This is a genomic window from Vibrio sp. RC586 (assembly GCF_000176715.1).
Lineage (GTDB): Bacteria > Pseudomonadota > Gammaproteobacteria > Enterobacterales > Vibrionaceae > Vibrio.
In genome coordinates this window covers 57,672-115,342 of record NZ_ADBD01000004.1, presented here as the reverse complement: position 1 = coordinate 115,342, position 57,671 = coordinate 57,672, and the positions used below count along the sequence as shown (strand labels likewise).

At 46.4% G+C, this 57,671-nt stretch carries 46 protein-coding genes and 2 tRNA genes (2 of these 48 cut by a window edge); 28 read left to right on the top strand and 20 right to left on the bottom strand.

Features of this window, described 5'->3' with window-relative positions; all coding sequences use genetic code 11:
- The 11 genes from VOA_RS16060 to VOA_RS16110 form a co-directional block, all read right to left on the bottom strand.
- Window positions 1–1,679: the 5' portion of a beta-N-acetylhexosaminidase gene (locus VOA_RS16060; protein ID WP_000122117.1), read on the bottom strand. Its footprint begins 235 nt before the window's first position; the window shows 1,679 of its 1,914 coding nt (coding positions 1–1,679); it begins with the start codon at window positions 1,677–1,679; its stop codon lies beyond the left edge, outside the window.
- A gap of 9 nt (window positions 1,680–1,688) precedes the next feature.
- A complete protein-coding gene (locus VOA_RS16065) occupies window positions 1,689–2,561 on the bottom strand; it encodes an N-acetylglucosamine kinase (protein WP_001110424.1) in 873 nt (290 codons plus the stop codon).
- Window positions 2,558–4,282, bottom strand: a complete 1,725-nt coding sequence (locus VOA_RS16070) for a glycoside hydrolase family 9 protein (RefSeq protein ID WP_001176425.1) — start codon at window positions 4,280–4,282, stop codon at window positions 2,558–2,560. Before VOA_RS16070 ends, VOA_RS16065 begins: the two co-directional genes overlap by 4 nt.
- A gap of 54 nt (window positions 4,283–4,336) precedes the next feature.
- Entirely contained in the window at window positions 4,337–5,332 is a 996-nt protein-coding gene (locus tag VOA_RS16075; protein WP_000042561.1) for an ABC transporter ATP-binding protein, read from the bottom strand.
- Between the two features lie 41 nt (window positions 5,333–5,373).
- Window positions 5,374–6,357 (bottom strand): ABC transporter ATP-binding protein, encoded by a 984-nt coding sequence (locus tag VOA_RS16080; protein ID WP_000126483.1) that lies wholly within the window; start codon window positions 6,355–6,357, stop codon window positions 5,374–5,376.
- A gap of 2 nt (window positions 6,358–6,359) precedes the next feature.
- Window positions 6,360–7,385, bottom strand: a complete 1,026-nt coding sequence (locus VOA_RS16085; RefSeq protein ID WP_000646274.1) for an ABC transporter permease — start codon at window positions 7,383–7,385, stop codon at window positions 6,360–6,362.
- A gap of 2 nt (window positions 7,386–7,387) precedes the next feature.
- Entirely contained in the window at window positions 7,388–8,374 is a 987-nt protein-coding gene (locus tag VOA_RS16090) for an ABC transporter permease (protein WP_000540338.1), read from the bottom strand.
- 169 nt (window positions 8,375–8,543) lie between these two features.
- Window positions 8,544–10,214, bottom strand: coding sequence for an ABC transporter substrate-binding protein (locus VOA_RS16095; protein ID WP_000880701.1), 1,671 nt, complete (start codon window positions 10,212–10,214; stop codon window positions 8,544–8,546).
- 679 nt (window positions 10,215–10,893) lie between these two features.
- Window positions 10,894–14,427, bottom strand: a complete 3,534-nt coding sequence (locus VOA_RS16100) for a response regulator (protein WP_198006565.1) — start codon at window positions 14,425–14,427, stop codon at window positions 10,894–10,896.
- Window positions 14,428–14,489: 62 nt separating this feature from the next.
- Complete coding sequence (gene rsmC / locus VOA_RS16105; protein WP_001165078.1) at window positions 14,490–15,512, bottom strand: 16S rRNA (guanine(1207)-N(2))-methyltransferase RsmC; 1,023 nt, start codon at window positions 15,510–15,512, stop codon at window positions 14,490–14,492.
- Window positions 15,513–15,586: 74 nt separating this feature from the next.
- Window positions 15,587–16,672, bottom strand: coding sequence for an AI-2E family transporter (locus VOA_RS16110; RefSeq protein ID WP_001290821.1), 1,086 nt, complete (start codon window positions 16,670–16,672; stop codon window positions 15,587–15,589).
- Window positions 16,673–16,708: 36 nt separating this feature from the next.
- Between VOA_RS16110 and VOA_RS19750 the strand changes: the two genes are divergently transcribed.
- Window positions 16,709–16,864: a hypothetical protein gene (locus VOA_RS19750; RefSeq protein WP_000172661.1), complete on the top strand. Its 156-nt coding sequence runs from the start codon at window positions 16,709–16,711 to the stop codon at window positions 16,862–16,864.
- A 62-nt stretch (window positions 16,865–16,926) separates the two neighbouring features.
- Here VOA_RS19750 and hemL read toward each other — a convergent pair whose 3' ends face one another.
- Window positions 16,927–18,228: a glutamate-1-semialdehyde 2,1-aminomutase gene (gene hemL / locus VOA_RS16120; RefSeq protein ID WP_000167261.1), complete on the bottom strand. Its 1,302-nt coding sequence runs from the start codon at window positions 18,226–18,228 to the stop codon at window positions 16,927–16,929.
- 280 nt (window positions 18,229–18,508) lie between these two features.
- Between hemL and erpA the strand changes: the two genes are divergently transcribed.
- The 3 genes from erpA (at window position 18,509) to VOA_RS16135 (ending at window position 23,180) form a co-directional block, all read left to right on the top strand.
- Window positions 18,509–18,850 (top strand): iron-sulfur cluster insertion protein ErpA, encoded by a 342-nt coding sequence (gene erpA / locus VOA_RS16125; protein WP_000005738.1) that lies wholly within the window; start codon window positions 18,509–18,511, stop codon window positions 18,848–18,850.
- Between the two features lie 99 nt (window positions 18,851–18,949).
- Window positions 18,950–20,047, top strand: coding sequence for an efflux RND transporter periplasmic adaptor subunit (locus VOA_RS16130; RefSeq protein WP_000484651.1), 1,098 nt, complete (start codon window positions 18,950–18,952; stop codon window positions 20,045–20,047).
- A gap of 10 nt (window positions 20,048–20,057) precedes the next feature.
- Complete coding sequence (locus VOA_RS16135) at window positions 20,058–23,180, top strand: efflux RND transporter permease subunit (RefSeq protein WP_000494528.1); 3,123 nt, start codon at window positions 20,058–20,060, stop codon at window positions 23,178–23,180.
- 67 nt (window positions 23,181–23,247) lie between these two features.
- Here the strand turns inward: VOA_RS16135 and VOA_RS16140 are convergent, their stop codons facing one another.
- A complete protein-coding gene (locus VOA_RS16140) occupies window positions 23,248–24,546 on the bottom strand; it encodes a peptidoglycan DD-metalloendopeptidase family protein (protein ID WP_000949658.1) in 1,299 nt (432 codons plus the stop codon).
- A gap of 130 nt (window positions 24,547–24,676) precedes the next feature.
- Between VOA_RS16140 and tyrS the strand changes: the two genes are divergently transcribed.
- Window positions 24,677–25,864, top strand: a complete 1,188-nt coding sequence (gene tyrS, locus VOA_RS16145) for a tyrosine--tRNA ligase (RefSeq protein ID WP_000146481.1) — start codon at window positions 24,677–24,679, stop codon at window positions 25,862–25,864.
- Window positions 25,865–25,943: 79 nt separating this feature from the next.
- On the opposite strand, the gene dacB is transcribed toward tyrS, so the two are convergent.
- Window positions 25,944–27,389 carry a serine-type D-Ala-D-Ala carboxypeptidase gene (gene dacB / locus VOA_RS16150; protein WP_000466277.1) on the bottom strand — a complete coding sequence of 482 codons (1,446 nt, stop codon included), beginning with the start codon at window positions 27,387–27,389 and terminating at the stop codon, window positions 25,944–25,946.
- A gap of 98 nt (window positions 27,390–27,487) precedes the next feature.
- Entirely contained in the window at window positions 27,488–28,513 is a 1,026-nt protein-coding gene (locus VOA_RS16155; RefSeq protein WP_009355724.1) for a porin, read from the bottom strand.
- Between the two features lie 553 nt (window positions 28,514–29,066).
- On the opposite strand from VOA_RS16155, the gene greA reads away from it, so the two are divergent.
- Entirely contained in the window at window positions 29,067–29,540 is a 474-nt protein-coding gene (greA, locus tag VOA_RS16160) for a transcription elongation factor GreA (RefSeq protein ID WP_009355723.1), read from the top strand.
- A gap of 64 nt (window positions 29,541–29,604) precedes the next feature.
- On the opposite strand, the gene yhbY is transcribed toward greA, so the two are convergent.
- A complete protein-coding gene (gene yhbY, locus VOA_RS16165) occupies window positions 29,605–29,901 on the bottom strand; it encodes a ribosome assembly RNA-binding protein YhbY (RefSeq protein ID WP_001054291.1) in 297 nt (98 codons plus the stop codon).
- A gap of 119 nt (window positions 29,902–30,020) precedes the next feature.
- On the opposite strand from yhbY, the gene rlmE reads away from it, so the two are divergent.
- From rlmE to VOA_RS16250, 17 genes are all read left to right on the top strand, one after another.
- A complete protein-coding gene (gene rlmE, locus VOA_RS16170; protein ID WP_000043216.1) occupies window positions 30,021–30,650 on the top strand; it encodes a 23S rRNA (uridine(2552)-2'-O)-methyltransferase RlmE in 630 nt (209 codons plus the stop codon).
- Window positions 30,651–30,759: 109 nt separating this feature from the next.
- Entirely contained in the window at window positions 30,760–32,703 is a 1,944-nt protein-coding gene (ftsH, locus tag VOA_RS16175) for an ATP-dependent zinc metalloprotease FtsH (protein WP_001107442.1), read from the top strand.
- 69 nt (window positions 32,704–32,772) lie between these two features.
- Entirely contained in the window at window positions 32,773–33,606 is an 834-nt protein-coding gene (gene folP / locus VOA_RS16180; RefSeq protein ID WP_000704424.1) for a dihydropteroate synthase, read from the top strand.
- A 25-nt stretch (window positions 33,607–33,631) separates the two neighbouring features.
- Window positions 33,632–34,972, top strand: coding sequence for a phosphoglucosamine mutase (glmM, locus tag VOA_RS16185; protein WP_001281057.1), 1,341 nt, complete (start codon window positions 33,632–33,634; stop codon window positions 34,970–34,972).
- 256 nt (window positions 34,973–35,228) lie between these two features.
- The gene (gene secG, locus VOA_RS16190; RefSeq protein WP_000495556.1) at window positions 35,229–35,561 is read left to right on the top strand and encodes a preprotein translocase subunit SecG; all 333 of its coding nucleotides are present in this window, start codon (window positions 35,229–35,231) and stop codon (window positions 35,559–35,561) included.
- Between the two features lie 29 nt (window positions 35,562–35,590).
- Window positions 35,591–35,674: transfer RNA gene (locus VOA_RS16195), tRNA-Leu, on the top strand.
- Between the two features lie 53 nt (window positions 35,675–35,727).
- Window positions 35,728–35,804: transfer RNA gene (locus VOA_RS16200), tRNA-Met, on the top strand.
- A 210-nt stretch (window positions 35,805–36,014) separates the two neighbouring features.
- On the top strand, window positions 36,015–36,470 hold the full coding sequence (gene rimP / locus VOA_RS16205) for a ribosome maturation factor RimP (protein ID WP_000147149.1): 456 nt from the start codon (window positions 36,015–36,017) through the stop codon (window positions 36,468–36,470).
- An 18-nt stretch (window positions 36,471–36,488) separates the two neighbouring features.
- A complete protein-coding gene (gene nusA / locus VOA_RS16210) occupies window positions 36,489–37,976 on the top strand; it encodes a transcription termination factor NusA (RefSeq protein ID WP_000031607.1) in 1,488 nt (495 codons plus the stop codon).
- Between the two features lie 24 nt (window positions 37,977–38,000).
- Entirely contained in the window at window positions 38,001–40,697 is a 2,697-nt protein-coding gene (gene infB / locus VOA_RS16215) for a translation initiation factor IF-2 (protein WP_000195236.1), read from the top strand.
- A 101-nt stretch (window positions 40,698–40,798) separates the two neighbouring features.
- Window positions 40,799–41,197: a 30S ribosome-binding factor RbfA gene (rbfA, locus tag VOA_RS16220; RefSeq protein ID WP_001123658.1), complete on the top strand. Its 399-nt coding sequence runs from the start codon at window positions 40,799–40,801 to the stop codon at window positions 41,195–41,197.
- On the top strand, window positions 41,197–42,135 hold the full coding sequence (gene truB / locus VOA_RS16225; protein ID WP_000124048.1) for a tRNA pseudouridine(55) synthase TruB: 939 nt from the start codon (window positions 41,197–41,199) through the stop codon (window positions 42,133–42,135). Before rbfA ends, truB begins: the two co-directional genes overlap by 1 nt.
- 141 nt (window positions 42,136–42,276) lie before the next feature.
- On the top strand, window positions 42,277–42,546 hold the full coding sequence (gene rpsO / locus VOA_RS16230) for a 30S ribosomal protein S15 (RefSeq protein WP_000055655.1): 270 nt from the start codon (window positions 42,277–42,279) through the stop codon (window positions 42,544–42,546).
- 313 nt (window positions 42,547–42,859) lie between these two features.
- Entirely contained in the window at window positions 42,860–44,989 is a 2,130-nt protein-coding gene (gene pnp / locus VOA_RS16235; RefSeq protein WP_000462082.1) for a polyribonucleotide nucleotidyltransferase, read from the top strand.
- Between the two features lie 113 nt (window positions 44,990–45,102).
- The gene (nlpI, locus tag VOA_RS16240; RefSeq protein WP_000870961.1) at window positions 45,103–46,014 is read left to right on the top strand and encodes a lipoprotein NlpI; all 912 of its coding nucleotides are present in this window, start codon (window positions 45,103–45,105) and stop codon (window positions 46,012–46,014) included.
- Between the two features lie 99 nt (window positions 46,015–46,113).
- Window positions 46,114–46,521: a MarR family winged helix-turn-helix transcriptional regulator gene (locus tag VOA_RS16245; RefSeq protein WP_000887851.1), complete on the top strand. Its 408-nt coding sequence runs from the start codon at window positions 46,114–46,116 to the stop codon at window positions 46,519–46,521.
- 42 nt (window positions 46,522–46,563) lie between these two features.
- Window positions 46,564–47,901 carry an MATE family efflux transporter gene (locus VOA_RS16250; protein ID WP_083806215.1) on the top strand — a complete coding sequence of 446 codons (1,338 nt, stop codon included), beginning with the start codon at window positions 46,564–46,566 and terminating at the stop codon, window positions 47,899–47,901.
- A gap of 49 nt (window positions 47,902–47,950) precedes the next feature.
- Here the strand turns inward: VOA_RS16250 and VOA_RS16255 are convergent, their stop codons facing one another.
- The 3 genes from VOA_RS16255 to VOA_RS16265 all read right to left on the bottom strand — a co-directional run bounded on the left by VOA_RS16255 (window position 47,951) and on the right by VOA_RS16265 (window position 52,017).
- Complete coding sequence (locus VOA_RS16255) at window positions 47,951–48,829, bottom strand: U32 family peptidase (protein ID WP_000872507.1); 879 nt, start codon at window positions 48,827–48,829, stop codon at window positions 47,951–47,953.
- A 12-nt stretch (window positions 48,830–48,841) separates the two neighbouring features.
- Entirely contained in the window at window positions 48,842–49,855 is a 1,014-nt protein-coding gene (gene ubiU, locus VOA_RS16260; protein ID WP_000421330.1) for a ubiquinone anaerobic biosynthesis protein UbiU, read from the bottom strand.
- Between the two features lie 107 nt (window positions 49,856–49,962).
- Entirely contained in the window at window positions 49,963–52,017 is a 2,055-nt protein-coding gene (locus tag VOA_RS16265; protein WP_001111401.1) for an EAL domain-containing protein, read from the bottom strand.
- Between the two features lie 309 nt (window positions 52,018–52,326).
- On the opposite strand from VOA_RS16265, the gene ubiT reads away from it, so the two are divergent.
- From ubiT to rimI, 4 genes are all read left to right on the top strand, one after another.
- Window positions 52,327–52,854: a ubiquinone anaerobic biosynthesis accessory factor UbiT gene (gene ubiT, locus VOA_RS0117200; protein ID WP_000932665.1), complete on the top strand. Its 528-nt coding sequence runs from the start codon at window positions 52,327–52,329 to the stop codon at window positions 52,852–52,854.
- On the top strand, window positions 52,838–53,341 hold the full coding sequence (locus tag VOA_RS16270) for a GNAT family N-acetyltransferase (protein ID WP_000908530.1): 504 nt from the start codon (window positions 52,838–52,840) through the stop codon (window positions 53,339–53,341). The genes ubiT and VOA_RS16270 overlap by 17 nt, the downstream gene beginning before the upstream one ends.
- Before the next feature lie 110 nt (window positions 53,342–53,451).
- Window positions 53,452–53,859 (top strand): DNA polymerase III subunit psi, encoded by a 408-nt coding sequence (locus VOA_RS16275; protein WP_000953214.1) that lies wholly within the window; start codon window positions 53,452–53,454, stop codon window positions 53,857–53,859.
- Entirely contained in the window at window positions 53,856–54,305 is a 450-nt protein-coding gene (gene rimI, locus VOA_RS16280) for a ribosomal protein S18-alanine N-acetyltransferase (protein WP_000096354.1), read from the top strand. The genes VOA_RS16275 and rimI overlap by 4 nt, the downstream gene beginning before the upstream one ends.
- Here rimI and VOA_RS16285 read toward each other — a convergent pair.
- Window positions 54,294–56,351, bottom strand: a complete 2,058-nt coding sequence (locus VOA_RS16285) for a putative bifunctional diguanylate cyclase/phosphodiesterase (protein WP_000160072.1) — start codon at window positions 56,349–56,351, stop codon at window positions 54,294–54,296. The genes rimI and VOA_RS16285 overlap by 12 nt on opposite strands.
- Window positions 56,352–56,559: 208 nt before the next feature.
- Between VOA_RS16285 and prfC the strand changes: the two genes are divergently transcribed.
- Window positions 56,560–57,671 carry the 5' portion of a peptide chain release factor 3 gene (gene prfC, locus VOA_RS16290; RefSeq protein ID WP_000108388.1) on the top strand. 478 nt of this gene lie beyond the right edge of the window, so 1,112 of the gene's 1,590 nt are visible here — the first part of the coding sequence; the start codon lies at window positions 56,560–56,562; its stop codon lies beyond the right edge, outside the window.

Sequence of the window (57,671 nt, the reverse complement as noted above, 5' to 3'; positions counted from 1 at the left end):
GGAACATCTGCTAACGGTTCATAACCGTAGGCTCGTTCTAGCGGTGTGACGCCCGCCCAATCCACTCCCGGCTCTTCCGGTGCGTAGTCTTGAACGATATCGAGGTAGGTAAATTGTCCCGGTTGCAAAATCACATCAAAGCCTTGTTTGGCACACTCGAGCGCCGCTTTTTCCGACAACCAAGAGTAAATGACAGTGTCTTTACTCACTTTGTCACCGTGATGTGCTTCTTCCCAGCCCACCATGCGCTTACCTAAACTCTTGAGTTTTTTCTCTGCGTAGCGCAGCAAATGACCTTGCAGTTCTTTCGGATCGGTATAGTCATTCTCTTGCATTAAGGCTTGGCATTTCGGGCTGTCTACCCAAACACCGCTTGGAACTTCATCGGCACCAATATGGATAAATTGGCTTGGGAACAGTTCTGCAACTTCTTCCAATACAATATCAAGGAATTGGTAAGTGCCCGGTAAAGCAGGGGAGAGTACGTTATCGTTGTAGTACTGAATGCTGCGGTACTGCGAGCGATCTTCTTCGTCCACTAACCATTCAGGCAGCGCTTTAATAGCTGCGCGGCTGTGTCCCGGAACATCAATTTCTGGGATGACGGTGATGCCACGATCACTGGCGTATTTAATCACCGAACGGATCTCATCTTGGGTATAGAAACCGCCATGACGCTCAGTCAGTAAGCTGTATTGAGGTTCGAGAACTTCATCCATACCTCGCCACGCGCCAATGTCGGTTAGCTGCGGTAGGCGCTTGATCTCAATACGCCAGCCCTCATCATCCGTGAGGTGCCAGTGGAATACGTTGAATTTGTAATGCGCCAATTGGTTGATGACGCGTTTGACTTGCTCAAGAGAGTGGAAGTGGCGTGCGCAGTCAAGCATCATGCCGCGATACTTGAAGCGTGGAGCATCGGCAATTTTTACCAATGGGAAGCTCAATGTGCCTTTTTGAGATTGTGCCAGTTGTAACAAAGTGGCACTGGCATGCATAAAGCCGCTATGGCTGCCTGCTTCAATTTTGATCCCTTTGGCATCGATGTTGAGCTGGTAATGCCCCTCATCCAGTGTTGGGTTGCTGCGATAAACAATATCGCTATGGCCAACGGCATTGAGGGTAAAGCCATGCAAGGTATGCAATTCTTGATCTAGCCAGTGCGCTGCTCGCTCCGCAAGGTCTGATTGCAAAGAAATCTGGCTTGCATTGCTCACTACAAACTCGCCGCTAAAACGTTGTAGCGAATTTGGTTTAGGGATCGCGCACAGCTCAGCTGCTTCCACAGCAGGGATCTGGCTACGCTCACGAAATGGCGAAGCCAGAACAATAGGATTGACAACCACATTGAAACGTTCAACCGGTTGTTTGTCATTGAGCTGAACGAAGGCGTGTTTTACACCATCGGTATAGAAATGATAAGGCGCAGTTTTGATGATGAATTCACAATAAAAGTGACCATTGGCGGGTAACACTTTTTCAGTCGGAACAATCGAACATAAGCTGCCGACTTGAGTTAGCTGCCCATTGGTCACACTCGTTGGTTGAATGTAGCGATCGATAACAAAATACAGCGACCAGTCTTGCAGATCTTGGTCACTCAAGTTGTGTAAGGTTAAGCCAAAACGGCAATCCGGTTTTTGTTCCGAGAGTACCGCAAATTCAATTCGATAACTCATAAATCATCCTTAATACAGGTTGTGCTCGGATTTACCGGCAAACATTAATGCCCCTTCGATAGCATCTGATTGCGGTTTTACAATCCACTGCTGTACCGGTGGGGAGAGCCAATCTTGGATACGTTCAGCAATACTGCCCATCAAGCAAATTCGTTCTGCTCCTTTATGATGCAAAGCGATGAGGAACATCTCGATATCTGCTGCTGTTTGTTTGAGAAGTTCAATCGCTAAACCATCACCCGCATAAGCATGGCTAAAAATCTGCGGTGAAAATTGACCGTAATCTCGAGGTAGGGCAGTTTTAGACCAAGCGACAATCGCATCAATGTCGTGTTTAAAATGGCTCATTACTACCTCACACAGTGGGGTATGAGCACGAATATCATCTTGAGCGAGTAACACTTGTTGGATAAGGCGTAACCCCATGACAGCACCGCTGCCTTGATCCGAAATCGGGAACTCACGCCCCCCCACCACGTACTGTTTGCCCGCTTTGAGCAAAATGCCGCAAGAACCGGTTCCTGCGATCATGATGGCGCCATCTTCACCAAGGTGTGCGCCAAGGCAAGCGCCATAAGCATCAGTATTGAGCGTGATTGATGCGAAAGGATGAGGCTGTTGCATAAAAGCGTGCCACGCCTCTTTTTGCTCCGCTCCCGCTAACGCAAGCCCTACATGCATGTGGGCAAAAACGTTTTGGGTTAACCCACCTTGCTGAGCTGCTTGAGTGATGGCATCAATCACCGATTTCAGTGCAACGTCAACGCCAAGCATAATGTTGGCGCTGCCACTTTTGGCTTCACCAATCCATTCGCCTTGGGAATTACGAATGCGTGCACGGCAAGAAGTGCCGCCGCCATCAATGCCTACGTAGTAATTCATGCAATCTGCTCCTCATGAGCTGAAAAGTGATCAAATTGACTGATGATTGCCAACAGATACCAAGCACCATGAGGGATCCATTGCTCACCCCAGCGCCAGTTTTGCAACATGTCATCTTTCTGCCCATCAGGGTTAAAAGCGATGTCATGGGCATCATCAAATCCTGCGGTTATGCCGTTACAAACACCGCCTTTGGCATTGAAAAAGCCCAAATGAGGGAGGTAGTCTGGGTTGTTATGGCCATGGCCATCGAGCATACACATGTCGTAAGGGTTGAGTCCGATAATCCAGTTCAGAGCATTTTGTGCCCAATGTTGTAGCTGTTCGGCTGTCTCGGTGCTCAAATGAGGTTGAGCGAGATAAGCCATACTGGCGAGTGAAGCTAAGCGCGCATTTTCACCCTGCCACCAGTAACCACTTTCGTTGTCTTGTGCGATAAAGAAACTGGTGCGTTTCGCGCTTTCTACGCCTTTTACATACTGGCGTGGATAACCAAACGGATTAGTGACTTGTTGGGTGATGGTTAGTTCGAATTGGCAGGCTTGCTCGATAACCCGTTGTAGCTGGGCATAGTTAGCCGTATCCGTTTCAATATTCAGATATTCGCAAAGTGCAATGACAGGCAGGCCTGCATCGGAGGCGTGGAAGTATGGGCGTTCACCATTGCAGGTGGCAGACCAGTAGTGCGCCACTTGTTCATCACTGCATTGGCGCTTAGCCAGACGCTCTGCCCACTCGCGTGCTTGAGTCAGGTATTGAGTGTTCTCTGTGCTACGATAAAGTTCGCAACAGGCTAGTAGCGCACAATATTCATCGATAATGTTTTCAACACCATCATTGAGGTAAGTAGGGTTGTGCTCTTTGAGATGCCAATAGCCCTTTTCTGCCGCTTGTAAATACTCCGCTTGAGTAAATTCACCGTGCGTTTCTAAACGTGCTGCTGCGGCCAGTGCCGCGATCGCCATACCGCCACCTTGACGGAAACCCGCTTGATAATCATCGGATTTATGTCCTTTTTGGGTCGCGTAGGCGCAAATCTCCCGTTGCTTGGTGTCTTTGCTCCATTTGTCAAAGACGGTCATATAAAAAAATCCCTCGGAGTTTTGCATACGACGAAGAAAATCAGCACCAAACAACGCTTCATCCTTGAGGCGAGTGCGGGAAAAAGGCGCAAAACCCGAGTGATGTTGTAAAACCGCTAACCCTTTGAGCATGTTCCAGACCACCATAGGTGTTTGTTGTGGGTTCAAATAGTTAGCGTAAGAAAGGTGACTGAGGTATTTACTAACGTCACCTGAAGCATCGTACCAGCCGCCGCGCACATCGGCAGTGGTTGATGTGCCCAGCAGCGGTACTTGCTTGTCTTGTTGATCAAACTGCCCTGTGCAGCGTTGCGATTTAAAGTAATGCAGCACATCAGAAAATGTACGCTGCATGAGTACGCCTTGCGCAATAGTAAAAGTGGCAGAATGAGTATGATCCAAGCGTAAATAGTAGTCGCCTGGAGTTGTGAAATTCGAAAAATCAATACGATGAAACTGTCCCTGATGCCAGTTGTCCACGTTGCCATGCCACTCGATTGACAATTTTGCAACGGTCTGATGGCTATGAGCGCAAACCAAAAGTACACAATCATCCATTAATTGTGTTTGTCCACACAGCAAAACCGCTTGCTTCGGGCCTTGGATTTCATAGCCAATGTGGTTGGTCAGTAACTGCATTATTTTCTCCGCATTAGGGATCAAGCTCCCTGCTAGGCAGGGAGCAAGTGAGTTTTATTTTTCAAACAGATAACAACGCACAAAGTGGTTGTCAGATAGCTGAGTAACTTCCGGTAAGGCTTCGCGACACTTGGCTGATGCGTGTAAGCAGCGACCAGCAAATGGACAGCCAACAGAATTCGGAGTCCATAATGGGATCTCACCTTTGTTGCCTTCCAATTTTTCGTGGATCGATTTTTTCGGATCCGGTACCGCTGAGACTAACAGTTTGGTGTAAGGGTGTTGTGGATCGTGAATGATCTCGTCAGTATCACCCCATTCCACCATGTGTCCCACGTACATAACGGCCAAGTCTTCGGCAATATAGCGAGCGGTTGCGATGTCGTGCGTGATGTACAGCAGTGACATTTGACGCTCAAACTTCATCTCTTCCATTAGGTTGAGTACGCCTGCACGGATTGACACATCGAGCATTGAAGTGGGTTCATCAGCCAGAACAACCTCAGCACCAACAGCAATGTTACGTGCCAAGTTAACGCGCTGACGCTGACCACCAGAAAGTTGGTGCGGATATTTTGCGGCCGTGGCTTTCGGTGGGATGAGACCTACTTGCTCAAGCAGTTCGTAAACACGTTCTTCCAACTCTTTTTTGTTGCCCGGTGTAACCTTTTTGTGGATCAACAGTGGGCGAGCAATGTGGTGAAAAATGGTATGGGTTGGGTTGAGAGAACCAAACGGGTCTTGCCATACCATTTGTACACCTTCGCGGTAGTGCATCAGATCGTCACGAGAAACGATCTCTTGGATATCACGACCTTTGTACTCGATGACGCCTGAGGTTGGGGCATACATTTTTGCGATCATCTTGGCGGTGGTGGATTTGCCTGAGCCAGACTCACCCACCACAGATAAACCGCGGCTTTTGTACATTTTGAATGACACGTCGTTGATGGCACGCATCATTGGTTGTTTGAGTGCGTTACTGTTGATGGCAAAATCTTTAACCAGATTTTTTCCCTCAACCAGTAATTCGCCATGTGGTTTGCTCATATTTGTCTCCAGAAATTCTTTGCTACTGCTTTACGTGCACCTTAGCGTTTGAGTGCGGCGCTAGGTTGTCCGTAGAGGTGGCAGTTAGAAAAACGGCCATGCTCGATTTGGCGCAGTACGGTCGGTACCTTAGTACAAGCTTCATGAACTCGGTCGCAGCGAGCTTGGAAACGGCATCCTTGAGGGATTTCCAACAAGTTGAGCGGGTTTCCAGGGATCCCTGTGAGTTTTGTTTTTGGTCCGGTTAATGGTGGGAAAGAGCTTCCCAACCCTTTGGTATAAGGGTGGTAAGGGGGTTCCAGAATTTGTTTTGAAGGCGCAACTTCAATCAATTCACCGGAGTACATGATGCCAATACGGTCTGAGAACTCGACCATCAGTGACAAGTCATGAGTAATGAACAGAATAGAGAAACCAAACTCTTCTTTAAGTGCGTAAATCTTCTGCAAAATTTCACGCTGAACAACCACATCCAGGGCAGTCGTGGGTTCATCCATAATGATCATTTTTGGATTGAGCGCGAGCGCAATCGCAATCACTAAGCGTTGACGCATACCACCGGAGAACTGGTGCGGATAATCGTTGAGTCGGCTTGGGTGAATATCCACGATCTCTAACAGCCCTTCTGCACGACGTTTTGCTTGTTCACGCGTCATATTGGTATGGCGCATGATCACATCGCAAAATTGCTCTTCCATGGTCAGAACGGGGTTCAGTGCGTTCATTGCACTTTGGAATACCATCGACATTTCTTTCCAACGGAACGCTTGCATGCGCTCATCACTGTATTTCAGGATGTCTTCACCGTTGAAGATCACCTCACCACCGGTGATGAACGCGGGCGGCTTATGGAGGCGCATCAGCGAGAAGGCAACGGTTGATTTTCCACAACCAGACTCTCCAGCCAGGCCAAAAACCTCGCCTGGGGCTAAATCGAAGCTCACATTGTTACAGGCACGGACATCGCCAGCATCGGTAATGTAGTCCACGCATAAGTTGCGGATTGAGATTAATGGTGCAGTCATGATTATTTATCTCCGCTCCAAAGTGCATTTTGAGGTGGTACGTTTGGCTCACGCGCTTTTTGGTCTTGCTTGGCAAGGCTTTTCCAACGCTTCATGCCTTTATGTGAACGTAATTGTGGGTTAGCAATTTCATCAACCGCGAAGTTCAGTAGAGCAAGGCCAGTGACTAATAGAGTCAAAGAAATACAAGGGGCTAACAGTTCCCACCAAGCGCCGATCAGCATGGATGATGAGGTTTGTACGTTGTACAGCATGATGCCCCAGCTGATGGTGTTTGGATCGCCCAATCCCAAGAAGGAGATAGTGGCTTCCATCATGATGGCGTACATTACTGAACCGATAAAACTTGCCCCCACAATGGAAATGAGGTTTGGCAGAATTTCAACGAAGATGATGCGCCATGAAGATTCACCGAGCACTTCTGCGGCTTTAACGAACTCTTTCTCACGCAGTGCCATGGTTTGTGAACGAACCACCCGTGCGCCCCAAGCCCAGGAGGTACAACCGATAATCAAGGCTATGGTCAAAGGCCCCGCTTCACCGATAAAGGCGGCTAACACGAATAGCAGTGGATATTGAGGAATTACCAACATGATGTTCATCGCTGCAGTGAGGAAATCATCAATTTTTCCACCAAAATAACCCGCCGAGACGCCGATGACGGTGGCTAAGAAACACACGGTGATACCGGCACCGAAGCCAACGGCTAAGGATACGCGAGCACCATAAGCAACTTGTGACCACACATCACGACCCATACGCGTGGTACCGAGTATGTGGTCGGCTTTTTTCGACTTCGCTAGAGTGCGGCGATCGGTCGCTAAGTTTTCTGCAACCCAACCATCTGGGCTTGCTTTGGCTGCTTTCACAACAAAAGCAGGGTATTCATGTGGATTACCCGTGCGTTTATCTGGAGCATGAGAGGTAATAAAAGGTGCCGCTACCGCAAGAAGAAAGAACATGCTCAAGATTGTCACGCCAATCATGGCCATGCGGTTGCCACGTAAGAGTTTCCAAAGTGCTTTCATGATTATTTACCTCCCTTGCGTAAGCGAGGGTCTAGAACAACGTATAGCATGTCCGCCAGCAGGTTAAAGAACAGCATGAACAGAGTCATAATCAACAGCTGACCTTGTAGAACTTGGTAGTCACGCGCAGTAATGGCGTTAAATAACACAGTGCCTAAGCCTGGGTAGTTGAAGATAATTTCAATGATCAACTGACCACCAATCGCCATACCGAGAGACATAGAAAGTGCCGTGACACTTGGTAGTAAAGCGTTACGTGCTGCGTAGTTGAATACCACACGGTTTTCACTTAAGCCTTTGCCTTTCGCCATAGTGATGTAATCTTCAGCGAGTAGGTTAATCATGTTGTTACGCATGTTGACCAAGAAACCACCGATTTGCACAATCGAAGCACAGACCAGAGGCAATACGGCGTGATAGCCCACATCTTTAATAAATGCCCAGCTTGTCCAATCAGGGATTGTGCCTGCTGTGTAGGCGTAACCGGTTGGGAACCAGCCTAAACCGATAGCGAAAGTGAACATGGCAAGCATGGCGATAACCACTTGTGGTACCGCTTGAATCACCAACATACCCGGTGTGATGAAGGTGTCGTACCGGCTACCACGTTTCCATGCAGCAAAAATCCCAAGCACAGAACCGATCGAAAACGAGATAATAACCGCAGTACCGGCAAGGAACAGTGACCAGCCAAATGCACCACCAAGCAGTTCATTCACACTCAGAGGGTAGAATTTGATTGAAGTGCCAAGTTCCCATGTCAGGATGCTTTTGATGTATGTCAGATATTGGACATACCAAGGTCCATCCACAAAGCCTAGAAGCTGTTTCATGGCTTCGATACGCTCAGGGGTAACTTGTGCAGTTGCGTTAGCAAACATCATGGTGACGGGATCACCAGGCATGGCACGCGGAATAATAAAGTTTAATGTTGCTGCGACCAGCAACGCGGCAAAATAGAACGACAATCGTCTTAAAAAGTAACCCATAACTTACACCTTACTCACCCAGTTTTGTCCTGTCTCTGGTTTCAGGTCTCGCCCCTAGCGAATTTGAGAGCGAGAAATCCCCTGACGACGAGCGCCATATGTCCGCTTAACAACATGAGGGGATTTAGATAGGCGGCGCACAGCGTGCGCCGCAAGAAATGAACGTGTATTACTTAACTGGTTTCAGATCCAGTACGTGTAGCAGACGCTCTGGGATACCAGCCCAAACGCTTGGACGGCCCTGTGGATTTTCTTCATTCCACCAGCCAGTGAAGCGAGTGGTATTGTACTGATACATCCATGCACCAGACATAACAGGGATAGTCACTTGGTTTTCAGCAATGATCTTCTGAATTCCGTGAGCGATAGCAATTTGCTCGTTCTTATCCGCAGTTTTGTAGAAGCTGTCTAGCAAGCCATCAAGCTTCTTGTCTGTGAAGTAGTGCATTGCAAAGCGTGGCATACCTTCACCAGCTTGCAGTGCTGAGTTGTAAGCACTGTTCCAGTAAGTGTATGGGTCAGCACCGTGGAAGTAGTTGGTGTAAGCAACGTCGTAAGTACCTTCTAGCATCGCTTGGTTATAAACCGCGAATTCAGGAGTACGCGCTTTCGCTTTGATACCCACTTCTTGTAGCTGCTCAACCGCCAGTTGAACTGTGTTGTTGAAGTCAGTCCAGCCGTTTGGTGATTGGATCAGCAGTTCAAAAGATTTGCCTGATGGCGTTTCTACGAAACCGTCACCGTTCACATCTTTGAAGCCCGCTTTTGCCAGTAGCTTCTTAGAGCCTTCAACGTCATAAGTGTTGAAGCCTTTGTACTTTTTGTGAGTCGCTTCATCAGACCATGCTTCGAATGCGTAGCCAAGGCCAGATGCGAAGTCGTTCACTGTACCGCTGCCGTAGAAGGCGATATCAATGATGGTTTGACGATCCAGAGCCATAGAGAACGCACGACGGAAATCTACGTTATCCAGTGCTTCTTTTTTCGCTGGATCTGGGTTTTTGAAGTTCACCATGAACGCCTGAGTACCCGCTGCTGGGTACCAGTAGTGGTGGTTAGGGTTCGCTGCGGCGTAAGTACGGTCGATATCTGGAACGAATGAAGAAGTCCAGTCGAGCTCAGAGTTAACGATTTTGCCCAGTAGTTGGTCGTTGTTTGCGATTTGTGGAACACGCAGACAGTCAACTTCTAGGTTCGCAGCATCCCAGTAGTTCGGGTTACGACACTGGATGTACAGTTGTGGAGTGAAAGTGTCGATCACGGTGAAAGGACCAGTACCTACTGGGTTTTCGTTAGTGAAGGTGGTTGGATCTTTCACTTCTTTCCACACGTGCTCAGCAACGATAGGGATCAGAGAAATTTCATAAGGTACGTTTGAGTTTGCTTCAGACAAACGGAAACGCACTTTGTATTCGTCAACTTTCTCAACGCTGGTAACCCACTTGTTGATACCACGTTGATCAAGTTCTGGTTTCGCTTTCAGCAGGCCGAAAGAGTAGACCACGTCGTCAGCTGTGAATGCTTCACCGTCAGACCACTTAACGCCTTTGCGGATATCGAAAGTCACGCTCATCAGGTCGTCAGCCATTTTGTAGCTTTCTGCCAGACGGAACACTGGTGTGTTACCTTTCATCTCATTGAATACAACCAGAGGTTCGTAGATAAAGTCAGTGGTTGTACGCAGGTTAGTTGCTAGGTACGGGTTAAAGTTACGTACCATTGTAGGGTAGAAGTCTGGCACGATGGTTAGCTCACTACGTGCAAACGCTGGAGCTGAAACACTGGTTGCTGCTGCGATTACTGCAGCGGCTAGTGCTGTTTTTTTAATATTGGCAAGCATAGCTGTTCCTTACTAGTTGCTTTCATTTCACTAATGGATGGAATGTCATCAATTGATAAACACTCTCCAAGACCTACCTCATAACTTTCGCCCGTCGGAGGGAGGGGGATAAATGAGTGGCCTGTAGGCCTTTGGCAGGAGTAAGAAGACACCTTGCCAAGAAATTTATCAATTCCAATTCCCGTTAAAAACGTCAAAACCATTACCCCTCTCGTCATTAACGTCAAAATGCTCTTTGATGTGTGATTTTTATACAAAAAGCGCGAGGTGATTCACCTCGCAAAAGTCGCGGGCTAGAGTGACTTTTGTTAGTGGTTGCTAACTATTTAATTCAATTAAATTAAGGCTTTTTATCATCCTTTTCATTAGCGAGATCTTGCTCACTAGCAGGAATTTACGTTAATTTAATCGATTGAATTAAATCTGGCGAATTGTTGTGATTCCCTTCGCAATCTCAAACAATGGCTTGGCTAATGCCCCCTATTTAGGTCTTTTCTTACCGTTTTATCCCTTTCTGGTTGATGTGATTTACCCTTGTATTGGGTTCTTTTTTAACGATGTAAATCAAGTTGACTGGTGCGGAATCGGCAAGTTTGAGAATTCGCCTTGATATCTATTGAGAGGGAAGAAATCAATAAAAAACCCACCTAGCGGTGGGTTTGGTTATAGAATAATAAACTTATTCAGTGGTGAGCAGCTTTTGTAATTTATCGCGCTGCATTTCGATATGGGCACGATCCGGACCGGACTCTTTGCAATGCTCAAGAATGTAATCAAGCGAGTTTAGAACCGTTCTCCAGCGTGGTGTTTTGGGCAGGGTCTCGATACGTAAATATTTGTCTAGAGTTCGTGTTTGTAAGGTGCTGCGGTCAAGATAAACGCGCCATAAGCCACTTTGCTCTGCAAAGGTAAATTTGCTTTGTCCCGAAACACGCTCCCAATAATCAAGAGCACTGGTCATGGCTTCGACCAAGACACTACGCATCAAATCTTGTTTGGACTGATACTCACCGGAGGCTTTATCGGCGAGTCGAGTAAATTCGCCTCCTAATTCTTTGAGCTGCTGTAACTTATCTTTATCGCCTTCGAAGGCGTAGCTAGAAAGTGCTTCTACCGCAGTTTCTAGGTTGTAAATACGCGATGCATTAATACTGCCGCCGACATTAAAAATGTACATGGCTTGCAAGCCCGAGCCTTCAGGCAAGCGCAGGACATCGGCAGATAAATGTTGTCGCACATCATCAACATAGACATCGATATTGCCGCAGTAATGTTCTTGATCGATGTTGAGATACTTAGGTGCAATCAATTCTTCTGCACTCGAGCGTTTAAGCTGCTCAGGTGTACGTCTAAATAGGCGAGAAGCGGCCTCGTTGGCAAAGCGCACCTTATTACCTTCTTTCACACACAAAATGGCTTCCGGCGCAGATTCTAATTGTTCCAGTAAGCGACCTTGCGTTTCAAGAAGGCTTGCTTCCACCATCGCGCGATGTTTCAGCTCTTTTTGCAACTGCGCATTTTCAATGCGGCGTAATTCTGCTTTGCTAGCGGTGAGGTGGGCAATAATACGTGCAGCGAGCTCTTGCTTGTTGAATGGCTTTGATAAGTAGTCGTTCGCTCCCGCTTCAAATCCCCTCACTCGGTCGTCAGACTGATTGAGAGCGGTTAGCATAATGATCGGTAGTTCAGCATGGTCGTAAGTTTGTCTAAGTTTTTCACATACTTGATAGCCGCTCATCCCAGGCATCATGATATCGAGTAGTAGAAGTTCTGGTTTTTCACGCTTTACGGCTTCTAATACTTCGTTTCCATCTTGTACGGTATGAACACGATAGCCTTCAAGGCGTAAAAAGCTGTCTAATACTCTGAGGTTAACCGGTTCGTCATCAGCCACTAGAAGTAATGGACCGTGTTCATTTTCAGGCAGCGTACTTTGTTCTGGCAGCTCCGTATCCAATATTTCAGGGGCTTGGAAGTGAGGCAATTCGGTTAAGCGAGCCTGTTCAATCTCGGATTGGATGGCTAACGGCAGAGTAAAACTGAATGTTGTACCAACCATTGGTTGGCTACTTACATATAGGGTTCCGCCCATCAATTCGATTAATTGGCGAGTGATAGAAAGCCCTAAGCCAGCACCTTGGCGATAGCGGCTAGCATCACGACTGGCTTGGATTAATGGCTCAAAAATTTGCTCCAGTTGATCGGCGGGAATGCCTTGTCCGGTATCAACGACTTGCACGCGGATTTTGTCGTCCATATAAGTTGTTGAAATGACGATTTTTCCCTCAGAAGTGTACTTAATGGCATTTCCGATCAGGTTATACAGCACTTGCTCTAAGCGTTGTGGATCCGCGGAAACCCATACGGCTTGCTCTGGCACTTGGTTAATAATGCGCAGCATTTTTTTGCCTAATAAATGGTGTGATAGTTCCAAGACTAAGCGTGTTGCACTTGATAAATCGACTGCGCACTTTTGAATATCCAACGCACCGTAGCGCATTTTATGATAGTCGAGCAGGTCATCGACTAAGGTTGCTAAGCGTTGCCCACTGTTGATGATGATGTCGAGTTGGTACTTATGGGCTGCAGTTAATGGGCCATTAGCTCCGGAGACTAAGGCTTCCGCAATGCCGATCATGCCATGCAGAGGCGTGCGTAACTCATGTGAGGTGGTGGCGAGGAATTCATCTTTGAGTTTGTTCGCGAGCTGTAACTCATCATTCTGCTTACGAATGATGAGTAGGTTATTTTCTAGCTCCTTGTTTTGCGATTTGATGAGCAATATTTTCTCGCGAATGGAGCGTTGCATACGTTCGAAGCTGACTGCCAAACGACCTATTTCATCTTTACGCTCGGTGTTAATCATTGCTTCATCGAGATCACCTGCGGAAACGCGCTCTGCCGCCCATGTTAGTTTCAAAAGCGGTGAGGTAATGAAGTTAGACAGGTAATGGGAAGCAATTACCACGAGAACGATCGCGGTGAGCATGGCAAAGACGAACAATTTCTCTAATTGACGTACGCGAGAAAATGCTTCTTTTTCAGGTAATTCAACCACTAATGCCCAGTGGATACTATTGAGATTGATCGGCGCGTAGGCGGCAATGATCTTTTCATCATCGGTATTGGTGTAAGTCCCCACTGAACGTTTACCCGAGAGGGCTAAATCAACCACCTCTTTGCTTTTTTCAACAGAAATTTCTGCAGAGGCTAACGTTCGTGAGCGATGATCTTGGCCAACCAGTATCGTTTGCATCGAAGGGTTGTTATTCCCATCAGCAATCAGCTTAGTGATCGCATTGCTCGGTAGTCGGAACATCGCATAGCTATGCAAGTAACCTTGTTGAATAATCGGAGCCCCAAGCCAGGCATACTGTTTTCCATCTTCTTGCACAAAGTCGGAGATCACTATCGGAGTAAAGTCTTCATTGGTTTTGCGTTGCTCATTAACGGTCTGTTCTAGGCGTTTAAAAGTATGCCCAAGATTAGAATCTTGATACTTCCCTGTTAATAAGTTGGTTCCGAAATTATCGTATTTATAGATGGAGTAAACTACATTGCCATCGATATCAACGAGCAAGATGTCATCAAAATCCGAGCGTTTAAGAAGCTCTAAATAAGCCCAGTGATAGCGTTTATGTAGTAGTCGATAACGTTCACTGCCTACGTAGCTGCTCGATTGTGGTAGTACAGAGGTTTTGATTTGATCGCCTGAGCCCGGAATGTAGCGCTGCTGAGCATGTTCACGCGCCGCTTCTATGCTGACATCTAGCCGCTGAAAAGCGTTGACTAGCCCATAAAATCGGCCGCCACTGGCATAGGCAAGTTCTGAGCGGACAAAGCCCATCACTTCTGACTCTTTAGCCATCATGTAGTCAATGACCTGCTGCTGTTTTGTATCACGTACTGAAACGAGGTATGAAGTGCTCTGTTCTTCCAGATCTTTGCTGTGCGAATGCAGGAAAAACAGCGCGGTAATCGTGAGTGGAATGATACTGAGCGCCAGAAACGCCGCCATCAGCGTATTTTGCAGGCGCTTGAATTTTTGTTTCCGATAGAACCTAAACATAATTAAGGCGTTACTTTTGGTGAAACTCGGTGGCGATTGCCAACCAGGAGTGGGTGAATGACAAGAAAAACCTAAAGTAACGAAATTAACGAGTTTTTTTACTTTGACAAGTAAGTCCAAGCTAAAGCGTGGGCGTAGGCGCAAAATTGTGAGAGAAGTGCCGCTTTTAAGGGGGATTTACGTCAAAAGCGGCAAAATAAAAGGAGTTATTTTTTTGCGTGATAGATGGCAAATTTACTGGTTTTGGCTGCAATATCGCACCGGCCAAACGCTTGCTCGATGATCGGAGGATATTTCAGAAAGCTATTTGCCACAATCCACAGTGAACCAGTAGGCACGAGATGGTTCACTGATTCTGCTAAGAGATTTTCCGTTGCACTATAGCTGGTATCCAATCCTGAGTGGAAAGGCGGGTTGGTGACAATATAATCGTATTGAGTTCCGGTATCGGAGAACATATCGGATGGATAGACTCTGCCGCGTAATTGGTTGGCCTGTAGCGTTTCTTGGCTAGAGCGAATCGCAAGAGCACTGATATCCGTCATTTCAAGTTCAATCTCAGGATTGAGCGTTGCCATGACACAACCTAAAACACCGGCACCGCAACCTATATCAATCACCTTGCCATCAAGTTTAGGTAAGGTATCGAGCAGTAGTCTGCTTCCAAGATCAAACTCACCATGGCTAAAAACACCAGGTAAACTGCGGATTGTCAAACCGTGGCCTTGGTAGTTGACGGAGTATGATTTAAACCATTGGCTGATATCGAATGCTGCAGGCGTGTTTAAGCATTGCCCCCAGTAAAATGAGCAGCGACGAGCAGAATCATATTTATGAATCGGACCATAGGCGGAGAACATTTTTTCAATGCTTTTCACGCCGGAGCGGTTTTCACCTACCACGACAATCTCTGTTCCAGTACCGAGTTTAGCCAACAGCATTGCAAGTAGGTATTCCGCTTCTTGCTTGGCTTTTGGCCAGTAAAGCAAGATCAGATCGGCGTGGACTTCATCGCTTAACTGTTCACCAAAGTAACACTGGATGTTCGAATGTGCTTTAAGTTGAGAGTAATAGCCATAATGGGTGGTGAAGACAGATACCGAGGCGCAATGTTGACTAAGTTCGATTGGAAAGCGATCTTCAGCCTCGCCCGCGACCAACACGTGCTTATCTACAAAGTAATCGAGTTGACGAAGGGCGATTTCAGTCGGTGCGGTATAGTGTTGCATGGAGCGCTCTACTCAGTAAAAAGGGGGCAGATTTTCGCACACTCTGCCCGTGGAATAAAACCTTTTGCAGTTCTTCAACTGTTATCTTGTTGATCTAAAAAGCTACGAAATTCTTCTTCATAGATGTTAAACAGCACCATGGTAATCGCAAAAATCAGTGGGCCATAAATTAAGCCAATTAAACCAAACAACTGAATACCACCGAGTAGCGAGAAGAAAATCATTAACGTATTCATCCCCGCACTGCCTTGCATCAAGAATGGGCGTAGTAGGTTATCGATAGAACCCACAACGGCAATGCTCCATATGGCGAGGAAAATAGCCCATGAGGTTTCACCGATTAAGAATAAGTAGAGAGTGGCAGGGATCCAGATTAAAGCGGTACCCACAACAGGTATAAACGATGCAAAGCCCATCATGGTTCCCCAGAAGAGTCCTGGGAATCCGGCTAACCACATACCGATACCGCCCGCTAAACCTTGGGCTATTGCGGTTAAAAAAGAGCCCATTACAGCCGATTTTGACACGTTTTCAATTTCATTCAGCAGTCGATCTTCTTGGCTACGTGATAGCGGAAGAATGTGGCGGATCGCGCTGATGATTTTGTCGTGATCACGCAGTAGGAAAAACAGCACAAACAGCATTAGGAAAAAATTCATTACAAAACTGGTCGCATCGCCGAGAATTTTCGCACTAATACTGACTAAATTAGTGCCGAAGGTAGTCGCGAATTGCCCAATTCGTTGGGCTATTTGCTGTGGGCTAATTTCTTCAAATGGGAGGTAGTGATTAGCGAGGCTTAACCCTTTGACGACCCAAGGATGATTCAATACCTCTTGAATTCCCCCTTGTGTTACCCAAGCGTACAAATTTTGGGAGAATTTTGAACCTTGTTGAACGATCGCTCCGAAGATAAACAGCAGCGGAATCACCACGATGACGGTCAGTACCACACAGGATAGAAAGGCCGAGAGGTTATGGTGTGATGGTAGTTTTTTATCAAGCCAAGCGTGGATAGGGAACATCAACAAAGAAATGATGAAAGCCATGACAATGGAGTTGATATAAGGCTCGACCAACCAGTAACAGGCGAGTGCAGAGGCCAATAGCGCCACGACTAATACACGGTGGCTAGAGGCTAATTTGATTTTTTCTGACACGGGAGTTATCCCCTTAAAGGAAATTGACGAGCTATAATGACGCTAATTCAGTTGCTTAGCAATCCAGAGGTCGAGATGGGCTGTTGTGATAAAAACGAATGTTGTGACAAGAAAACAAAACGTAAAGTGATTCCGTGGTTTGGTATTGTGATTTGTGCTTTAGTGCTGGTGAGTATCTATTACTGGCAATAAATCTTTGTTGAATGAAAAAAGGCAGCCGTGGCTGCCTTTGAAAAGCGGGAGTGTGCTGTTGGTCAAGCTTTCTCTGCTTCTGCTGCTAAAATTGCAAAGCTGCGATCGGCGGCTTCCAGCGTTGCTTCAATCTCTTTTGAACCATGAGCGAGTGAAGTAAAGCTTGCTTCAAAAGCCGATGGAGCGAGATAAACCCCGTGTTGCAACATCAAGTGGAAGAAACGTTTGAAACGCTCTACATCGCAACGTGCGACATCTTCATAACACGTGACTTTCTCTTGTTCGGTGAAGAAGAAGCCAAACATGCCACCGACTTGGTGCACCAGTAGTGGAATGCCATGTTGATCCGCTAGGGATTTAAATCCGTCAGCCAGTTGCTTGGTTTGCGCAGCTAAGCGTTTTTCGTTGTCCTCTTCACGCAGTAAACTCAGGCATGCATAGCCTGCTGCCATCGCGATAGGGTTGCCTGACAATGTACCAGCTTGGTAAACCGGACCTGTTGGGGCAATGTATTGCATGACTTCACGACGACCACCGAAAGCACCGACTGGCATACCACCACCGATTACTTTACCGAGTGTGGTTAAGTCAGGCTTGATGTTGTAGTACGCTTGTGCGCCGCCTAATGCAACACGAAAACCGGTCATGACTTCATCAAAAATCAGCAGAGCGCCTTCTTGGTCACAAATTTCACGCAGTCCCTCATGGAAGCCTTCCACAGGTGGAATGCAGTTCATATTGCCAGCCACAGGCTCAACGATAATACACGCGATTTCGCCTTTATTGGCAGCAAACAGTTCACGTACTGAGTCTAAATCATTAAAACGTGCCGTTAAGGTATGTTTAGCGAAGTCGGCAGGTACGCCTGGAGAACTTGGTTGGCCAAGCGTTAAAGCACCAGAGCCGGCTTTAACCAACAAACTGTCCGCATGGCCGTGGTAACAACCTTCAAATTTGATGATTTTATCGCGGCCTGTGTAACCACGAGCAAGACGGATAGCACTCATGGTCGCTTCAGTACCTGAGTTCACCATACGCAGTTGTTCCATAGAAGGAACCAGTTCAGAAACCAGTTCTGCCATAGTGATTTCCATTTCGGTTGGTGCTCCAAAACTTAAACCACGCTGCGCTGCTTGAATGACCGCTTCACGGATCACTGCATGGTTATGGCCTAGAATCATAGGTCCCCATGAGCCAACATAATCAATGTACGCTTTACCATCGGCATCAAAAATCAGCGCGCCATTGGCACGATCAATAAAAATCGGTGAACCACCAACCCCGTTAAATGCACGAACTGGAGAGTTTACCCCACCAGGAATGGTGGTTTGCGCCTTTTGGTATAACTCGGCTGATTTGGTCATGCTACTTTCCTCTATGATAAATCGGAGCAATTTTGGGGCGCATTGTACGCCGATGACCCATAGGGTGAAATGTTTTCGCTACATTTTGATCGATTTTCCCTGTCTACGACTCAAAAAACGCATGGAATAAAGTGAATTTATTCGACAAATGCATTCGTATTAAGGCTAATACTTGAACGGCCAACTCAGGTATTGGATAATCGCGGCATTATCACTATTAGATATGTAGCGCATCGCATCCGTAATGCCGCTGCATTTTACACGAATGAGAGAGGTCATCGTGAGCGAAGTTAATGTTCCATTATCCTTTTCTGATGCAGCTGCAAAGCGCGTGAAAGCGTTGATTGCTGAAGAAGATAATCCATCTTTAATGCTGCGTGTATATATTACCGGTGGTGGTTGTAGCGGTTTTCAGTATGGTTTTACTTTTGATGAAACCATCAATGAGGGTGATACCAAAATTGAGAATAGTGGCGTAATTTTGGTTGTTGACCCGATGAGTCTTCAGTATTTGATCGGTGGTGTGGTTGACTATACCGAAGGTCTTGAAGGTTCAAGATTCTTTGTCAATAACCCTAATGCCACTACAACCTGTGGTTGTGGTGCATCATTTAGTGTTTAAACCTGATCTTTAATTCAGGAACAATAAGGCTAGCCGAGTTCTCGGCTGGCCGACACTGCGTATTAGGATGTTGCGCGGTCATAACAATAAGGAATATTTATGTTTCCGGTAACCACATCTTTACGTCAGGTTCGTGACTCTCTTGTCAATCAACCTTGGTTGATATCCCTTCTCTTCATTATCGTGTTAGTCGTATGGCTAGGCTTAGGTCGTCCCCATGCACAAGAAACGCAAACTGCCACAGAAATTCAAGTCCCGTTAGCTAAAGTCGGTTATCAGACCTTTAAGGCCGCACAGACTGACAAGGTAATTGAACTCTATGGTAGAACAGCTCCAGATCGACAAGCCCAAATCGGTGCTGAAATCGCAGGGCGGATTATTGAAATCAAAATCGCCAAAGGCCAGACAGTGGGCAAAGGACAAGTGATTGCGGTTATCGATAAAGGTGATTTAGATGCGCAATTAGAGCGTGCCAAAGCACTACTTAAAGTTCGTCAGCAAGAGTTTAATGCAGCCAATGCTTTGAAGAATAAAGGTTTACAAGGTGAAGTGGCCTTTACCAATGCCGCTGCGGCATTGACTGATGCACAGTCCTCGCTCAGTACGGTACAACGTTTATTGGAGAATACTCAAGTCCGTGCTCCTTTCGATGGTGTCATCGAAGCGTTGCCGATTGAAAAAGGCGATTTTGTCGGAATTGGTGATCCCGTGGCATCCATCATAGATCTCCATAAATTGGTGATAGAAGCGGATGTCAGCGAACGGCATATTCAGCATGTTCAGCTGGAGCAGCTTGCTCGGATTCGCTTTATTGATGGGAGTCTGACTCAAGGTAAAGTGCGTTACATCTCAAGGCTTTCATCACCAGCAACCAATACCTTTGCCATTGAAGTTGAAATGGATAACCCACAGCAAACCATTCCAGCTGGAGTGAGTGCTGAAGTGGAAATTAGCTTGATGACACAAGCGGCCATCAAAATAACTCCAGCTATGTTAGCGCTTGATGAAGTAGGCAATCTAGGTGTTAAAACTTTGCAAGGTGAGCGAGTTCATTTTGTACCAATCCAACTGGTTAAAGCTGAGCAAGATGGTGTTTGGTTAACAGGGTTGGGTGAGCAAGTCGATATTATTACTCGTGGACAAGGTTTTGTTCGCGATGGGGATGCTGTTATCGCTACTCAGCTGACGACACACTAGGAGCCGCACCATGTTTACTTTGATTGATGCGGCGCTGTCTCGTACGCGCACCATGTTGACGCTATTGGTGTTTATTTTGGTCGCAGGGGGGGCGACTTATATCACCATACCTAAAGAATCAAGCCCCGATGTAACGATTCCGATCATCTATGTTTCCGTTGGTCATCAGGGTATCTCTCCCAGTGATGCAGAGCGGCTGATTGTTCGCCCTTTAGAGCAAGAATTACGTTCTATCGAAGGGGTAAAAGAGATGACGGCCACCGCTTCTGAAGGAAATGCCTCTGTCGTTTTGGAATTCAATGTTGGTGTTGATTTAGCTAAAGCGATGGCAGATGTCCGTGATGCGGTGGATTTAGCCAAGCCGAAATTACCCACCGACAGTGATGAACCCACGGTCAATGAAGTTACTTTAGCGGCTGAACAGCCGGTTCTTTCCGTGGTGCTCTATGGTACAGTGCCTGAACGTACAGCAGTGCAAATTGCTCGTCAGCTACGAGACAAATTGGAGAGTTATCGTCAGATCCTCAAAGTAGAAATTGCTGGAGATCGTGATGAAATTGTCGAAATTGTCGTTGATCCACTGCTGATGGAAAGTTATGGCCTTGACCAAGGCGATATCTACAACCTAATAGCGCTCAATAACCGTGTGGTTGCCGCTGGGTTTGTCGATACTGGCTACGGTCGGTTTTCAGTCAAAGTTCCCTCTGTTTTTGAATCGTTAAAAGATGTTCTTGAATTGCCCATCAAAGTTGAGGGTAAACAAGTGATCACCTTTGGTGATGTGGCGACCGTTCGGCAATCTTTTCGAGATCCAGAAAGTTATGCTCGCTTAGATGGCAAACCTGCAATTGTGCTCGATATCAAAAAGCGTTCCGGTGAAAACATCATCGAAACCGTTGAACTGGTTAAAGCGGTATTAGCCGAAGCGCAAGTTCGCGAAGAGTGGCCGAATAACTTGTTAGTGAAAACGATTTGGGATGAGTCGAAAGATGTCAAACTCATGCTCAATGATCTACAAAACAACATCCTTTCCGCCATCATTTTGGTTGTGATAGTGATCATCGCGATCTTGGGGGGGCGAACTTCGCTACTGGTTGGGGTTTCGATACCTGGTTCATTTTTAGCGGGTTTACTGGTGCTTGCGGTATTTGGTCTCACGGTCAACATTGTCGTGCTATTTGCATTGATCATGGCTGTTGGGATGCTAGTGGATGGGGCGATCGTGGTGACAGAGTTTGCCGATCGGCGTATGCAAGAAGGGATGCATCGCACAGAAGCCTATCGAGATGCCGCCAAACGTATGGCATGGCCAATTACGGCATCCACAGCCACGACATTAGCGGCGTTTGCCCCTTTACTGTTTTGGCCTGATGTTACCGGCGAATTCATGAAATACTTACCGATGACCCTGATTGCCACTCTAAGTGCTTCATTGGTTATGGCATTGTTGTTTGTTCCGGTATTAGGCAGTTTATTTGGGCGACCACAGCAAGTTACGCAGGCCAATCAAGCTCGTATGGTGGCCCTGCATAATGGCGACTTTACTCAAGCAACCGGTATTACGAAAGCGTATTACCAAACCTTAGCGGTGGCGATTCGTCATCCGGTCAAGATCTTATGCGCTGCTCTCCTTATGTCAGTTGCGATCGCTTTTGCTTATGCGAAAGCGGGGCTGGGGGCAGAGTTCTTTCCTGAAGTGGATCCGCCCTTTTTCTCGGTCAAAGTGCGTTCTTATGGTGATCTTTCGCTTGATGAAAAAGATCACATCATGCGGGATGTTGAGCAGGTGATGCTCGGTCATCAGGAATTTGAAAGCGTATACACGCGAACGGGAGGAGAAGATGAAATTGGGGTGGTGCAGATCACTCCGGTTGATTGGCAGTATCGGCGCAGCGTCAAAGAGATTATCGAGGAGTTACAACAGGTCACAGATGCTTTTCCTGGAGTAGAGATTGAGTACAAGTTTCCTGATGCGGGTCCTCCGGTTGAACATGATTTGGTTATCGAGCTTTCTGCGCGAGTTCCAGAAAATTTAGAGAAAGCGACTCAACAGGTGCGGTTGTGGGCGGAAGCGCATTCTGCGTTGACCAATGTGAGTGATAACGGCAGCAAGCCGGGGATTGATTGGAAAATTGCTATTCGGCGTGATGACGCTTCTCGCTTTGCCGCAGATGCTACGCTAGTCGGGAATACCGTACAGTTCGTTACCAATGGGCTCAATATTGGCGATTATTTGCCAGATGATAGCGATGAAGAGGTCGATATTTTGGTGCGATATCCGAGCGAGTATCGTGATATTGGACGCTTTGATCAATTGCGAGTCAAAACAGCGCAAGGGTTAGTGCCGTTAACCAACTTTGCCCAAATTACTCCAGAGCCTAAACAAGATACGATTCGTCGCATCGATGGGCAACGAGTGCTCAGTGTCGTTGCGGATCTTAAAGAAGGCTACAACTTAGCATTGGAGCTGCCAGCGATTGAACAAGCGTTGCGAGAGCTCAATTTACCTAATGGTGTCGAGTTTAAGATCCGTGGTCAGAATGAAGAGCAGGAACACTCGGCCGCATTTTTGGAAAAAGCGTTTATGATTGCGCTGGCCGCAATGGCGATCATTTTGATCACCCAATTTAATAGTTTTTACCAAGCTTTCTTAATTTTGACCGCCGTGTTGTTCTCCACGGTCGGGGTTTTTGCTGGACTGCTGATTTTCCAAAAGCCGTTTGGGATTGTTATGTCAGGGATTGGTGTTATCGCTCTTGCTGGGATTGTGGTTAACAACAATATTGTATTGATTGATACTTACAACCAACTGTTAAAACGGGGTATGAGCCGTGAAGAGGCGATACTACGAACCGGCGTTCAGCGCTTGCGCCCTGTATTGTTAACAACGGTAACGACCATTCTTGGTTTGATGCCTATGGTGCTTGAAATGAACATCGATATCATCAATCAGAAAATTGAGTTTGGTGCGCCCAGTACCCAGTGGTGGTCTCAGTTAGCAACGGCGGTTGCAGGAGGATTAGCATTTGCGACTGTGCTGACTTTGGTGCTCACACCTTGTTTGCTGATGTTGGGACGCCGAAAAAGTACGGTGAGTGAGGAGCTTGACGTTAATGACGAAGCCAGCAGCTAATCCCCATCTTTCAAGATCATTAAGGCCAGCGAAATGCTGGCCTTATTTTTAGGGTCATTGAAAAGCGTTATTGCTGGTTGGCATACAGCAGTTGACTGTAACGATCCAGTTTCGCCATGCGTTGTTTGGCGTTAGTAATAAAGGTTTCTTTGGCTTTACCACTCAATGATTGCGCTTGTGGCAATTCAACAGTGCGAGGGTTTTTGTGTACGCCATTCACCAAAAATTCGTAGTGCAAATGCGGTCCAGTAACCCGCCCTGTGCCACCTAGCGTTCCAATGCTTTGCCCTTGCTTGACTCGCTGGCCTGTTTTTACCAGTCGGCGCTGTAAGTGCAGGTACTTGGTAATGTAAGTATTACTGTGACGAATATAGACATAATTGCCGTTAAATTGGTTGTAGCTTGATTTTTCAACCACACCATCACCTGCTGCCCAGATTGGTGTACCCACAGGGGCTGCGTAGTCAGTACCTCGGTGCGCTTTAACTTGCCCCGTGACCGGATGGAGGCGACGAGGGTTAAAGTTAGAAGATACACGGCGGAAATCGAGAGGAGAGCGCAAAAAGGCTTTTTTCATTGCTCGACCATTCTCATCGTAATAATTGCCCGTATTGTCATCTAAAATCGCCGTAAAGGTTGAACCTTGGTTGGAGAAGGTTGCCGCGATGATGTTACCTCGTCCAATGACAGTACCTTCCACCAACTTTTCTTGGTAAAGCAGTTTGAATTGGTCGCCTTCTCGAATATCAAGTGCAAAGTCGATATCCCAACCAAATAGACCTGCAAGCTCCATGATTTGGTTGGCGCTTAACCCAGCCGCCATGCCCGCATTCCAGAAGCTAGATGTGATTTTAGCTTCTGCATAGTTCAGTTGGTAAACCACATCTTTCTTATCAAATTCAGAGGTAAAACCAGAATCTGAACGGGTCACCACAAAGGTTTCATAAGGGCTAATGGTACGCTTGAGTTGAACTAATTGATTTTTTTCATCAAAACCAAATTTTAATTCATCTTTAGGCATCAACTTTGAAAGTTGGCTATTAATGTCACTGTTACTTGAGGTCAGTTCATACAGCACTCGCGATGAGAGTCCGGCTCGTTGAAAGAGCACCGCCGCACTTTCGCCATTAGCGACTTTATAGGTTTCCCAGCGCAGCAGGGGGCTAGAGACTTGCCCATCCTCGTTGGTAGTCAAAAGCGTATTATCAAGAGGCACAGAGTAATGGCGGCCAAGTTCTAATTGAGAATCGGGTTTACGTAATGTTTCAGTATTAGGAAGAAAAAAAACGGCGAAGGCAATGACGGCACTAAAAATGGTGATCAACACACGGTGCAGCCACGGAAGACGAGTGAAAAGTGAAAGCATATTCAGTTCAAATTCATTTAATTATTAACAAAATCGCTGTCGGGTAGTCTAACTGGTTTCAAAATGCATCGCTATTCAAGTAATATGTTCCACTATCAAATTTTTGCCAAATCTGTGGGAGTGAACAAGAATGGCGAGTATTGAAGCCGCTTTAGCTGAGATTAAACGTGGTGTTGAAGAGCTGATCCCAGAAGAAGAGTTGATCGCGAAGCTCAAAGAAAACCGTCCACTGAGAATTAAGTTGGGTGCAGATCCAACGGCTCCGGATATCCATTTAGGCCACACAGTAATCCTCAATAAGCTTCGTACTTTCCAGGATTTAGGTCATGACGTGACATTTTTGATTGGTGACTTTACCGGTATGGTCGGCGATCCAACAGGAAAAAACACCACGCGCCCACCTTTGACTCGTGAAGATGTGTTGCGCAATGCGGAAACCTATAAACAGCAAGTGTTTAAGATCCTCGATCCGGCAAAAACCAAGATCCAATTTAACTCAGAGTGGTTATCACAACTGGGTGCAGAAGGTATGATCCGTTTGGCGTCAAACCAGACCGTTGCTCGTATGTTAGAACGTGATGACTTTAAAAAGCGTTACAACAATGGTCAGCCGATTGCGATTCACGAGTTTATGTACCCTCTACTGCAAGGTTACGACTCTGTTGCGATGGAGACGGACGTTGAGCTCGGCGGTACTGACCAGAAGTTCAACTTGCTGATGGGGCGTGAACTACAAAAATCCAATGGTCAAAAACCACAAGTCGTATTGATGATGCCGCTGCTGGTGGGATTGGATGGCGAGAAGAAAATGTCCAAATCAGCGCACAACTACATTGGGGTGAGTGAAGCGCCAAGCGAAATGTTTGGCAAGATCATGTCGATCTCTGATGATTTGATGTGGAGCTACTACGAGCTGCTCTCTTTCCGCCCATTAGAGCAAATTGCTCAGTTCAAAGCTGATGTGAAAAATGGCACAAACCCTCGTGACATCAAAATCTTGTTAGCAAAAGAGATCATTGCTCGTTTCCATAGTGAATCGGATGCGGATGCCGCAGAACAAGAGTTCATCAACCGCTTTCAAAAAGGCGCAATGCCAGAGGAAATGCCGGAGTTTGAATTTGCTACCGGTATTGCGATTTCAAATCTGTTGAAAGATGCAGGATTAGTGGGATCGACTTCGGATGCACTGCGCATGATTAAACAAGGTGCGGTGAAACTGGATGGAGAGAAGTTGGAGGATGCGAAACTCGTACCTGCTTGTGGCACATCTGTTTATCAAGTCGGTAAACGTAAATTTGCACGAGTGACGATTAAATAATTCGAGTCGCCATCTTAGATAAAAAAGCGCCTAATGGCGCTTTTTTATCTTTCAGGTTTGGATTAACCGCAGTTTACGGTTAATTCGGTTTAGTCGCTAAGTGATTAAACTGAATGAGTTCTTGATAAAACTGAGTCTCAAATTGAATGATCGGCGGCTCGACGGCAACGTTTGTGCTGGTTTTTGATGGGAAATAGTCGGTGACAAACTGAACGAAAAGCGTCTTTGGACGCTGATTTTCATCCATCACAAAGCCTGCCATATTATAAGTGCCATAGAGCGAGCCACTTTTCGCTTTTATTTTGCCACTCACTTGTGGAGTACGCATACTGCGTCGATATTGCAGCGTACCGGATTCTCCCGCGGAAGGCAGCATCGCTATCAAACCCAGCTGAGTATCATGCTGGTAAAGATAGCGTAATGTATCGATCATCACTTGAGGACGAATTTGGTTATTGCGTGAAAGACCAGAGCCGTCAGCCAACTGAGCATCTTCTAATGAAATTCCTGTTCTGGAATAAAAAATCTGCTTAATCGCTTGTGTGCCATTAGCAAAGCTGCCCGGCTGTAAGTAAAAATAGTGTCCTAACGTTTTCGTTAGAGTATCTGCAATCAGGTTATCCGACTCCTGCAGCATGGTTTTAAGTAGAACAGGCAGAGGTTCAGATTGGTGATAAGCGACTTTTTGAGGTTGTTTAAAAGCGGCTTTACCCAACTTGATTTCACCTTTGATCTCAATATTCAGTTGAGCGAGTAGACGATAGAGGATGCGCTGGACGTATAACCCTGTATCTTGAACCGCGAATTTTAAGGGGAGGGGCTTATCACGATGCATCAGACAGCCATCCAATTTATAGTGATTTTCTGCGTTAGCAGTGAGCTCCAAATCGCACAGTAGGCTTTCTTGCTCACTTTTACTGACACTAATCGCTTGAGATTGAACATGCACTGGGTATTGTTCGGGTACGTAAACGCGGGTTTTTCCTTGCGGTTCAGTATAAATAGAGGCTTGGATGCAGTTTCCATCCAAATTGATGGCACTAGCGGGGGCACTGTAGCAGACGCCGAGAATGTCCCAAGGCCAACCTACAGCTCGTTCATAGCCGCTAAATATGCTGTTATCTAGCCACAAATCTCCCTCGATTTTCCCTCCCGTTTGTGATTTTAGTTCTTTGAGGAGAGAGGTTAAATCGGCAGTGGTTAGAGTTGGATCACCAGAAAAGCGAATGGCCCAATCAGGCCCTGAGCGGGTTAATTCCGTTCGGAAGCGAAAATCATCACCCAATTCGAGTTTAGCCGCGAGCGCCGTGAAAATTTTTTGTGTGCTAGCGGGGGGATAATAAAGATGCGTATTCACATTGAGCACCGGCTGCTGTGAAGCGACATCTTCAATCAATAACGCAAAGCGTGATCCTGCTGGGAGTTTACTGGTGGCTGAATCCAACTGAGTTTGCGCATTGGCGATTGGATGAAAGAGAAATGCACTTAAGAGCAGGAGCCTGCGCGGCGAAATTGAAAAAAACATAGCCAAAAACTTCCAGAACAGATGATTGCTGAAGTATAGCCAGATAGAAAAACGCCTGCTAGTCAGCAGGCGTTTGGCGTGTGACATTAAGTCAACAATTAGAAGTCGTAACGTAGACCGATAGCCAGTTCGTCTTCTGCATAAATCTTAGTAGCAACAGATTTGCCACCAACTACACCAATTGAATCACCAGAATCAATCAGGTTGAAGTTGTAAGAGATGTAAGTGCGGAAGTTAGGCTTGAAGTAGTAAGTCGCGTCGATAGCAACGTTATTTGCTGAAGTTTCGCTGTTAGTCTCTGCGTTGTTGTACGTAGTCGTAAACGCTGCTTGACCCAGTTTGTATGCTGCCGCTAGCTCGTAACCAGTGTAATCACCGTTAGTTGCTGCTTTTTCGCCGTCAGTGAACAGACCTGCGAAGTACAGGTTTTCCATGCGGTAAGAAGCTGCCAGCATGTATTCGTTTTGTTCGTCTTGATCTGCGTAACCCGCGCCAACATTGAAGCCAGTGTCACCGAAAGCATAGATTGCAGACAGAGAGTAACCATCTTTACCGTTGTCTGCGTATTCACCTGGATTAGTTGTGCTGTCTACGCGGTCAGCAAAGCGGTAGCTTGCTTTTACGCCTAAGTCACCAAATTGGCCTTTGTATGCCAGCATGTTGTCCGTGCGGTCAGCCACAGCAATTTTGTCTGCGGCTGTGTTACCGTGGTAAGACATGATATCAGTGAAGTCAGTGATTACGCCCAGAGCGCCATCATTTTTACCGTAAGTTACTTCACCGTATGTACCACCGATACCCGCGTAGGTGTAACGGTTGTCTAGCTCTGAACCGCCAGTATTATCAGCAGTAGTGAATTCACCTTCGTAGAAACCTACGCCGTACAGGCTGTCGTTGATTTCTGCTTTACCTAGCAGGTTTAGACGCACACGAGAGTTGTCTTGTGCTTTGCCATCTTTCATAGACAGACGTGCTTCAGCACGACCACCGATCTCTAGAGAAGTACCTTTCGCGCTGTAAACAGTTGAACCTGCTTTGTCACTGCTTTGGTTAATTCCGTCAGCGTAAGCACCAGTAGCCACTGCAGCGGCTGATACAGCAAGAGCAATCAGAGTCTTGTTCATCTTATAAGTCCTAATTTATTGTCCATAAATTGATTTTGTACGACGTAAAGTCACGTCAATCGAAATAGATGATGCATCAAGCTTCATTTGTTATTGGTGTGTCGAAACCATAAAGCACAAGAAAGTTGATGGTTCAGCCATTTTCGTGGCTCTTTTTGTACTCCTAAAGTTCCGAGATGAGTTAGTAAAATGATATAAATCAGGCTTATGAACACTGTTTTATTTCTGGTAAAAAATTATCAAATTATTGTTTTTAAAGTGTTTTTGTTGATTTTAAGTGCTGGTCAGCTTTGAGGGTTAGATGGTTTTTTTTATTTTTTTTTATCGTAATTGAGTGAGTTTTGTTCGTTCTAATTGTGCTAAAGATCACATATAAAAAGTGGAAATCGGATTTTGAGTAAATTCGTCTCGCAAATATTGAATTTGGGTGATTTAGCACTTAACTTTGTTTACACTTTTGCTTAATCCAAATGGTTCAACACTAACCCAACCCGATTTAGGATGTTGGGAAACTTTTTATTGTCCAAAGAAAACTTTGGCGCAGAGGTAAATGATGGAAAAAGTTCCAATGACAGCGCGAGGAGAGAAACTCCTGCGTGAAGAGCTCGACAGACTGTTAAAGCTCAGACCCAAAATCACAGAAGCGATTGCTGAAGCTCGCGAACTCGGTGATCTTAAAGAAAACGCGGAATACCACGCCGCTCGAGAAGAACAAGGGATTTGTGAAGCTCAAATTCGTGACATTGAATACAAATTGTCTGTAGCTCAGGTGATTGATGTCACTACGATGGAAAACAACGGCAAAGTGATTTTTGGTGCGACAGTGACGGTTATTGATGTCAATACTGATGAGGAGAAAACGTACCAAATCGTGGGTGATGATGAGGCGGATATCAAATCAGGGCGTATTTCGGTTAACTCTCCAATTGCACGTGGTTTGATCGGTAAACTTGAAGGTGATGAAGTTGCTATTGCGACCCCTGGTGGCAATAAAGACTTCGAAATCGATCGTGTTGAATACCTATAAGTTAGGCAATTCAAAAAGTAAAAAAGGTCGCTGATGCGACCTTTTTTGTTCATCCAATGGCTGATTATTTGCGCGGCAATTCGATTTTGCGTTGCTGAGACTGGCGATAAAGTACGAGAACTTTACCGATTACCTGTACTTTTTCGGCACCAGTTTCGCGAACAATTGCGTCAACGATCAATTGCTTAGTTTCACGATCTTCCGAAACGACTTTCACTTTAATCAGTTCGTGGTGATCGAGCGCAATTTCGATTTCCGCCAGCACAGCTTCTGTTAATCCGTTTGCGCCCATTAACACAACAGGTTTTAAGTTGTGTGCCAAGCCTTTCAGATGCTGCTTTTGTTTGTTGCTTAGGTTCATTACGCGGCCAAATTTATTTAATATTAGGGTTGAAAACCGTCATTTTAACGCCATCTATTCTAGAAGACTATATTTTCTACCAGACTTTCTTGGATAGCGGTGACTTAGTTAGGAACAAAATGAGTAAACAGAAACACTCGGCGAGTTCAACTCGCTGGTTAAAAGAGCATTTTGACGACAAATATGCTAACGAAGCTAGGAAGAAAGGCTTTCGTTCTCGTGCTATCTTCAAAATAGAAGAGATCCAAAATAAAGACAAACTACTAAAAGCAGGTATGACTGTGGTCGATCTAGGTGCTGCACCGGGTGGATGGTCACAGTTTGCTGCGAAAGTCGTGGGTGACAGTGGTCGAGTAATCGCTTGTGATCTTTTACCGATGGAATCCATTGCCGGTGTTTCTTTCTTGCAAGGTGATTTCCGTGAAGAAGCCGTATTGAATGCATTACTGGAACGTATTCAACCAGAGATGGTGGATGTGGTGATGTCTGATATGGCACCGAATATGGCGGGGAACCTATCGGTTGACCAACCTCGGGCTATGTACCTTGTCGAATTGGCATTGGATATGTGTCGACAAGTTCTGGCTCCGAATGGTAGTTTTGTGGTGAAAGTGTTTCAAGGAGAAGGCTTTGATGATTATGTCAAAGCGGTCAGAGACCTGTTTAAAGCGGTCAAAATTCGTAAACCGGACTCATCTCGATCACGTTCACGCGAAGTTTTTATCGTAGCGACTGGTTACAAAGGTTAACTATTTCACCATTTGGTGCTCAAGTCGAACCTATAGCCGCTAGCTATAAACTGTAGTACCCTACCTTTTAATTACAATTAGTTATCGAGAGGCTTACACCTTGAGTGACATGGCAAAAAATTTAATTCTGTGGCTTGTGATTGCTGTCGTTTTAATGTCTGTATTCCAGAGTTTCGGCCCTGGGGAAAACAACGGTAAAGCGGTTGATTACACCACATTTGTAAAAGAAGTTGGTCAAGGCCAGATTCAGGAAGCTCAATTCAACAACGGTGAAATTACTTTCATGCGTCGTGGAGGGAGCAGTCGTTATGTAACTTACATGCCGGTTTATGATCAAAAGCTCCTCGATGACTTGATTAACCAAGATGTTAAAGTGCAAGGTACGCCTCCAGAAGAGCAAAGCTTGCTTGGTACTATTTTCATCTCTTGGTTCCCAATGATTCTGCTGATTGGGGTTTGGATTTTCTTCATGCGTCAGATGCAAGGTGGCGGTGGCAAAGGTGCCATGTCATTTGGTAAGAGCAAAGCACGCATGATGAGCGAAGACCAGATAAAAACCACCTTCAGCGATGTAGCGGGTTGTGATGAAGCCAAAGAAGATGTGAAAGAACTGGTGGATTACCTGCGCGATCCTAGCCGTTTCCAAAAGTTGGGCGGTAAGATCCCAACGGGTGTTTTAATGGTGGGGCCTCCTGGTACGGGTAAAACACTGCTAGCAAAAGCCATTGCAGGTGAAGCGAAAGTTCCTTTCTTTACTATTTCTGGCTCTGATTTCGTAGAGATGTTCGTTGGTGTCGGTGCATCTCGCGTGCGTGACATGTTTGAACAAGCGAAGAAAGCTTCTCCATGCATTATTTTCATTGATGAAATTGATGCTGTGGGTCGCCAACGTGGCGCGGGTGTTGGTGGGGGGCACGATGAGCGTGAGCAAACCCTAAACCAAATGCTGGTTGAGATGGATGGTTTTGAAGGCAATGAAGGCATTATTGTCATCGCAGCAACTAACCGTCCCGATGTACTTGATCCAGCACTGCTGCGTCCGGGACGTTTTGACCGCCAAGTTGTGGTTGGATTACCTGACGTTCGCGGCCGTGAGCAGATCCTAAAAGTACATATGCGTAAAGTGCCTTTGGCAGGAGATGTTGAGCCTTCATTGATTGCTCGCGGTACTCCTGGATTCTCGGGGGCGGATTTGGCTAACCTAGTTAACGAAGCTGCTTTGTTCGCTGCTCGTGGTAACAAACGCAACGTTTCTATGGTTGAGTTTGAACTAGCAAAAGACAAGATCATGATGGGGGCAGAGCGCCGTTCAATGGTAATGTCGGAAGAGATCAAAGAGTCCACGGCTTACCATGAAGCGGGTCATGCGGTGGTGGGGCGCTTAGTGCCTGAGCATGATCCTGTGTATAAGGTTTCGATCATTCCTCGTGGACGTGCTTTGGGCGTCACTATGTATCTGCCTGAGCAAGATCGCGTTAGCATGTCCAAGCAGCATCTGGAATCGATGATCTCTAGCTTGTACGGTGGTCGCCTGGCTGAAGAGTTGATTTACGGCAAAGAGAAAGTTTCAACAGGCGCATCAAACGATATTGAGCGCGCAACGGAGATTGCTCGTAAGATGGTGACCCAATGGGGCTTTTCTGAGAAATTGGGTCCTATGCTATATGCAGAAGACGAAGGTGAAGTATTCCTTGGACGCAGTGTGACACAGACGAAGCACATGTCTGATGACACTGCGAAGTTGATTGACGATGAAGTCCGCCAACTTATTGATCGCAACTACGAACGAGCTCGTCAAATCATCATCGATAATATGGATATCATGCATGCGATGAAAGATGCCTTGATGAAATATGAAACGATCGATGCAGGTCAAATTGATGACTTAATGGCGCGTAAGCCAGTCATTCGTGAGCCTGCAGGTTGGGCGGATCAAACCAAAGCACAACCAGAAGCGAAAGCGGTCGAACCTGAAGTGAAAGTCGAACCCGCCTCTGATTTAGTCGCTGATGATGATGTTGCGCCGCCAAGTGAGAAAAAAGACGCAGAATAACGTCACTTTTAACTCTAAACCCCGACTTGTTCGGGGTTTTGTGTTTGCAAGGGAGCTAATTTTAAAACGATGAAAATCAGTTATGCCAATAAGCAACTCAATTTAAACTCTCCCGTTGTTATGGGGATTTTAAACACCACACCAGACTCTTTCTCTGATGGAGGAAGCTACATTGAGCTGGATAAAGCACTCATGAGGGCGCAACAGATGAGCGATGCTGGTGTCGCGATCATTGATATCGGTGGCGAATCGACTCGGCCTGGAGCTCCGGATGTAAGCTTAGAAGAGGAATTACAACGTGTGATTCCATTAATCACCGCAATTCGTCAACAAAATACTCAGGTATGGATTTCCATTGATACCAGCAAAACCGAAGTGATGCGCCAAGCGATTGTAGCGGGGGCGGATCTGATTAATGATGTGCGAGCTTTGCAAGAGCCTGGAGCTCTAGAAGTTGCAGCTCAGGCTCAGGTTCCCGTCTGTATTATGCATATGCAAGGACAACCACGTACCATGCAAATGGCTCCTCAATACGACAATGTGGTTGAAGAGGTTTGCCAGTTTTTAGCGGAACGTATTGCCGCATGTGAGGCCGCCGGTATTAAGCGTGAGAATATTATCTTGGATCCCGGTTTTGGCTTTGGAAAATCGATTCAACACAATTATCATTTACTCGCTCATTTAGAACAGTTTCATCGTTTTGGATTGCCTGTTCTGGCTGGAATGTCGCGTAAATCAATGATTTTCAAAACACTGAATAAACAACCAGCAGAGTGTGCAGCGGGGAGCGTGGCTTGTGCGACTTTAGCAGCAAGTAAAGGGGCGCAAATCATTCGGGTACATGATGTAGAACAAACGCTAGATGCACTAAAAATAGTGCAACTGACATACGAAAATTTGTAAAAACAATAATGTAAAGGAAACACAAATGTCTGATAAAAGACGTTATTTTGGTACTGATGGGGTACGAGGCAAGGTTGGCCAGTACCCAATTACACCTGATTTTGTACTTAAGCTTGGCTGGGCGGCTGGACGTGTTTTGGCAAAACAAGGCACAAAGAAAGTCATCATTGGTAAAGATACTCGTATTTCTGGCTATATGCTGGAGTCCGCTTTGGAAGCTGGTTTGGCGGCGGCGGGTTTGAAAGCGACATTTACCGGACCTATGCCAACACCTGCGGTGGCTTATCTAACCCAAACATTCCGGGCGGAAGCTGGGATTGTTATTTCTGCATCGCACAACCCTTACTACGATAACGGCATCAAATTTTTCTCTTATGAGGGAACCAAACTGCCGGATGAAATTGAGTTAGCGATTGAAGCTGAGTTGGATAAAGACATCGAATGCGTTGAATCTGCAGAACTTGGTAAGGCCTCACGTATGGTGGACGCTGCGGGTCGCTATATCGAGTTTTGTAAAAGCACTTTCCCATCAAAACTCAGTTTGTCTGGCTTGAAGCTGGTGGTGGATTGCGCGAATGGCGCTACATACCACATCGCGCCAAATGTCTTTCGCGAGCTAGGGGCAGATGTGATTGCGATGGGGGTTGAGCCTAATGGTTTGAACATTAATGATCAAGTTGGGGCAACCGATGTCCGCGCACTACAAAAACGCGTTGTTGAAGAAAAAGCACATCTTGGCTTAGCTTTTGATGGTGACGGCGATCGCATCATAATGGTTGACCATTTGGGGAATAAAGTCGATGGTGATCAAATTGCCTACATTATAGCGCGCGATGCATTGCGCCGTGGTGAACTCAAAGGCGGCGTTGTTGGGACATTGATGACCAACCTTGGCATGGAGAATGGCCTAAAACAACTTGGTATTCCTTTTTCGCGTGCCGCGGTGGGGGATCGCTATGTTATGGAAAAGCTGCAGGAAAAGGGCTGGAAGATTGGAGCGGAAAACTCAGGTCACGTCATTTTACTTGATAAAGTGACCACAGGTGATGCGATTGTCGCAGGTCTACAAGTGCTTGCCTCTGTCGTTGATAGTGAAATGACTCTGCATGAGTTAGCCAAAGGTATGACCCTTTACCCGCAAGTATTGGAAAATGTTCGTTTTGCGGGGGAGAATAATCCACTTGAAGCGGAAGCGGTGAAAGCAGCGGTAGCTGAGGTTGAAGCTGAGTTAGGCTCGAAAGGCCGTGTATTGCTGCGTAAATCGGGTACGGAACCTCTGATTCGCGTTATGGTGGAAGGCGAAGACGATGCGCTAGTTAAGCAGTCTGCACTGAAAATTGCTCAAGCAGTGAAAGATAACTGCTAATTTGACGACTGATTTCTACGATTCCTAGTTGCTTGATTTCGCGCTAGGAATTGTAGAAATTCTAGAAAAACGGTTGTTGTGCGAGTTTTTTGAGCGATTAAATCGGAAAGTTATTTTTTTTAGAAAATACCTCTTGTCAGCCTCAGTACCATTCGTTAGTATTGCGTCCGCTTTCAGAGAGAAAGGTCGCTGGCCTTGTTCAAGTCTAATGATGCGAACGGCGCTAGCTCAACAAATATGAACATAGGTGGAAGTAATGTTTACAGTTCTACTTGTGATTTACCTGTTGGCAGCGGTTGCTATCATTGGCCTAGTGTTGATTCAACAAGGTAAAGGCGCAGACATGGGAGCCTCATTCGGTGCTGGCGCGTCAAACACAGTGTTTGGTGCTAGCGGCTCAGGTAATTTCTTAACCCGAATGACTGCAATTTTTGCAACAATATTTTTCGTTATCAGTCTTGTGCTTGGCAATATGTCAACTCACAAAACCGAATCACAATGGGTTGACCCTTCACAAGGTCAAGTGATTCAGCAAACTGGTGACACAGTGAGTGAAGCTCCAGCTAAAAGCGACGAGATCCCTCAATAAACTATCTGGTTTTAGATAGTGCAAGTTATGCCGAGATGGTGAAATTGGTAGACACACTAGCATGAGGTGCTAGCGCCTTAGGTGTGAGGGTTCGAGTCCCTCTCTCGGCACCATATTTACAAACTTGTAAATCACTTTGTTGAGCGTATAATGCTCGCAAGTCGGACGCGGGGTGGAGCAGCTTGGTAGCTCGTCGGGCTCATAACCCGAAGGTCGTCGGTTCAAATCCGGCCCCCGCAACCAATCTCTCCTAACGATTAGAGAGACAAGTTTGGCAGTGTTAACCTCACTGCAGTTGAGAAGCGATTCTCAATTTATCAGGGTCCAGCAATAAAAAACCCCGACTTAATCGGGGTTTTTTATTATCTAAATTTCCTTTTTCGGGGATTTTAGATATTTGCTTGGTATTTAAATTGGGCTCTAAGCCCTTTTTTTGTTTCTGGAGTGGTTTAGATGACTGGTTTAGAAAGACAACTTACTGAAATGCTTGAAGCTCCGGTGGTTGCTGCAGGTTATGAGTTGGTTGGATTAGAGTTCGTCCGTGCAGGGCAGCATTCCACACTACGTATCTTTATTGATCACGAAAACGGTATCACTGTGGAAGACTGCGCAGAAGTGAGTCGCCAAGTGAGTGCAGTTTTGGATGTTGAAGACCCAATTTCGGTCGTTTACAACCTTGAAGTGTCTTCGCCTGGTCTGGAAAGACCACTCTTTAAACCAGCACATTACGAGCAGTTTATTGGTCACGAGGTCAGCATCGTTTTGAAGATGGCTGTTGCTAATCGTCGCAAGTGGAAAGGTATCATTCAATCTATTGAGGGTGAAACTGTTGCTGTGACGGTTGATGGGCAAGAAGAGCATTTTGCTCTGAGCAACATTTCAAAAGCTAACCTGATCCCTAAATTTTAAGTCTTTGAGGCTAGAACAATGAGTAAAGAAATTTTAGCGGTAGTTGAGGCGGTTTCTAACGAGAAAGCGGTACCTCGTGAGCGTATTTTTGAAGCGCTGGAAACTGCGTTAGCGACTTCAACTAAAAAGAAGTATGAGATTGAGATCGATGTTCGCGTTGCGATCGATCGTAAAACTGGCGCATTTGAAACTTTTCGTCGTTGGTTAGTGGTTGAGAATGTTGAGCATCCAACCAAAGAAATCTCATTTGAAGCAGCAAGTTTTGATGATGAATCAGTGCAAATGGGTGACTACATTGAAGATCAGATCGAATCTGTCACCTTCGACCGTATTACCACTCAAACGGCTAAGCAAGTGATCGTACAAAAAGTACGTGAAGCTGAGCGTGCGCAAATCGTAGAGCAATTCATTGATAACGAAGGTGAGTTGGTTACTGGTGTAGTGAAGAAAGTAAACCGTGAGACAGTGATTCTGGATCTGGGTAACAACGCTGAAGCTGTTATCCTGCGTGAAGATCAACTACCACGTGAAAACTTCCGTCCAGGCGATCGCGTACGTGGTCTACTGTTCAAAGTGGCTCCTGAAGCTCGTGGCTTCCAACTGTTCATCACTCGTTCTAAACCAGAAATGTTGGCGGAATTGTTCCGTGTTGAAGTTCCTGAAATCGGTGAAGAGCTGATTGAATTGAAAGCAGCAGCACGTGATCCTGGCTCTCGTGCTAAGATCGCCGTTAAAACCAACGACAAGCGTATTGACCCTGTGGGTGCGTGTGTGGGTATGCGTGGTGCACGTGTACAAGCGGTTTCGGGTGAACTCGGTGGTGAGCGTATTGATATCGTGCTGTGGGACGATAACCCAGCGCAATTCGTAATTAACGCCATGGCTCCGGCTGATGTCGCTTCAATCATTATGGATGAAGATACACACTCAATGGATATCGCAGTTGAGGCGGATAACCTTGCGCAAGCGATCGGCCGTAACGGCCAGAACGTACGTCTTGCCTCTCAACTGACTGGTTGGGAACTGAACGTAATGACGGTTGCGGATCTGCAGAAGAAGCACCAAGAAGAATCAATGGCATCTATCGAGAACTTCATGAAGTACCTCGATATTGAGCAAGACTTTGCTGAGCTTCTGGTTGAAGAAGGTTTCTCTACGCTAGAAGAGATCGCTTACGTACCAATGAACGAGCTACTTGATGTTGATGGCATGGACGAAGATCTAGCCGAAGAACTGCGTAGCCGTGCAAAAGAAGCACTGACGACGATTGCTCTGGCAAAAGAAGAATCGTTCGAAGGTCTTGAGCCAGCAGAAGATCTGCTTGCACTAGCAGGACTGGAACGCGAAATGGCATTCAAACTGGCGGCAAAAGGTGTTGCGACACTGGAAGATCTGGCTGACCAAGGTGTGGATGATTTAGAAGGTATTGAAGGTCTGACCGAACAACGTGCGGGTGAGCTCATTATGGCTGCTCGTAACATTTGTTGGTTTGGTGAAGACGCATAATTTTCAGCAAGGGGAGGAAGCGGCATGACACAAACTACCGTTAAAGCACTGAGTGAAGAAATTGGTACACCAGTAGACCGCTTATTAGAGCAACTTGCTGATGCAGGAATGAACAAGGCTGTTGCAGATCATGTATCTGAAGATGAGAAGCAGAAATTGCTTGCTCATTTACGTAAGGAGCACGGTGATGCGACTGGCGCTGAGCCAACGCGTCTGACACTCCAGCGTAAAACCCGCAGCACACTGAGCGTTAATGCAGGTGGCGGTAAAAGTAAGAATGTTCAGATTGAAGTGCGCAAAAAACGTACGTATGTTAAGCGCAGTTCTGTTGACGATGATGCAGCACGTGAAGCGGAAGAAGCCGCAATGCGTGCTGCAGAAGAGCAAGCACAACGTGACGCTGAAGAAGCGGCTAAACGTGCGGCTGAAGAAAAAGCCAAACGTGAAGCTGAAGAAGCAGTAAAACGTGAAGCAGAGGCAAAACGTGTTGCAGAAGAAAAGGCGAAGCGCGAAGCGCAAGCTGCTGCACAACCACGTTCTGACGAAGAAAAATTGAAGCAAGAAACAGCGCGCAAAGAAGCCGAGGCGCTAAAACGTCGCCAGGAAGAAGAAGCAAGACGTAAGGCCGAAGAGGAAAGTCGCCGTCAACTTGAAAAAGTACGCGAATTGGCTGAAAAAAATGGTGAGCGTTGGTCTGCTGAAAAAGAGACTGTAGGTGATATGCAAGAAAACACAGATTATCATGTAACGACTTCGCAATATGCACGCGAAGCCGAAGACGAGGCAGACCTTCACGAGGAAGGTGCCCGTCGTCGCTCCACAAAAGCGAATAAGAGAAAGATGTCTTCTCGCGATGACAACCAAGAACGTGACGCTCGCCCTCGTGGTGGCAAAGCGGGTCGTAAAGGCCGCATCAACAAGCCAATGTCTATGCAGCACGGTTTTGATAAAACCGCTGTAGTAGCAAAAGCGGATGTTGTGGTTGGTGAAACCATCATCGTTTCTGAACTGGCACAAAAAATGTCAGTGAAAGCGACTGAAGTCATCAAAGTGATGATGAAAATGGGCGCAATGGCGACTATTAACCAAGTGATCGATCAAGAAACTGCTCAACTGGTAGCAGAAGAAATGGGTCACAAAGTGGTACTGCGTAAAGAAAACGAACTGGAAGAAGCGATCCTTTCTGATCGTGATGACAAGTTTGATGAAGTTTCTCGTGCGCCAGTTGTGACCATCATGGGTCACGTTGACCACGGTAAGACTTCTACGCTGGACTACATTCGTCGTACTCACGTTGCCTCTGGTGAAGCGGGTGGTATTACTCAGCACATCGGTGCCTACCACGTTGAAACTCCAAACGGCATGATCACCTTCCTAGATACTCCTGGACACGCGGCGTTTACCGCAATGCGTGCTCGTGGTGCGCAAGCAACGGATATCGTAGTGCTGGTTGTGGCTGCGGACGATGGCGTAATGCCACAAACCGTGGAAGCGATCCAACACGCAAAAGCGGCGGGTGTTCCACTGATCGTTGCAGTAAACAAGATCGATAAAGACACGGCTAACCCAGATAACGTGAAAAACGAACTGGCGCAGTACAACGTTATGCCTGAAGAGTGGGGCGGTGAGAACATGTTTGTTCACATCTCTGCAAAACAAGGTACAAACATTGAAGGTCTTCTAGAAGCTATCCTGCTACAAGCTGAGGTTCTTGAGCTGAAAGCGGTGAAACAAGGTATGGCGTCTGGCGTGGTGATCGAATCTCGTCTGGATAAAGGCCGTGGTCCTGTAGCGACGGTTCTGGTTCAATCAGGTACCTTGCGTAAGGGTGACATCGTACTGTGTGGTCAAGAATATGGCCGCGTTCGTGCAATGCGTGATGAAATCGGTAACGAAGTTGAAGAAGCGGGTCCATCGATCCCAGTTGAAATCCTCGGTCTGTCTGGTGTTCCAGCTGCCGGTGATGAAGCAACCGTAGTACGTGATGAGCGTAAAGCACGTGAAGTGGCTAACTACCGTGCTGGTAAGTTCCGCGAAGTGAAACTGGCGCGTCAACAGAAGTCTAAACTGGAGAACATGTTCTCTAACATGACTGCGGGCGATGTGGCTGAGCTGAACATTGTACTGAAAGCTGACGTACAAGGTTCTGTAGAAGCGATTGCGGATTCTCTGCGTAAACTTTCTACCGAAGAAGTGAAAGTGAACATCGTAGGTTCTGGCGTAGGTGGTATCACAGAAACGGATGTGGTGTTGGCTGCGGCTTCTAACGCTATCGTGGTAGGCTTTAACGTACGTGCTGATGCATCTGCTCGCCGTACCATTGAAGCTGAAAACATCGATCTACGTTACTACTCAATCATTTACCAATTGATCGACGAAGTGAAACAGGCGATGAGCGGCATGCTTTCTCCTGAGTTCAAACAAGAGATCATCGGTCTGGCGGAAGTTCGTGACGTATTTAAGTCACCAAAACTGGGCGCGATTGCAGGCTGTATGGTTACTGAAGGCGTTATCAAGCGTAATGCTCCGATCCGCGTTCTGCGTGATAACGTAGTTATCTACGAAGGTGAACTGGAATCTCTGCGTCGCTTTAAAGATGACGTTGCAGAAGTTAAGAATGGTTACGAGTGTGGTATCGGCGTTAAGAACTACAACGACGTTCGCGTCGGTGACCAGATCGAAGTGTTCGAAACGATTGAAATCCAACGTACTATCGACTAATCAACTACTGTTGCATTAATCAAGGCAATGTAGGTTGTTGAATACACCATGGGGGGCTGGTCGAAACCATCCCCCCATTCTTTCTATCAGTGAGAAAAGATATGCCGAAAGAATTTAGCCGCACACAGCGTGTGGCACAGCAATTACAAAAAGAACTGGCGATGATCCTGCAACGTGAAGTGCGCGATTCTCGTCTAGGTATGGTGACCATTTCTGATGTAGAAGTGTCGCGCGATCTGGCTTACGCCAAAGTGTTCGTGACATTCCTGTGCATCGGTGAGCAAACACCAGAATCTTGCTTGGCTGCTTTACGTGAGCACGAAGTGCAAATCCGTATGATGTTAGGTAAGCAAATCCGCTTACGTTTGACACCAGAAATTCGCTTCTACTACGACAACACTTTGGTTGAAGGTATGCGCATGTCAAACCTAGTAACGGAAGTGATCAACAGTGATAAGCGTCGTATGCATGAAGCTGGTCGTGATGAGGACGAAGCGTAATGGCTCGTCGACGTAAAGGTCGGGTTATCCACGGTGTGATTCTGTTGGATAAGCCGACAGGAATTTCCTCCAACGACGCTTTGCAAAAAGTTAAACGTCTCTATGGTGCTGAAAAAGCTGGCCATACCGGCGCACTTGACCCTCTGGCGACCGGCATGCTGCCGATCTGCCTCGGTGAAGCCACAAAGTTTTCTCAGTTTCTGCTTGATTCCGATAAACGTTATCGCGTGATCGCAAAATTGGGCGAACGTACCGATACGTCAGATTCTGATGGGCAAGTGGTACAAACGCGTCCTGTTAATGTGGAACGCGATACGCTTCTTGCGTGTATTGAAAAGTTTCGCGGTGAGACCGATCAAGTCCCATCCATGTTCTCAGCGTTGAAATACCAAGGCCGTCCACTCTACGAATACGCTCGACAGGGCATTGAAGTACCGCGTGAAGCACGCAAGATCACCGTGTATGAAATCGAGCTGCATCGTTTCGAAGGCGATGAAGTGGAGATGGAAGTGCACTGCTCAAAAGGCACCTACATCCGTACCATCGTCGATGATCTGGGTGAGATGCTGGGTTGCGGCGCACATGTGACTATGCTGCGTCGTGTCGGTGTCGCTAACTATCCGTATGAACGAATGGTGACACTAGAGCAGCTCAATACATTAGTTGAACAAGCCCATCGTGATGAAAAGACGGTTTCTGACGTTCTCGATCCGCTATTACTGCCGATGGATACCGCCGTGGAAGCGTTACCAGAAGTCAACGTGATCCCAGAGCTGATGCAGCTTGTGCAGCATGGACAAGCGGTGCAGGTTTCTGGTGCGCCAACCGATGGTATGGTGCGCATCACTGGCGGTGAACAGAAGTTGTTTCTTGGCGTTGGTGAGATTGACGATAACGGCAAGGTAGCGCCGAAACGCTTAGTCGTTTACGGCGAATAAACCTGCAGGATGGCTCGTTTGATGGCGAGACATTCCGCTTGTGCGAGTCAGGATTATTCCCTATAATTCGCGCTTCTCGTGTCGGCTGAATCAGAGATTGGCTGACACAAACTTAAACCTCAAACTCTTTAGGAGAGAATTATGTCTCTGAATGCAGAAACTAAAGCAGCAATCGTTGCTGAATACGCACGTTGTGAAAATGACACTGGTTCACCAGAAGTACAAGTAGCACTGCTGACTGCTTCTATCAACCACCTGCAAGGTCACTTCCAAGCACACAAAGGCGATCACCACAGCCGTCGTGGTCTGCTGCGCATGGTTTCAAGCCGTCGTAAGCTGCTGGACTACCTGAAAGGCAAAGATCTGTCTCGTTACCAAGATCTGATCAAACGTCTAGGTCTGCGTCGTTAATTCGTCGCTGCAAAGCACAGTTTGTACAGAAAAGGGGCGAAAGCCCCTTTTTTGCAGCCTAAATTTGCACTCTAAATTAGCTATCCTTCCGTTAAGTAGTTTATACTACCCGCCGTTCAGTTCGCGTGACTGAGCAAGTTTGTACTCATGGCATTACCGTCACCGCAGTCGACCAAAAGGTCGCGGCTATTAAAAACAGATTGTTCTCTCGACTATTTCCCCAAGTTTCAGTCTTTTTTTACTAGTCGCGATTCGTAGTGCTTTGAGTATTGATGATTTGATTTCAGGCTTGTCCTGAGAATAAGGAATACTCATGTTCGAAAAACCAGTAGTAAAAACGTTTCAGTACGGTAACCACACCGTTACTCTAGAAACCGGTGTTATGGCTCGCCAAGCAACGGCAGCAGTTATGGCAACCATGGACGACACCGCAGTGTTCGTCAGCGTCGTTGGTAAGAAAGAAGCCGTTGTGGGTCAAGATTTCTTCCCTCTGACTGTAAACTACCAAGAGCGTACTTACGCTGCAGGTAAAATCCCTGGTGGTTTCTTTAAGCGCGAAGGTCGTCCTTCTGAAGGCGAAACGTTGACAGCACGTCTGATCGACCGCCCGATCCGCCCACTGTTCCCAGATGGTTTCACTAACGAAGTGCAAGTGATTGTCACTGTCGTTTCTGTTAACCCAGACGTACAACCTGACATCATTTCTATGATCGGTACTTCTGCAGCGCTGGCGATTTCTGGCCTTCCATTCAATGGCCCAATCGGTGCAGCTCGTGTAGGCCACATTGATGGTCAACTGGTTCTAAACCCAAGCGAAAAAGAGCTGAAACAGTCTCGTTTGGATCTGGTTGTTGCGGGTACTGACAACGCTGTGCTGATGGTTGAATCAGAAGCTCAAATTCTAACTGAAGAAGAGATGCTGGCAGCGGTTGTGTTTGGTCACGATCAACAACAAGCCGTTATCAATGCAATCAACGAATTCGCAGCTGAAGTGGCAACTCCAGCATGGGAATGGGTTGCTCCAGCTGAAAACACTGAGCTGAAAGCGAAAGTGGCTGCTCTAGCAGAAACACGTCTGGTTGAAGCGTACCAAATCACTGAAAAAATGGCGCGTTATGCTCGCATCCATGAAATCAGTGCTGAAGTGAGCGCGGCTCTGCTGGCTGAAAACGAAGCGTTGGATGCAAAAGAAATTCACACTATTTTCCACGATTTGGAAAAAACCGTTGTACGTCGTAGCATCATCGCGGGTAACCCACGTATTGATGGCCGTGAAAAAGACATGGTTCGTGCTCTTGATGTACGTACTGGCGTTCTGCCACGTACTCACGGTTCAGCGCTGTTCACGCGCGGTGAAACTCAGGCTCTGGTAACAGCAACTCTGGGTACTCAACGTGACGCACAGATCATTGATGAACTGACTGGCGAGAAGAAAGACCACTTCCTACTGCACTACAACTTCCCTCCATACTGTGTAGGTGAAACTGGCTTTGTAGGTTCTCCTAAGCGTCGCGAAATCGGTCACGGCCGTTTGGCTAAGCGTGGTATCGCAGCAGTTATGCCTTCAGTAGACGAGTTCCCATACACTGTACGTGTGGTTTCTGAGATTACTGAATCGAACGGCTCATCTTCAATGGCTTCTGTGTGTGGTTCATCTTTGGCTCTGATGGATGCGGGTGTACCAATCAAGGCTTCTGTTGCGGGTATCGCAATGGGTCTGGTGAAAGAAGAAAATGATTTCGTAGTTCTGTCTGACATTCTGGGTGATGAAGACCACCTAGGCGACATGGACTTTAAAGTAGCGGGTACCGCAACAGGTGTTACTGCACTGCAGATGGACATCAAGATCGAAGGTATCACTAAAGAGATCATGCAAATTGCACTGAACCAAGCAAAAGGTGCTCGTCTGCACATTCTGTCTGTGATGGATCAAGCGATCTCTGCTGCACGTAGTGATATCTCTGAATTTGCTCCACGTATCCACACCATGAAAATCAGTGTAGATAAGATCAAAGACGTGATCGGTAAAGGCGGTGCGGTAATTCGTCAGCTGACTGAAGAAACGGGCACTACGATCGAGATCGAAGATGACGGCACGATCAAGATCGCAGCAACTGACGGTGATCAAGCGAAAGAAGCGATTCGTCGTATTCAAGAAATCACTGCAGAAGTTGAAGTGGGTGTTATCTACACGGGTAAAGTGGCTCGTCTAGCGGACTTCGGTGCGTTTGTAACGATTCTTCCTGGTAAAGATGGCCTAGTACACATCTCTCAAATCGCTGATAAGCGTGTAGAGAAAGTGTCTGATTACCTGACTGAAGGCCAAGAAGTTCAAGTTAAAGTGCTTGAAATTGACCGTCAAGGCCGTGTTCGTCTCAGTATGAAAGAAGCGGTTGAAACGCCAGCGGAAGCGGCTGCTGAAGTAGCGCCACAAGCGGAATAATTTTTCGTTTTCGGCAAAAACAACAGCACTTTTACTTTTCTAAACAAAAGCGTGCTATAAAGGGAGCGTAATTCGCTCCCTTTTTTATGCGAAATCCCACAGGAGTACGATGAGTGAAATGGTTTCGATTCCCTGCCGCAGTGATTGGATTGGCTCTGCTGTCTGGGTGTGCCTCACAGCCTGAATCTTCTTCCCAGTGGCTTTATCCGCCGATGGCGATACCACTGCAAGCCTCGATTCAGCAAGAAGTTCAAATTGCTCGTTTGAGCCAATTATTGCAGCGCACGGATCTTGAACCGGAAGTGCGTGCCAAAATGCTTTTTGAACGCGGCAACTATTACGATAGTGTCGGTTTACGTGATTTAGCACGGCTCGATTTTACTCAGTCTTTATCTATCAATCCTGCTCAGCCAGATGTGTTTAATTTACTTGGGGTGTATTACACCGAAGCGGGCGAGTTTGATGCAGCGTATGAATCTTTTGATTCCACGCTAGAGTTAGATCCCAGTAATGAATATGCGGTACGCAACCGTGCGATTGCGCTCTATTACGGAGAGCGTCCGCAACTGGCATTGGAAGAGATTCAACAACATTACCAGCAAGATCCGCAAGACCCGTTTCGCGCATTATGGCTATACATCATTGAAAGCGATGTTGATGTTGTCAAGGCGCGAGCCGATCTGCTTGAGCGTTATAAACAGCATGATGAGCAGTGGGGCTGGGTATTGGTGGGTTTGATGCTTGATCAGCTTTCAGAAGAGGTGGCCTTTAAAGCGATTATTTCGGCGTCACGAGAAAATGATCTGTTGGCACAGCGCCTCACAGAGGCATACTTCTATCTAGGTAAGCGTTATCAGATGCAAGGAGAGCTGGCCCATGCTCTTTCTCTGTATAAGCTCGCGATTTCATTCAATGTCTATGAATACGTAGAGCATCGCTACTCATTCCTTGAGTTAGGCCGAATTTATCAGCAAGTGCGTGAAGAGCATCTGGCAAGAGTAAAAGCTGAATCACTGACACAATAGTGTCACTCCTTGATGATAAAAAAAGCCGCATATTGCGGCTTTTTTTATGGCTGAGAATTTGGCAATATAGTTAGCATTGCTAACTAGTGGTTGTTTGTCATGCTCGATGTTAATTTAGAGAAAATGGAGCGCTTTGCTGCAAAGGTTTGGCGCAGATATAGCAAAGAAGATCCGCTCGCTCAGCTCAGTTTTAATGAATATGACTACCTGAAAGTCATTCAAAATGCACCTCAAGCGATTCGTTTGACTGATCTGGCTCAGGCATTGGAGGTAAGTAAGCCTTCCGCATCTAACATGCTAAAAAAGCTTGAGCGGCGGGGGTTGGTGAAACGAGTTCAGTGCGAAGAGGATGCCCGTTCACAGCTTTTTGAATTGACGGAGCAAGCTGAGTTGCATTTGGTCAGTGAAGCGAAAGTCTATCAAATCTTAGCGCAGCAAGTCGCGCAAAATCTGTCTTCTGAAGAGGCTTTAATGTTGGATCTTCTGCTAGGTAAAGCATTACGCTAGCGGTAATTTTATTAGATAAACTAACTAAGTAGATATATCTTTATGATGAATCGATCAATTTACCGACAGTTTGTTCGCTATACCATTCCTACGGTGGCTGCGATGCTGGTTAATGGTCTGTACCAAGTGGTAGATGGCATTTTCATCGGCCACTATGTCGGGGCTGAAGGGCTTGCAGGGATCAATGTGGCTTGGCCAGTGATCGGTACCATCCTCGGTATCGGGATGTTGGTTGGGGTGGGGACTGGTGCGCTTTCCTCGATTAAACAAGGAGAGGGTGATACTGATAGTGCCAAGCGTATTCTTGCTACGGGGCTAATGAGCTTACTGTTACTCACTCCATTCGTAGCATTTATTCTGTGGTTTATGGCGGATGATTTTCTACATTGGCAAGGCGCACAAGGGCGGGTGTTTGAATTAGGTTTGCAGTATCTGCAAGTGTTGATCGTAGGCTGCATTTTTACTTTAGGCTCGATTGCGATGCCGTTTCTGCTGCGTAACGACCACAGCCCCAATTTGGCGACTTTGTTGATGGTGATCGGTGCGTTGACCAATATCGCTCTTGATTATCTGTTTATCGCATGGCTTGACTGGGAACTCACGGGGGCGGCGATCGCGACCACGCTTGCTCAATTCGTGGTGACCTCATTGGGGTTGGCCTATTTCTTCTCAAAGCGAGCCAATATGCGTTTAACGCGCCGTTGTTTGAGGCTGGAGTGGCACATGTTGCCTAAGATCTTCGCGATTGGTGTTTCAAGTTTTTTCATGTACGCCTATGGTTCCACCATGGTGGCGTTACATAACACTTTGATGATTGAGTATGGCAACGCGGTGATGGTTGGTGCTTATGCGGTGATGGGCTATATCGTAACGATTTACTATTTGACGGTAGAAGGCATTGCCAACGGCATGCAGCCATTGGCCAGTTACCATTTTGGTGCACGCAATTATGACCATATTCGTAAACTGCTGCGCTTAGCAATGGGGATAGCGGTATTGGGGGGCATGGTGTTTGTGGTGCTGCTCAATCTATTCCCTGAGCTGGCGATTGCGATTTTTAACTCCAATGACAGCGAGTTGATGGCTGGTGCGCAAATGGGCATCAAGCTTCATCTGTTTGCTATGTATTTGGATGGTTTCTTGGTGGTGAGTGCCGCCTATTATCAATCGACCAATCGCGGTGGTAAAGCCATGTTCATTACCGTGGGGAACATGTCGATTATGTTGCCATTTCTGTTTATTTTGCCGAAGTTTTTTGGTTTAAGTGGTGTGTGGATTGCGCTGCCCATCTCCAATATTGTGCTGAGTACTGGGGTGGCGATCATGCTATGGCGTGATGTCAGAAAAATAGGGAAAGCGCCGCAAGTCTCTTATGTATAATTAGGGGTAGAAAAAAGGGTTGCCAATAAGCAACCCTTGTTGCACTGGCTCAGTTATTTTTAACAGCTAGCCCCGCTAATTGATGCCAATAGCCGTTGCATTGGCGATTCTTAATGAGCTGTGGGTTCTGGCCTTGTTCGTTGGCCTTGAATTGCTCAAGATGCTGGAATGTTTCAATACCTAATGGACTTAAACGTACTACATCGACTAATCCTGTCATGCTTGGCAAATCATTCACCAAGTTGTAGCAATAGCCCGACTGGGTTTGAATGCCATTGAGGTTAAATACCGATTGCCCCTCCTGGCTCGCTACTTGAATTCCGGTTGGGTAGCGAATACAGCAGGTTTCACATTCATCTTTGGCGCGGTTTTCGGCTCGCGCAGTGAAACAGCGTGCTGAATAAGCCAGTGGCAAGTAACCGTGGCTGAATACTTCCACTTCAAATTGGCTGCGGATGCCCAAGTCATCACACTGTTGTAAGGTGTTGATTAACCAGTCACGCGATAGCTCAACTGGCATACACCAACGGATCATGCCTTGCTTTAAGAACAGCTTCAGTGTGTGTGCATTGTAGGTGTTCACCGCAGGTCCAACAATAAAAGGAATGCCTTTTTCATGGGCCATCTGAATGGCTGAAACATCATTGGCTTCAATCGCAAAATCACCATTATCAATGTACTTTTTCATCACATTGATTTCACTCGGCGCTTCGAGCAGTGCCATGGTGGAAAGTACCACTTGCTTACCCGCATCAGAGAGCGATTTAGCAATCTCAAACCAGTGTTGAGGTTTCATCTCGCGGCGTTTTGAGCAGACCGTTTCGCCGAGATAAATCACATCTGCCATGCTCGCTGCAGCTTGGGTATAGAAGCTCTCAACATCCTGTTTTGGCCAGAAATAGAGTAGAGGACCTAAAGCATATTTCATAATCGTGAGACCTTATTGCCATTGACGGTGATAAGCACCGAGCGTGGTTTGGGTACCTTCTGATACATTGGCCAAAGCCGCATTCCACTTGGGCTCAACGTGATATTGCATTGGGTTGGCCAGATAGCGATCAATCGCCGCGCGCCAGGTGCGAGTAACTTGTTCGACATACGCGGGGCTGCGTTGACGCCCTTCAATTTTCACGGAAGCCACATTCGCGGCAAACAGCTCAGGTAACAGTGATAAGGTGTTTAAACTGGTTGGCTCTTCCAGAGCGTGATAGCACTTACTTTCACCTTCAATCTCTGCAATAAATCGCCCTTTGCACAGCGTAGGGTAACCTGCATTTTCGCCGGCCGCGTACTTATCAATTAAAATTTCGTTCAAGCGAGATTCAAGCCCTGATTCTGTCTCTTGCCAACGAACATATTTAGCAGGCGAGCAAGCCCCAACCGTATTGGGCGATTCGCCCGTCATGTAGGATGAAAGATAGCAACGCCCTTCTGACATGATGCACAGACTGCCAAAAGCAAACACTTCTAGCTCAACACCTTGTGGAATATTACGTGAAAGCTGTTTGACTTGATGAATGGAAAGTACACGCGGCAGAACGACACGTTTGACGTTAAAGTTCTGATGGTAGAACTCAACCGCTTTCACGTTGGTGGCTGATGCTTGCACGGAAAGGTGCAGTTCAAGGTGCGGGTATTGACGTGCCGCGTACTCAAGTACCGCAATATCAGCAATGATCAAGGCATCCACACCCAGATCCGCCGCCTGATCAACCGCATTCGTCCAACGCTCAAATCCATTCGGATGCGCAAAAGTGTTGAGAGCGATATGAATTTTTTTACGGTGGTCATGGACATACTGAACCGCTTTTTCCAGTTTTTTGCCGCTAAAGTTAAGGCCAGCAAAATGGCGAGCGTTTGTATCATCTTTGAAACCGATGTAAACCGCATCGGCGCCACAATCAATCGCTGTTTTCAGGGCCGGCAAGTTTCCGGCCGGACAGAGAAGTTCCATAGCGTAAGGCTCTGAATTCAGGGAATAGTGGAAGCATTTTAGGAAGGATTGAGCAATGCCGATTTGATGTAAGGCAGGTTTCGGCTAATCAGAGCAAAATTAACCCCTTAGAGGGATTTGCGGTGGCGACGGTTTTGCGCAAACAACTCTTCGACTTCATGTTTGGGCTGAGGACGATAGAAATGGAAACCTTGAATTGAGTGGCAATTGAGATTGGAAAGCAAAGTCGCTTGCTGCTGAGTTTCTACTCCTTCCGCAACGACAGTCAGATTCAGTGAACGCCCCAAATTGATGATATTTTCGATAACGGTGAGTTGTTTGGGCAGTGTATCGATGTCACTGATAAAGGCGCGATCGATTTTGAGTTCATCAATCGGAAACCGCGCTAAATAAGCTAAGGAAGAGTAACCTGTACCAAAGTCATCGATCGATAAGGTGAAACCAAGTTTTTTGATCGCATTGAGCATTTGTTGGGTATGTTCACTGTCGCTCATTACTGCACTTTCGGTCAGTTCAAACGTAATGCAGCTTGGATCCACTCCCGTTGCTCTGAGCAGTTTCTCTAAATAGTCGATGAGCTGTGGATTGCCAAATTGTTCTGGTGAGATGTTGATGGCCACACGCCCTGGGAGAATGCCTTGCAGTTTCCAACGTTTAACTGTGGCAAATACTTCACGCATTACCACGCGGCCTAAATGCTCGATCAAGCCCGCTTTTTCTGCAACAGGAATGAAAGCCCCTGGGCTGATATAACCTTCTACTGGATGCTTCCAACGCACCAAAGCTTCTGCACCATTGATACTAAAATCACGCGCATTGACTTTCGGCTGATACCACACTTCTAGCCCATTTTGTTGCAGCGCTTTTTGCAGTTCGATCTCTAACCAAAGGCGCATACGTGCTTCTTTGTTCATCTGATCGTTGAACTTGATGAGACGATTTCTTCCACGCTCTTTAGCTTCATACATGGCGGTATCCGCATTTTGCAGTAGCACGCGGGCATCGTTACCATCACCAGGATAACGTACGCTGCCGATGGAACAAGCTAAACGTTTACTGAAATGGTGGAGATCAAAAGGCTGATTGATCAATGAAATGATGCGATCTGCCAGCATTTCCTCCGAACGGTTGTGTTCTGGCTCAGGTAAAATCAAACCGAATTCATCACCGCCTAAATGGCCGAGTATCGCTTGCTGCGGCAGAAGTCGTTTCAGGCGCGCAGCCACTTCTTTGATAACTTTGTCACCGATGTGATGGCCAAGGGAATCGTTGATGTTTTTGAAGTTATCAATGTCGAGGTAAAGCAACACTAAAGGGGTTTCATTTTGGATGCATTGCTCTAAGCGTTTAGTAAACCCGTGTCGGTTGTACAGCCCTGTTAGATTGTCAATATGAGCATCGACTTGGGTGGTGGCGGAGAGCTGTTTTGGTGCTTCATCAGCATCTTGCAATAAGATCAATTGCGATTGGTTACCGAGCATTAATGTGCTGCCGGCGTGCAACTGAACTTTTCGCTCAAAACCACATCTGGGCCCCGTCAGGCAGACCAGAGGTTTTTCAGTAAGCAGTGATGCTAATTGTGATGAAAAGACTGTCTTGGTTTTCTCATCAATAAACAGCCTTGAGAAATTTTCCCCCAATAGTTTTTGGGAGTTTTCAAAACCAAGCAGACGAGCCGCAGATGGGTTGGCTGAGATGATGCAGTCGTTTTCCACCATCATCAAACCATCGGGCAGTAAGGTTGTGAGAAGCGCGTACTTGTTTTCTGATTCTTCTAAAGAACGTACCAGAATTTGCTTTTCTGAGGTGTCAATTGCATGAAACACCACATACTGTACTTGGTCGTTCATCAAGATGGGAGAAAGGGAAAAATGTAAGCTGGTTTCAAGATCGATCTCACTAAGTATCAACTCAGATTCGATATGTTCATTTTTAAATGCACGATCATAGAAAGGTTTGAGGTGGCGATAAAAATGTTCACCCAAAACCTGGCTATCACTCATCCCGACCATCTCTTCACTAGAAAGTCCTGCGATATCACAATACCTTTCATTGACCATCACATAGTTGTGTTGATCATTGAGGATGGCAAAAAAGAACGGGCTGTGCGACGTTATTTTTGCAAACCAATGCGTGAGTTGAGATAAGGTTTGAGCAGGCATTTAAAATACTACCAACTGTTCATGCGCGATGATTTTTATAATATCCCCTTCCACAAATACACCAGTTTGGTTAGCGAGACTTTTCGCTAGTGACAGGGTGCGACGCTGTCCATCATCATATTGATATCCAAACTGCACTGTTAGTTGGGGTATAGCGTTACCAATTCGGTAACCCACTAACTATAACTGTGATTTCCACAGTAGAAAAGGTTCTCGGACTGAAGTTATTTTTGATACATAACAGGAATCCGTGTACTGACATCCAGTATGATGAGCGCAGACTGACTAGCAAGGTAACGGATAACGCTCGTGTTAAACAAGATTCGCACTCAACTGGTTCTGAACGCAGCTTCAATTTTGCGATCTCCAATCCACTTATTACCCCAAAACGTTCAAAAAAAAGCCTTGCTTGATGCAATGGGTTTGGTATTCCGCGAAGCCTTGCAGGACGGGGACTTTGAGTTTCTCGAAGAGAAATGGCTCAAAGTTGAAGTGAAGGATATGAACTTATGTTGGTTTATCAGTTATCAAAACGAGAAGTTAGTAGTGGCGGATGCTCCTGTTCGTGAAGATGTTAGCTTTAGCGGTAATTTGAATGATTTGGTGCTGATTGCTGGTCGTAAAGAAGATCCTGACACGCTGTTTTTCCAACGTCGTTTATCGATCGAAGGGGATACTGAGCTCGGTTTAGAGGTTAAAAACCTGATGGATAGCGTGGATCTGCAACAATTACCCAAACCTTTACAGATTTTGCTTCACCAGTTGGCGGATTTTGTGCATAAAGGGATGCAAACGCCAAACTCATCTCAAGAGGTTATTAATGCTTATTCGAACTGAAGCACCGGCCGATATTTTGGCCGTCGATGCACTGTTGAAAACGGTTTTCCCGACAGAGGCCGAAGCCAATTTAGTGATGGCGTTACGTGAAAATGGACGGCGAACTTTGTCACTGGTGGCCTGTGATGATGAAGGGGAAATCATCGGGCATGTGATGTTCAGCCCTGTAACCTTGGAGGGTGAAGATTTAAATTGGCAAGGTTTAGCGCCGTTGTCGGTAAAAGAAGAATACCGCCGCCAAGGTATTGCTGCAGAGTTGGTGAAAGAAGGCTTAAGTTCTTTAGGGGAACTAGGTTATCCAGCTTGTGTGGTGCTTGGCGATCCTGCGTATTACTCACGTTTTGGTTTTGAAGACGCAGCGCAATATCAGCTCAATTGTGTTTGGGATGTGCCGCAAGGTGCTTTCCGTGTTGTTGCTTTATGGGAAAGAGAGCTTGATGGTCGGTGTGGTCTTATCGAGTTCAGCCCTGAATTTTCGGTGTTCTAATCCTTCCTCTGCTGAAAAGGGAGTGTTTTGGCTCCTTTTTCTCAGTAGCGCTTGAGTCGCTAATCCTCTGTTTGTTAGCATTGCTGCCTAGAACGGTTGCGAGTCATATTATGCTTTCTTCTTCACATTATTTGTCGGCGATGGGCATCCAACAATGGGAATTGATCCATCCAGAGCGATTGGCTGGGTTTGAATCTGCTAAACAATCTCTTGCCCAAGATTGTCGACTTTTGCTCGTGGCAAGTGAGCCACCGCAAGGCTCTGAAATCTTGTTTCTGGAGAGGATCCTCAAAAGCTTTCAGCTTGAATTGGCGATGGTTCGCTATATCACTCCATCGCAACTCAATAATTTAGCTTACAACGGGTTAGAGTGGATTTGGTTTGCTGGGTGTGATCCCCAATCTCATCATGCTCAAAAACAACTCCATTCACCGCGTTTGGCTGAAATTGATGGTCATACTCAATACCGCCGTGACCTGTGGCAACAGATCTGTGCTTATCAAGGAAGTGCGTCATGAGTTCATTATTTACGACTATGCAATCTGAGCATTTGGATGCGGTATGGCGCATCGAGCGTGCCGCACATTCTCATCCTTGGGCTGAGTCTTTGGTGCGTGATCTTAATAGCCGTGGGGCTTGCCATCAGGTGATGTTGGTGGATCAGCAGGTGGTGGGGTATTTCTACGCGCAGAATATTGTCGGTGAAGTGACTTTGCTGAATATTGCCATTGATCCAGCAAGGCAGGGCCAAGGTTACGGAAAGCAATTACTCGAGCATTTTATTGGTATGTGTGAGCGGCAAAGAGCAGAGAGTGCTTGGTTAGAGGTGCGTGAAAGTAATCTGCGTGCGTTTCATCTTTACCAAGATGCGGGCTTTAATGAAATTGATCGTCGTATCAATTATTACCCTGCTGCCAATGGCAAAAATGAAGATGCCATTATTATGAGCTATCTATTTTTGTAAGCTATCCGAGGGGAGGGGGGCGCTCTGAATTTTCCGGTAACTGTTGTTGATAAAGCGCTGTGTGATTTCTTCTGCACGCAACGGTTTGTCAAACAGATAGCCTTGAAACTGGTGGCAACCTAATTGTTTGAGTGCTGCAAGCTCTGAGGTATCTTCCACCCCTTCCGCGATCACTTCCAAGTTGAGTTTTCGAGCAATCGCCAAAATAGCATCGACAATCGCTTGATCATTGTCATCCTGATGCAGTTGATTAACGAAAGAACGGTCGATTTTTAGCACATCTACAGCAAGATGCTTAAGATAGCGCAACGAAGAGTAACCGGTGCCGAAATCATCGATTGAGATACTGATTTGGCTCTCTTTCAATTGAGCCATTTTTTGAATTGCACTTTCTACATTCTCAAGCAGCAGACTTTCCGTGATCTCTAACTCTATTCGTTCTCCAGTGATCCCCGCTTGGTACAGTGCATGATTGATTTGTTCAATAAAAGAGTCTTGAGCAAATTGTAATGGGCTGATATTGATGGCTAAACGTCGAAAATGTGCGGGTAAAATACCTAGCTTTAACCACTGAGCATATTGATAGCAAGCTTGCTCAATAATCCAATTTCCAATTGGTAAAATCTGTCCTGTCTCTTCGGCGATTGGCATGAAAACGCCGGGGGGAAGCAGTCCACGTTTGGGGTGGTTCCAACGGATCAGTGCTTCAACGCCAATGATATGGTGTTGTTCATCCACTTGAGGTTGGTAATAAAGTTCTAGCTGATGTTGGTTAAGCGCTTCATGTAATCCTTTCTCTATCTCTAAGAAAGATTCGACCTGCGCCTGCATTTCAGGTTCATAGAACATGAATTTATTCCGCCCACTGGCTTTGGCGCGATAGAGAGCAGTATCCGCTTGGCGCAATACATCAATATTACTGATCCCGACAGAGGGAAAAATCGAAATTCCTATACTGACGGTGCAGTACAGTTGGTGATCATCCACAGTATAGGGATTTGAAATCAGGGTAAGTAGCTGCTTGGCCACTTCCTCGGCTTTATGTGGTGCGAGTGATGGGATCAGCACTGCAAATTCATCGCCTCCAATGCGAGCCGAGAGATAGTCATGGTTTGCCCACGCCTCCATCCGCATCGCCACGGCTTTTATCAATTGATCGCCAATGGTATGGCCGAGTGAATCATTAATGGTTTTGAAGCGATCTAGGTCAAGATAAAACAGCGCGCCAGTGGTATGTGAATGTTGTGCTTTGGTGATAGCATCACTGATCTTTTGCAGTAGTAAGCTGCGATTGGCAAGCCCAGTCAAACTGTCGTAATAAGCGAGCTGATTGAGTTTAGATTCTGCTAACTCTTTACCTTTCCACACCGATTGAAAAGTGGAGGCTAGCTCGCTCAGTTCATCATCTTGATTGAGCCTTGGTGGTAGTGGTGAGCGTTGCGCATCGTTCAATGAATTCACCCAGCCGATCAGCATAGTGATAGGACGAGAGAGCTTTTGATAGAAGAAGATCAGCAAAATGGTGGTCAGCAAGGTATTGCGCAAAAGGTCAAACAAGATGATACGGGTTGTTTTGGCGATAAACTCCTTGGCAATTGAAGATCCATCAATGTAAAAACTCAGTTTGCCTACCACCTCATTTGAATTGGGTTGATGTAACTCTGCGCTGAACATGGATATGGAGGGAGTAAGGTAGTTAGCAAGCACACTGACCAACATATTCTGTTTACTGATCTCCCGTTCTTGACGAGTCATCAAATCCCCAAAATCATCCATAATCTCAACTTTGAAAACACCGGGATCCTGCATCAAGGTTTCGGCAACCTGCTCTGCGAGGAGATTATTGAGATGATAAGCCGCCTGACTGGCATTTTCATAACTTTGTGACAACTTAAAGTTATAGTGTTCTTGAACCTTGCTCTGCTCTTGATGTAAGTCAGACAAAGTGTGATACACACTAAAAAAGAGCCCCAATAAAACCGAGACTAAAAAAACACTTTTGGCTTGCTTAAAGGCAAGTGAATGAATCTTTCGAAATTTGGTCATGGGTCCACTTTATTGTTGTCGACTCTCTACAGTTATAGTTCATGTTTATTGATAAATTAATTAAAACCAGTGTGAGAAAATAGGAAATTGCGCATTCGTTGCAGTGAAGTTGCTCCCAGCGCCAAGATAGGGGAGAATACCGCGCAAATTTGAACCGAAACGCTAGTGAGCTTACGTTAGGCTAACTGAGCAATAAGAGAATCTGTTGATGTCAACTACACCCTATTTCGGCGAAGTGTCAAAACGCCGTACTTTCGCGATCATCTCGCACCCTGATGCGGGTAAAACCACGATTACTGAAAAAGTTCTGTTATTCGGACGTGCGATTCAAGTCGCGGGTACGGTAAAAGGCCGTGGCTCAAACCAACACGCTAAATCAGACTGGATGGAAATGGAAAAAGAGCGTGGTATTTCGGTGACCACCTCAGTGATGCAGTTTCCTTATGGCGATAGTCTGGTTAACCTTTTAGATACCCCAGGACACGAAGACTTCTCGGAAGATACCTACCGTACTTTGACCGCGGTTGACTCTTGCTTGATGGTGATCGATGCGGCGAAAGGTGTTGAGGATCGTACTCGTAAATTGATGGAAGTCACTCGTCTGCGTGATACGCCGATCGTGACTTTTATGAACAAACTTGACCGTGAAATTCGTGACCCGATGGAATTGCTGGATGAAGTGGAAAATGAGCTGAAAATCGCTTGTTCGCCCATCACATGGCCAATCGGTTGTGGTAAAGAGTTTAAAGGTGTTTACCATATCCACCGTGATGAAACGATTTTGTACTCAACGGGTCAAGGTCACACCATTCAAGACGAACGCATCGTGAAAGGCTTAGATAACCCTGAGCTGGATAAGGCAGTGGGTGAAGACTTAGCCGCGCAATTGCGTGAAGAGCTGGAACTGGTACTGGGTGCGTCTCATGAGTTTGATCGTGAGTTGTTCTTGCAAGGTGAATTGACACCGGTGTTCTTTGGTACGGCTCTGGGTAACTTTGGGGTTGACCATATGCTGGATGGCCTGACGCAATGGGCTCCATCACCAATGCCTCGTCAAGCGGCAGAACGTGTGGTGGACGCGAGCGAAGAAAAATTCAGTGGCTTCGTGTTTAAAATTCAAGCCAACATGGATCCAAAACACCGTGACCGTATTGCTTTCGTACGTATTGTTTCAGGTACTTACAAGCAAGGCATGAAGATGAACCATGTGCGCCTTGGTAAGCAGATCAGCATTTCCGATGCGGTAACCTTCATGGCGGGCGACCGCGCACGCGCAGAAGAAGCCTTTGCAGGTGATATTATCGGTCTGCATAACCACGG

Coding starts and splice junctions, on each gene's coding strand:
- VOA_RS16065 (WP_001110424.1), bottom strand. CDS start 2,561: ATGAATTACTACGTAGGCATTGATGGCGGCGGCACTTCTTGCCGTGCA.
- VOA_RS16070 (WP_001176425.1), bottom strand. CDS start 4,282: ATGCAGTTACTGACCAACCACATTGGCTATGAAATCCAAGGCCCGAAG.
- VOA_RS16075 (WP_000042561.1), bottom strand. CDS start 5,332: ATGAGCAAACCACATGGCGAATTACTGGTTGAGGGAAAAAATCTGGTT.
- VOA_RS16080 (WP_000126483.1), bottom strand. CDS start 6,357: ATGACTGCACCATTAATCTCAATCCGCAACTTATGCGTGGACTACATT.
- VOA_RS16085 (WP_000646274.1), bottom strand. CDS start 7,385: ATGAAAGCACTTTGGAAACTCTTACGTGGCAACCGCATGGCCATGATT.
- VOA_RS16090 (WP_000540338.1), bottom strand. CDS start 8,374: ATGGGTTACTTTTTAAGACGATTGTCGTTCTATTTTGCCGCGTTGCTG.
- VOA_RS16095 (WP_000880701.1), bottom strand. CDS start 10,214: ATGCTTGCCAATATTAAAAAAACAGCACTAGCCGCTGCAGTAATCGCA.
- rsmC (WP_001165078.1), bottom strand. CDS start 15,512: ATGCAACACTATACCGCACCGACTGAAATCGCCCTTCGTCAACTCGAT.
- VOA_RS19750 (WP_000172661.1), top strand. CDS start 16,709: ATGACGCTAATTCAGTTGCTTAGCAATCCAGAGGTCGAGATGGGCTGT.
- hemL (WP_000167261.1), bottom strand. CDS start 18,228: ATGACCAAATCAGCCGAGTTATACCAAAAGGCGCAAACCACCATTCCT.
- VOA_RS16130 (WP_000484651.1), top strand. CDS start 18,950: ATGTTTCCGGTAACCACATCTTTACGTCAGGTTCGTGACTCTCTTGTC.
- VOA_RS16135 (WP_000494528.1), top strand. CDS start 20,058: ATGTTTACTTTGATTGATGCGGCGCTGTCTCGTACGCGCACCATGTTG.
- VOA_RS16140 (WP_000949658.1), bottom strand. CDS start 24,546: ATGCTTTCACTTTTCACTCGTCTTCCGTGGCTGCACCGTGTGTTGATC.
- tyrS (WP_000146481.1), top strand. CDS start 24,677: ATGGCGAGTATTGAAGCCGCTTTAGCTGAGATTAAACGTGGTGTTGAA.
- dacB (WP_000466277.1), bottom strand. CDS start 27,389: ATGTTTTTTTCAATTTCGCCGCGCAGGCTCCTGCTCTTAAGTGCATTT.
- VOA_RS16155 (WP_009355724.1), bottom strand. CDS start 28,513: ATGAACAAGACTCTGATTGCTCTTGCTGTATCAGCCGCTGCAGTGGCT.
- greA (WP_009355723.1), top strand. CDS start 29,067: ATGGAAAAAGTTCCAATGACAGCGCGAGGAGAGAAACTCCTGCGTGAA.
- yhbY (WP_001054291.1), bottom strand. CDS start 29,901: ATGAACCTAAGCAACAAACAAAAGCAGCATCTGAAAGGCTTGGCACAC.
- rlmE (WP_000043216.1), top strand. CDS start 30,021: ATGAGTAAACAGAAACACTCGGCGAGTTCAACTCGCTGGTTAAAAGAG.
- ftsH (WP_001107442.1), top strand. CDS start 30,760: ATGGCAAAAAATTTAATTCTGTGGCTTGTGATTGCTGTCGTTTTAATG.
- folP (WP_000704424.1), top strand. CDS start 32,773: ATGAAAATCAGTTATGCCAATAAGCAACTCAATTTAAACTCTCCCGTT.
- glmM (WP_001281057.1), top strand. CDS start 33,632: ATGTCTGATAAAAGACGTTATTTTGGTACTGATGGGGTACGAGGCAAG.
- secG (WP_000495556.1), top strand. CDS start 35,229: ATGTTTACAGTTCTACTTGTGATTTACCTGTTGGCAGCGGTTGCTATC.
- rimP (WP_000147149.1), top strand. CDS start 36,015: ATGACTGGTTTAGAAAGACAACTTACTGAAATGCTTGAAGCTCCGGTG.
- nusA (WP_000031607.1), top strand. CDS start 36,489: ATGAGTAAAGAAATTTTAGCGGTAGTTGAGGCGGTTTCTAACGAGAAA.
- infB (WP_000195236.1), top strand. CDS start 38,001: ATGACACAAACTACCGTTAAAGCACTGAGTGAAGAAATTGGTACACCA.
- rbfA (WP_001123658.1), top strand. CDS start 40,799: ATGCCGAAAGAATTTAGCCGCACACAGCGTGTGGCACAGCAATTACAA.
- truB (WP_000124048.1), top strand. CDS start 41,197: ATGGCTCGTCGACGTAAAGGTCGGGTTATCCACGGTGTGATTCTGTTG.
- rpsO (WP_000055655.1), top strand. CDS start 42,277: ATGTCTCTGAATGCAGAAACTAAAGCAGCAATCGTTGCTGAATACGCA.
- pnp (WP_000462082.1), top strand. CDS start 42,860: ATGTTCGAAAAACCAGTAGTAAAAACGTTTCAGTACGGTAACCACACC.
- VOA_RS16245 (WP_000887851.1), top strand. CDS start 46,114: ATGCTCGATGTTAATTTAGAGAAAATGGAGCGCTTTGCTGCAAAGGTT.
- VOA_RS16250 (WP_083806215.1), top strand. CDS start 46,564: ATGATGAATCGATCAATTTACCGACAGTTTGTTCGCTATACCATTCCT.
- VOA_RS16255 (WP_000872507.1), bottom strand. CDS start 48,829: ATGAAATATGCTTTAGGTCCTCTACTCTATTTCTGGCCAAAACAGGAT.
- ubiU (WP_000421330.1), bottom strand. CDS start 49,855: ATGGAACTTCTCTGTCCGGCCGGAAACTTGCCGGCCCTGAAAACAGCG.
- VOA_RS16265 (WP_001111401.1), bottom strand. CDS start 52,017: ATGCCTGCTCAAACCTTATCTCAACTCACGCATTGGTTTGCAAAAATA.
- VOA_RS16270 (WP_000908530.1), top strand. CDS start 52,838: ATGCTTATTCGAACTGAAGCACCGGCCGATATTTTGGCCGTCGATGCA.
- VOA_RS16275 (WP_000953214.1), top strand. CDS start 53,452: ATGCTTTCTTCTTCACATTATTTGTCGGCGATGGGCATCCAACAATGG.
- rimI (WP_000096354.1), top strand. CDS start 53,856: ATGAGTTCATTATTTACGACTATGCAATCTGAGCATTTGGATGCGGTA.
- VOA_RS16285 (WP_000160072.1), bottom strand. CDS start 56,351: ATGACCAAATTTCGAAAGATTCATTCACTTGCCTTTAAGCAAGCCAAA.